The sequence below is a fragment of the Streptomyces sp. NPDC053474 genome (genome assembly GCF_044544845.1).
Lineage (GTDB): Bacteria > Actinomycetota > Actinomycetes > Streptomycetales > Streptomycetaceae > Streptomyces.
Map to the genome: position 1 here is coordinate 171,445 of NZ_JBITXV010000016.1, position 57,671 is coordinate 229,115.

The following is a 57,671-nucleotide window of genomic DNA, read 5'->3' on the forward strand; positions in this document are numbered from 1 at the left end:
GCGACCAGGGACGAGGAGCAGGCCGTGTCCACGGTGACCGCCGGGCCCTCGAAGCCGAACACGTACGCCACCCGACCCGAGGCCACGCTCGGCGTCGCACCCGTGCCCGCGAAGCCCTCCGACTCCGGTGTCACCACCCCGGCACCGGCGCCGTAGCCCTGGCTGGACACGCCGGAGAACACCCCGACGTCGGTGCCCTTCAGCGACAGGGGGTCGATGCCCGCCTGTTCCAACGCCTCCCAGGAGGTTTCCAGGAGCAGTCGCTGCTGCGGGTCCATCGCCAGGGCCTCACGCGGCGAGATGCCGAAGAACCCCGCGTCGAAGAGCCCCGCCCCGCGCAGGAAACCACCCTGACTCGTGTACGACGTACCGGCGTGATCAGGATCCGGGTCGAACAACCCCTCCAAGTCCCAACCCCGGTCGTCCGGGAAGCCGGTGACCGCGTCCACCCCGTCGGCCACCAGCCTCCACAGCTCGTCCGGCGACCCCACACCCCCCGGATACCTGCACGCCATCGACACGATGGCGATCGGTTCCCGCGCCTGGTCCTCGACCTCGCGCAGGCGCTTGCGGGCGTCGCGGGCGTCGGCGATGGCCCTCTTGAGGTAGTCGCGGAGTTGCACCTCGTCAGCCACTGAATTCAGCTCCCAGGAATTCGATGTGTGCGATTGCTGTGGGTCGTCCCGTGCGTGGGATCCCTCGCGTCCCGTGGGTGGGGCCCCTCGCGTCCCGTGGGTGGGGCGCGAGGCGCCGTACGGTCCGGCTCAGTCGAGCCGGTCGAAGATCGCGAACAGCTCCTCGTCGCTCGCGGTGTCGAGGTCCTCGTCCGCCGCGTCACCGCTGCCCGCCGCCTCGGCCGCCTTCAGCAGTTCCCGCAGGCGTACGGTGATCCGGTCCCGGGCCTCCTCGTCGTCCGCCGCCGCGTCGATGGCCGTCTCCAGCCCGGCGAGTCCGGCGAGGACCGGATCGGCGGGGGACGCGCTGCCGGGGGCGAGTTCGCCGAGCAGGTAGGCGGCGAGGGCTTGGGGTGTCGGATGGTCGAAGACGAGCGTGGCGGGCAGCTTCAGGCCGGTAGCCCCGCGCAGCCGGTTGCGCAGCTCCACCGCCGTGAGCGAGTCGAACCCGGCCTCGTTGAACGCCAGGTCCGGGCGCACAGCCGACGGCCCGGCGTGCCCGAGCACCACCGCGGCCTGCGTCCGCACCAGGTCCAGCAGGAGCTTCGTTCGCTCGGCCGCGGGCAGCCCGGTCAGGCGCTCCGACAGCTGCCGGTGGTCGCCGCCGGTGTCCCCCGCCGCCCGGGCCTGCTGTCGGCCCGCGCGGACGAGGCCGCGCAGCAGGGGCGGAACGCCGCCCGCCGCCGCGTCCGCACGCGCTTCCCGCAGGTCCAGTTTGACCGGCACGAGCAGCGACCGCCCGGACGCCACGGCCGCGTCGAAGAGTTCCATGCCCTCGGCGGACTTGAGCGCCAGGACGCCGCCGCGCCCTTCTCGACGGCTCATCCGCGTCCGGGTGAGGTCGTCGATGGTGTCCGCCATGCCGGTGGTCTGCTCCCAGGGGCCCCAGGCGAGCGAGAGGCCGGGCAGGCCCAAGGCCCGCCGGTGCGCCATCAGACCGTCCAGGAACGCGTTCGCCGCCGCGTAACCGCCACTGCCCGCCCCCATGAACACCGACGAGGCCGACGAATACACGACGAACGCCTCCAGACCCAGACCCCGCGTCAACTCGTCGAGATGCCGCACCGCATCCACCTTCGGCGCGAACACCCCCGCCACACGCTCCGCAGTCAGCGCCCCGACCACACCGGCATCGAAGACACCCGCCGTATGAACGACACCCGTCAGCGGATGTTCGCCACTGCTCACGGACGCCAACAGGGCCTTCACCTGCTCGCGATCCGACACATCACACGCCACGGCCGACACCGTCGCGCCCCGCTCGGCCAACTCGGCGACCAACTCCGCTACCCCCTCGGCGTCCGCGCCCCGACGGCTCGCGAGCACCAGGCTCCGCACTCCGTACCGGCTGACGAGATGCCGGGCCACCAGGGCACCCAGCGACCCACCGCCCGAGACGAGGACGGTCCCCGCATCCCCGAACGCCGCCTGCGCGTCTGCGAGTTGATCCGATACGCGGGCGAGCCGGGGCACGCTCAACCCCGTGCCCCGGAGGGCGAGCTGGGGCTCACCGGTGGCGAGTACCGCAGCGAGGACCGCGTCCAGCACGGAGCCCGGGTCGTCGTCGGCGGCCGGGTCGAGGTCGAGGAGGACCAGGCGGTCCGGGTTCTCGGCCTGCGCGGCCCGTACCAGGCCCCAGACCGCGGACGCCGCCGGATCCGTCACCGTGCCGTCCCCGGCGGGCACCGCGCCCCGCGTCAGCACGACGAGCCGCGACTCCTCAAGACCGGCCCCGGCAAGCCACGCCTGGACCACCTCCAACACCCTTGTGGACAGGGCGAGTACCGCGTCCTCACCGTCACCGCCGAAGGCCTCGAAGGCCGCCGCCATCGGCACGGCCGCGCCCGATGCCACCTCGTCCGCCAGCATCGCCACGTCGTCGGCGGCGTACACCGACATCCACGACAGTGCGGAGCCCGCCCCTCGCACCGGGGGCAGCTCGGTCCAGTCCACGCCGAACAGCGAGGTGGCGACCGTCGCGGCCTCCAACTGGTCCGTGGACACCGGCCGGGACACCAGCGAGTCCAAGGTCACGACCAGACCACCGGTCTCGTCCGCCGCCTCGACCGACAACGCGTCCTGACCGCTGGGCGCGACCCGCACGCGCAGCGCGGAAGCCCCGGCCGCGTGCAGCACCAGACCGTTCCACGCGAAAGCCAGCACCGGCTCTCCAGGATCTTCCGTGGCCGCACCGATCGTGCCCGCCTGAAGCGCCGCGTCCAACAGCGCCGGGTGGATGCCGTACCGAGCTGCTTCCTTACGCTGCTCCTCAGGCAGGGCGACCTCGGCGAACACCTCGTCGCCGCGCCGCCACACCGCCCGCACGCCCTGGAACACCGGACCGTACGCGTAACCGTGCTCGGCGAGGCCCCCGTACAGGTCCCCGACCTCGACCGGCTCCGCGTCCGGCGGTGGCCAGGCCGCGAAGTCGAAGCCGGTACCGGCGCCGTCCGGCCGGGCCGTGGCCGAGAGGAGGCCGGTGGCGTGCCGCGTCCAGGCCTCGGCGCCGTCCTCGCGCTGGGAGTACACCTCCACCGTGCGCGAACCCGTCTCGCCGGGTCCGCCCACCGCGACCTGCACCCGCACCCCGCCGTGCTCGGGCACCACCAACGGCGCCTCGACCACCAGCTCTTCGAGGACCCCGCAGCCGGTCTCGTCACCGGCCCGCACCGCCAGCTCCACCAAAGCCGTGCCCGGCAGGAGCACCACCCCACCGATCGCGTGGTCGGCCAGCCACGGGTGCGTCCCCAGTGACAGGCGCGAGGTGAAGGCCATCCCGTCGGACTGCGGAAGCCGTACCACCGCGCCAAGCAGCGGGTGATCGGCAGGGGCCTGCCCCAGCGACGCCGCGTCGGTCGCTTCCGCGCCCGGTGTGAGCCAGTAGTGCTCGTGATCGAAGGCGTACGTCGGCAACTCCACGCGCGGCGACCCCGGCGCGGGCAGCACACCACTCCAGTCCACGGCTACGCCCCGCACGAACAGCTCCGCCATCGACGCGAGGAGTCGCCGCAGTCCGCCCTCCTCGCGCCGCAGCGTGCCCGTCACCACCGCCGTACTGTCGGCGGCATCGACGACCTCGGTGATCGGCTGGACCAGTACGGGGTGGGCGCTGACCTCTACGAACACGCCGTGCCCCTGCCTGAGCAGGTCGGCCACGGCAGGGCCGAACCGCACCTGACCGCGCAAATTACGGTACCAGTACGCGGCGTCCAGGACCCCGGCTTCCTCCACCCAGCCGCCAGTCACGGTGGAGTAGAACGGCACCACCGGGGCCTTCGCGTCCACACCTGCCAGTGCTTCGGCAAGGGCGCCCTGGATGTCCTCTACATGGCGAGTGTGGGAGGCGTAGTCCACCGCCACGCGGCGGGTGCGAATGCCGTCACCGGACAGGACCTCCAGTACCTCGTCCAAAGCTTCGGCGTCACCCGCGACCACCACGGACGAGGGCCCGTTGACAGCCGCGACCTCCACCCGACCCACCCAGGGCCCAAGCTTGGCGACGGCCTCTCCCTCGCTCAGAGCGACCGACGCCATACCCCCACGCCCGGCCAGCCCCGCCGCGATGGCCCGACTCCGCAACGCCACCACCCGCACCGCATCCTCAAGCGACAACGCCCCGGCTACGCAGGCCGCCGCGATCTCCCCCTGCGAGTGACCAAGCACCGCATCCGGCACCACCCCCACCGACGCCCACACCGCAGCAAGACCGACCATCACCGCGAAACTCGCGGGCTGCACCACATCCACCCGCTCAAGGAACTCAGGCTCAACCTCCCCCCGTAGTACGTCGATGAGCGACCAGTCCACCCACGGCTCAAGGGCAGCCGCGCACTCCCCCACCCGCTCCGCGAACACCGCAGAGGAATCAAGGAGTTCACGGCCCATACCTGTCCACTGCGCCCCCTGCCCGGGGAACACCCACACCACCCTGCCCGGCACACCCGCACTGCCCGACACCAGATGCGGAGCGCTCTCGCCCCGCGCCAGCGCCCGCAGCCCGGTCAGCGCCTCCTCGGCCGAGTCGGTGATCACCACCGCGCGCTCGCCGAAGGTCCCCCGGCCCGACACCAGCGCCCCGGCCGCGTCCGCCAGCGGGACCCCATCAGCGGCGCCCTCGACTAACGCCGCGAGGCGAGCGGCCTGCCCCGCCAGCGACCTCCGGCTCCGTGCCGACACGACCAGCGGCACCGCGCCCACGGGGGCGACAGCTTCCGAGACCGGCTCGTCGGGGGCCTCCTCCAGGATCAGATGCGCGTTCGTGCCGCTCACGCCGAAGGACGACACACCTGCCCGGCGGGGACGGCCGTTGCGCGGCCACGCGCGGGCCTCGGTCAGCAGCTCGACGGCGCCCGCCGACCAGTCCACCTGGTGGGACGGCTGCTCGACGTGCAGCGTCGGCGGCATGACGCCGTGCCGCAGCGCCTGGACCATCTTGATCACACCGGCCACACCCGCAGCGGCCTGCGCATGCCCGATGTTCGACTTCAACGAGCCCAGCCACAGCGGCCGTTCCGGATCCCTGCCCTGCCCGTACGTCGCGAGCAAGGCCTGCGCCTCGATCGGGTCGCCCAGGGCCGTGCCCGTGCCGTGGCCCTCCACCACGTCCACGTCGGCCGGGCTGAGGCCCGCCGTGTCGAGGGCCTTGCGGATCACCCGCTGCTGCGCGGGGCCGTTCGGGGCGGTCAGGCCGTTGGACGCGCCGTCCTGGTTGACCGCGCTGCCCCGCAACACGGCCAGGACCCGGTGCCCGCGCTCCCGGGCCACCGACAGGCGCTCCAGTACGACCACGCCCACACCCTCGGCGAGGCCCATGCCGTCCGCGCCGTCCGCGAACGCCTTGCACCGCCCGTCGTCGGCCAGTCCCCGTTGCCGGGAAAAGGCCATGAAGGCGCCGGGCGTGGCCATCACCATCGCGCCCCCGGCCAGGGCCATCGAGCACTCGCCCTGTCGCAGGGCCTGGGCCGCCAGATGCATCGCCACCAGGGAGGACGAGCAGGCGGTGTCGACCGACACGGCCGGGCCCTCGAAGCCGAACGCGTACGAGACCCGGCCCGACGCGACGCTGCCCGCGAGACCCGTGCCCGCGAAGCCCTCGACCTCGGGGGCGATCACTCCGGTGCCGTAGCCCTGACCGGCCACACCGGTGAAGACCCCGACGTCGGTGCCCTTCAGCGAGCCCGGGTCGATCCCGGCCCCCTCCAGGGCCTCCCAGGAGGTTTCCAGGAGCAGTCGCTGCTGCGGGTCCATCGCCAGGGCCTCACGCGGCGAGATGCCGAAGAACCCCGCGTCGAAGAGCCCCGCCCCGCGCAGGAAACCACCCTGACTCGTGTACGACGTACCGGCGTGATCAGGATCCGGGTCGAACAACCCCTCCAAGTCCCAACCCCGGTCGTCCGGGAAGCCGGTGACCGCGTCCACCCCGTCGGCCACCAGCCTCCACAACTCGTCCGGCGACCCCACACCCCCCGGATACCTGCACGCCATCGACACGATGGCGATCGGCTCACCCGCGTCGGCAGCCACGGCCGCCACGGCCGTCGGGCGCGTCGGCGTCCGCGACACGTCGGCCGCCTCGTCGTGCAGCTGGCGGGCCAGGGCCAGCGGGGTCGGGTAGTCGAAGACGAGCGTGGCGGGCAGTTTCAGGCCGGTCGCCTCGCGCAGCCGATTGCGCAGCTCCACCGAGGTCAGGGAGTCGAACCCGGCGTCCCTGAACGCGATCTCGGCCTGCACGCCTCCCGGCCCGGCGTGCCCGAGTACGACCGCGGCCTCGGTCCGCACCAGATCCAGGAGGAAGGCCTCCTGCTCGGCCTCCGCGAGCCCGGCAAGGCGCGCGGACAGCTGCCGGTGCCCGTCTCCGGTGCCCGCCGCCCGTGCCAGGTGGCGGCCCGCGCGGACGAGGCCGCGCAGCAGTGGGGGCACGGCCCCGCCGGACTTCGCGGCGGCCCGCACGCCCCGCAGGTCCAGTTTGACCGGCACGAGCAGCGCCTGCCCGGACCCCGCGGCGGCGTCGAACAGCTCCATTCCCTCGGCCGCCGCGATCGCCCGCACACCGCCGCGGCTCGCCCGCGCCTGGTCGACGTCGGTGAGGTGACCGGCCATGCCGAGGCTCCGCTCCCACAGGCCCCACGCCAGTGAGAGGCCGGGCAGGCCCACCGCCCGGCGGGCCGCCATGAGCCCGTCGAGGTAGGCGTTGGCCGCCGCGTAGCTGCCCTGGCCGGCGCCGCCGGACAGGCCCGCGACGGACGAGAACACGATGAACGCGTCCAGGTCCAGGTCGCGCGTCAGCTCGTCGAGGTGCCGCACCGCGTCCACCTTCGGCGCGAACACCCCCGCGAGCCGTTCCGGGGACAGCGCCTCGATCAGCCCGTCGTCGAACGCGCCCGCGGTGTGCACGACCCCCGTCAGCCGGTGCTCCTCCGGTACGGCCGCCAGCAGGGCCTTCACCTGGTCGCGGTCGGACACGTCACAGGCGATCGCCGCCACCGTCGCGCCCTGCCCGGTGAGCTCGGCGACCAGCTCCGGTACTCCCTCGGCGTCCGGGCCCCGCCGACTGGCGAGGACCAGGCTCCGCACGCCGTGCCGGGTGACGAGATGGCGGGCCACCAGGGCGCCCAGCGATCCGGCGCCCGAGACGAGGACGGTGCCCTCCGGCCCGAACACCGCGGGCCCGTCCGTGGCATGACCGGCGAAGCGGCCGAGCCGGGGCAGGGACAGAGTCGCCCCGCGCACCGCGAGCTGCGGCTCCCCGCTGGCCATGACCGCTCCCAGTACCGCGTCCACCGTGCTGTCCGCCGTGGGGTCGGTGTCCACCAGGACGATCCGGTCCGGGTGCTCGGCCTGCGCGGCCCGCACCAGGCCCCACACCGCGGCCGCCGCCGGGTCCGTGACCATGTCCTCCCCACCGGCGGCGACCGCGCCCCGGGTCACCACCACCAGCGGCGACTCCTCAAGGGCCGTCTCGGCCAGCCACGCTTGGAGTACCGCGAGGACCTGGGACGCCAGGGTCAGCGCGGCGTCTTCCTCGTCACCGCCGACCGCCTCCAGGACGCCCACCACAGGCCCGTCACCGGCGTCCAGGGCGCCCGTCGCGGGCACCTCACCGGCCAGGAGCGCCACGTCGGCGGCGCTGGCCACCGGCGCCCACGGGGGGCACGGTGCCGGTTCCCGCGCCGGGGGCAGCTCGGTCCAGTCCACGTGGAACAGCGAGGTGGCGGCCGTCGCGGCCTCCAACTGGTCCGTGGACACCGGCCGGGACACCAGCGAGTCCAAGGTCACGACCAGACCACCGGTCTCGTCCGCCGCCTCGACCGACAACGCGTCCTGACCGCTGGGCGCGACCCGCACGCGCAGCGCCGCGGCTCCGGCCGCGTGCAGCACCAGACCGTTCCACGCGAAGGCCAGCACCGGCTCTCCAGGGTCATGCGTGGCCGCACCGATCGTGCCCGCCTGAAGCGCCGCGTCCAGCAGTGCGGGGTGGATGCCGTACCTGCCCGCCTCCTTACGCTGCTCCTCGGGCAGCGCGACCTCCGCGAACACCTCGTCGCCGCGCCGCCACACCGCCCGCACGCCCTGGAACACCGGGCCGTAGCCGTAGCCACGCTCGGCCAACGCCTCGTAGAAGTCCCCCACCTCGACCGGCTGCGCGCCGCGCGGCGGCCAGGCGGTGAAGTCCACGCCAGCGCTGTCACTGGGCCGTTCTGCGACCGAGAGGAGGCCGGTGGCGTGCCGCGTCCATGTATCGCCATCGGTGTCGTCCTCGCGCTGCGCGTACACCTCCACCGCGCGTGAACCGTTCCCCCCGGGTGCGGCCAGGGTCACCCGCACCCGCACCCCGCCCCGCTCGGGCACCACCAACGGGGCCTCGACCACCAACTCGTCCAGGACCCCGCACCCGGCCTCGTCACCAGCCCGCACCGCCAGCTCCACAAGACTCGTACCGGGCAGGATCGCCACGCCGCCGACCCTGTGGTCGGCCAGCCAGGCGTGCGTCCGCAGGGAAAGGCGCGAGGTGAAGACGAGCCCGTCGTTCTGCGGAAGCCGTACCACCGCGCCAAGGAGCGGATGATCCGCAGCCGCCTGCCCCAGCGACGCCGCGTCGGTGACCTCCGCGACCTGCTTCAGCCAGTAGTGCTGGTGATCGAAGGCGTACGTCGGCAACCCCACGGGCACCGACCCCGTCACAGGCAGCACACCACTCCAGTCCACGGCCACGCCCCGCACGAACAGCTCCGCCATCGAGGCCAGCAGCCGCCGCCAACCGCCCTCGTCCCGGCGCAGCGAGCCCGTCACCACCGCGTCCACATCGCTCGCGTCCACGGCCTCGGTCACCGGCTGTACGAGTACGGGATGGGCGCTCACCTCTACGAACACCCCATGGCCCTGCCCCAGGAGGTCGGTGACGGCCGGGCCGAAGCCCACCCGCCCGCGCAGGTTGCGGTACCAGTACTCCCCGTCCAACGCCCCGGCGTCCGCCACCCAACCGCCGCTGACAGTCGAGTAGAACGGAACCGTCGGCGCCTGCGCGCTCACCTCCGCCAGCGCTTCGGCGAGGGTGCCCTGGATGTCCTCTACGTGGCGGGTGTGGGAGGCGTAGTCCACCGCCACGCGGCGGGTGCGGATGCCGTCACCGGACAGGACCTCCAGCACCTCGTCCAAGGCTTCGGCGTCACCCGCGACCACCACCGACGACGGCCCGTTGACGGCCGCGACCTCCACCCGATCCGCCCAGGGCTCAAGCCGGGTGACGGCCTCTCCCTCGCTCAGAGCGACCGACGCCATGCCTCCACGCCCGGCCAGCCGCGCCGCGATGGCCTGACTCCGCAACGCCACCACCCGCACCGCGTCCTCAAGCGACAACGCCCCGGCTACGCAGGCCGCCGCGATCTCCCCCTGCGAGTGACCAAGCACCGCATCCGGCCGAACCCCGACCGACTCCCACACCGAAGCCAGCCCGAGCATCACCGCGAAACTCGCGGGCTGCACCACATCCACCCGCTCAAGAAGCTCAGGCTCAACCTCCCCCCGTAGTACGTCGATGAGCGACCAGTCCACCCACGGCTCAAGGGCGGCCGCACACTCCCCCACCCGCTCCGCGAACACCGGCGAAGCGTCGAGGAGTTCACGCCCCATACCTGCCCACTGCGCCCCCTGCCCCGGGAACACCCACACCACCCTGCCCGGCACACCCGCACTGCCCGACACCAGATGCGGGCCGCTCTCACCCCGCGCCAGCGCCCACAGACCACCGAGGGCCTCGTCCGCCGAACCCGCCACCACCACCGCACGCTCGCCGAACACTCCTCGGCCCGCCACCAGGGCTCCGGCCGCCGAGGCCAGTGACACCCCGCTGGCGGTGTCGGACTCCAGGTAGGCGGCGAGGCGCTTCGCCTGGCCCGCGAGTGAGGCCTGGCTCCGCGCCGAGACCACCAGCGGCACCACACCCACTGGCCCCGGCCCTTCCGGGACCGGCTGCTCGGGTGCCTCCTCCAGGATCAGATGCGCGTTCGTCCCGCTCATGCCGAACGCGGACACCCCGGCCCGGCGCGGACGCCCGTCACGCGGCCATGGGCGCGTCTCCGTCAGGAGCTCCACCGCGCCGTCGGACCAGTCGACCTGCGGGGTCGGCGTGTCCACGTGGAGGGTGGCCGGGAGGAGCCCGTGCCGCAGCGCCTGGACCATCTTGATCACACCGGCCACCCCGGCGGCGGCCTGCGCATGCCCGATGTTCGACTTCAACGAGCCCAGCCACAGCGGCCGTTCGGCCTCCCGCCCCTGCCCGTACGTCGCGAGCAAGGCCTGCGCCTCGATCGGGTCACCCAGAGTCGTGCCCGTGCCGTGGCCCTCCACCACGTCCACGTCGGCCGGGGAGAGGCCCGCGTTAGTCAGGGCTCCGCGGATCACCCGCTGCTGCGCGGGGCCGTTCGGGGCGGTCAGGCCGTTGGACGCGCCGTCCTGGTTGACCGCGCTGCCCCGCAACACGGCCAGGACCCGGTGCCCGCGCTCACGCGCCACCGAAAGGCGCTCCAGTACGACCACGCCCACGCCCTCGGCCCACCCGGTGCCGTCCGCCGACGACGAGAACGCCTTGCACCGGCCGTCAGCGGCCAGCCCGCGCTGCCGGGAGAACTCCACGAAGGCCCCGGGCGTCGCCATCACGGTCGCGCCCCCGGCCAGGGCCATCGAGCACTCACCCTGCCGCAGCGCCTGCGCGGCCAGGTGCATCGCCACCAGCGACGACGAGCACGCCGTGTCCACCGTGACCGCCGGACCCTCGAAACCGAGCACGTACGACACCCGGCCCGACGCCACACTCGTGGAGCCGCCGGTGCCCGCGAAGCCCTCCACCTCCGTCGTCACCCCGTCAGCCCCCGGGGCCACGTATCCCTGGGTGAACACCCCGGAGAACACCCCCACGTCGGCACCCTTCAGCGTGCCCGGGTCGATCCCGGCCGCTTCCAGGGCCTCCCAGGACGTTTCGAGGAGCAGCCGCTGTTGGGGGTCCATCGCCAGGGCCTCGCGCGGGGAGATGCCGAAGAACCCCGCGTCGAAGAGACCGGCCTCGTGGAGGAACCCGCCCTGCCGGGTGTACGACGTGCCGGTGCTTTCGGGGTCCGCGTCGAAGAGGTCGTCCAGGTCCCAGCCCCGGTCCTCGGGGAACCCCGAGACCGCGTCCCGGCCCTCGGACACCAGACGCCACAGGTCCTCCGGCCCCGCAACGCCGCCCGGCAACCGGCACGCCATCCCCACGATTGCCACCGGCTCGCGGGAAGCGTCGCGGAGCCGCCGGTTCTGCTGCTTCAGCGAGCCGACCTCTTCCAGTGACTTCCGTAGCGCCTGGACGACTGTTTCATACGACGCGCTCACTTGAATTCCCCAATCAGCCAGCGGTTTCGGAAGGTCTCAGTCGCCGAGTGCCAGGTGCACGAGGTCGTCGACGTCCAGCTCAGCGATGGCCCGCTTGCCGTCGGCCCCCTCGGCCGCGTCGGCACCGTCGGTCGCGCCCGTGCCCGGTCCGCCGTCGCCCGTGGCGGCGAGCTCGACCAGGGCGTCCAGCAGTCCGGCCGCCCGGAAGCGGGCCAGCGGGACGGAGGCGAGTGCCTGCCGCAGCCGCGCCTCGTCCGGCTCGTGTCCGTTCGCGACCCTGCCCACGTCCCCATCGGGCAGCAGTACGCGGTGCAGATGGCGGGCCAGGGCGAGCGGGTTCGGATAGTCGAAGACCAGGGTGGCGGGCAGCTTCAGGCCGGTCGCCTCGCGCAGCCGGTTGCGCAGCTCCACCGCCGTGAGCGAGTCGAACCCGGCCTCGTTGAACGCCAGGTCCGCGCGCACCCCCGACGGCCCGGCGTGTCCGAGCACGGCCGCGGCCCGGCCCCGGACCAGATCCAGGAGCAGGGCTTCCCGCTCCTCCGCCGCGAGCCCGGCGAGCCGGTCGGTCAGGCGTCGCCGCGCGTCGCCACCGCCCGCCGCCCGCGCGTGTTGCCGCCCGGGGCGGACGAGGCCGCGCAGCAGGTGCGGCACCCCGCCACCGGCCGCCGCGTCGGCGCGCACGCCCCGCAGGTCGAGCCTGGCCGGTACCAGGAGGGCCTTCCCGGAGCCCATGGCCGCGTCGAACAGCTCCATGCCCTGCGTCAGCGTCATCGCTCGCAGGCCGCCCCTGCGGTTCATCCGGCTACGCGTGAGGTCGTCGGTGTGGGCAGCCATGCCGGTGGTCTGCTCCCACAGGCCCCAGGCCAAGGACAGGCCGGGCAGACCCGCCGCCCGCCGGGTGGCCATCAGACCGTCCAAGAAGGCGTTCGCGGCCGCGTAACTGCCACTGCCCGCACCCATGAAGACGCCCGACACGGACGAGTAGACGACGAACGCATCGAGATCCAGGCCCAGTTCCCGCGTCAACCCGTCCAGGTGGCGCACCGCGTCCACCTTCGGCGCGAACACCCGCTCAAGACGCTCCGACGTCAGCGTCTCGACGACACCCGCGTCCAGTACGCCAGCGGTGTGCACGACGCCGGTGAGCCGATGCTCGTCCGGTACGCCCGCCAGCAAGGCCTTCACCTGGTCACGGTCGGACACGTCACACGCCACCACCGACACCACCGCCCCCAGCTCGGCGAGCTCGGCCACCAGCTCCGGCACGCCCTCCGCCTCCGCGCCCCGGCGGCTGGCCAGGAGCAGATGCCGTACGCCGTACCGGGTGACGAGGTGCCGGGCCGCCAGGCCGCCGAGCGCCCCGGTGCCGCCGGTGATGAGGACGGTCCCGTCCGGCGTGAACAGCGCCTCGCCATCCACCCCTCGCGCGGCTTCCCGGACAAGACGGGGAACGGAGAACACTCCTCCACGCACCGCGATCTGGGGCTCCCCGGTGGCGAGGACCGCTCCCAACACCGTGTCCAGCACGGATCCCGTTCCGTCGCCGGAGCCCGGGTCGAGGTCCAGCAGGACGATCCGGTCCGGGTGTTCGGCCTGCGCGGCCCGCACCAGGCCCCAGACGGCGGCTCCCGCCGGGTCCGTCACCGCGCCCTCGCCCGCGGGCACCGCGCCCCGGGTCACGACCACGAGCCGCGCCTCCTCGACACCGGCCCCGGCCAGCCAGGCCCGCACCACTTCCAACACCCGCGCGGACAGCGCGAGTACCGCGCCCTCGCCGTCACCTCCGCAGGCCTCAAGGACCGCCGCTGTCGGGACTGCCGCGCCCGACGCCACTTCCTCCGTCAGCGTCGCCACCTCATCGGCGGCGGTCACCGGCATCCACGACAGCGACGCACCCGCTCCCTGTGCCAGGGGCAGCTCGGCCCACTCCACGCCGAAGAGCGAGTCGGCGACCACCGTGTCCGCCGTCTCCCCCTCGTCGGCGAACACCTCCCGCCACGTCAACGAGTCCGCCGTCACCACCAGGCCACCCGTTTCGTCCGCCGCCTCCAGCGACACGGCGTCGCTCCCGCCGGGCGTGAGCCGCGCCCGAAGCGCCGAGGCACCCGCGGCGTGCAGCACCAGGCCGTGCCAGTCGAGCGGCTGCCGCGGCTGCTGGAGGTCCCCAGAGTCGTCATCGCCGGGGGCGGCGAACACCCCGGCGTGCAGGGCCGCGTCGAAGAGAGCGGGGTGGATGCCGAAGCCCTCCGCGTCCTTGTGCCGCTCCTCGGGCAGCGCGACTTCCGCGAAGACCTCGTCGCCGCGCCGCCACACCGCCCGCACGCCCTGGAACACCGGGCCGTACGCGTTGCCCCGCTCGGCCAGGTCGGCGTAGAAGTCCCCGGTCCCGAGCGGCTCGGCGCCGGGCGGCGGCCAGGCCGTGAAGTCGAAGCGGGTGCCGCCGCCACCGGCCGGTTCGCCCGCCGACAGGGCCCCGGCCGCGTGCCGCCTCCACCGCTCGCCCTCGCTCTCGCCCTGGGAGTACACCTCCACCGACCGCGAGCCGTCCTCCTCCGGCGCTCCCACCGTGACCTGCACCCGGACACCGCCCCGCTCGGGCACCACCAACGGCGCCTCGATCTCCAGCTCTTCGAGCACCCCGCACCCGGCCTCGTCACCGGCCCGCACCGCCAGCTCCACCAGAGCCGTAGTCGGCAGGAGCACCACACCGCCGAGCGCGTGATCGGCCAGCCACGGGTGCGACCGCAGCGAAAGGCGTGACGTGAACACCAGGCCGTCGTTCTGCGGAAGCCGTACCACCGCGCCAAGGAGCGGGTGATCCGCAGCCGCCTGCCCCAGCGACACCGCGTCGGTCGCCCGCGCGACCGGCGTGAGCCAGTAGTGCTCGTGGTCGAAGGCGTACGTCGGCAACCCCACGGGCACCGACCCCGTCACGGGCAGCACACCACGCCAGTCCACGGCTACGCCCCGCACGAACAGCTCCGCCATCGAGGCCAGCAGCCGCCGCCAACCGCCCTCGTCCCGGCGCAGCGAGCCCGTCACCACCGCGTCCACATCGCTCGCGTCCACGGCCTCGGTCACCGGCTGTACGAGTACGGGATGGGCGCTCACCTCTACGAACACCCCGTGGCCCTGCGCGAGAAGGTCGGCCACGGCCGGGCCGAACCGCACCTGACCGCGCAAATTGCGGTACCAGTACCCGGCGTCCAGGACCCCGGCTTCCTCCACCCAGCCGCCAGTCACGGTCGAGTAGAACGGCACCACCGGGGCCTTCGCTTCCACACCTGCCAGCGCTTCGGCCAGCACGTCCTCGATGTCCTCTACGTGGCGGGTGTGGGAGGCGTAGTCCACCGCCACCCGGCGCGTGCGCACACCGTCACCGGACAGGGCCTCCAGCGCCTCGTCCAAAGCTTCGGCGTCACCCGCGACCACCACCGACGAGGGCCCGTTGACAGCGGCGACCTCCACCCGGCCTGCCCAGGGCTCCAGCCGCGTGGCCACCTCTGCCTCGCCGAGCGCGACCGAAGCCATGCCTCCACGCCCGGCCAGGTCGCGAGCGATGGCCTGGCTCCGCAGCGCCACCACACGGGACGCGTCTTCAAGCGACAACGCCCCGGCTACGCAAGCCGCCGCGATCTCCCCCTGCGAGTGACCAAGCACCGCGTCCGGCCGAACCCCAACGGACTCCCACACCGCAGCCAAACCCAGCATCACGGCGAAACTCGCAGGCTGCACCACATCCACCCGCTCAAGGAACTCGGGATCAGCCTCACCCCGTAGTACGTCGACAAGCGACCAGTCCACCCACGGCCCCAACGCCGCCGCACACTCCCCCACCCGCTCCGCGAACACCGCCGAGGAATCGAGGAGTTCACGACCCATCCCCACCCACTGCGCCCCCTGCCCCGGGAACACCCACACCACCCTGCCCGGCACACCTGACCCCGCGGCCCTGCCGGACACCACACCGGCCGCGTCCTCGCCCCTGGCCAGCGCGTACAGCCCCGCGAGGGCCTCGTCGTCCGTGGCCGCCACCACCACCGCGCGCTCGTCGAGGACGGCCCGACCGGAGACCAGCGCCCCGGCCACACCCACAAGGGACACCCCGTCGGTGTCCGACTCCACGTACGCCGCGAGGCGCCCGGCCTGTCCCGCCAAGGAACCCGCGGTGCGCGCCGACACCACCAACGGCACCACACCCACCGGCACCGGCTCCTCCGCGACCGGCTCCTCGGGCGCCTCCTCCAGGATCAGATGCGCGTTCGTGCCGCTGATGCCGAACGAGGACACCCCGACGCGGCGCGGACGGCCGTTGCGCGGCCATGGGCGCGCCTCGGTCAGCAGCTCGATGGCGCCCGCCGACCAGTCCACCTGGCGGGTGGGCTCCTGTACGTGCAGCGTGGGCGGCATGACGCCGTGGCGCAGCGCCTGGACCATCTTGATCACGCTGGACACACCGGCGGCGGCCTGCGCATGCCCGATGTTCGACTTCAACGACCCCAGCCACAGCGGCCGTTCGACGTCCCGCCCCTGCCCGTAGGTCGCGAGGAGCGCCTGGGTCTCGATCGGGTCGCCCAGGGCCGTGCCCGTGCCGTGGCCCTCTACCACGTCCACGTCGGCCGGGGTGAGGCCCGCGTGGGCCAGGGCCTTGCGGATCACGCGCTGTTGCGAGGGGCCGTTGGGGGCGGTCAGGCCGTTGGACGCGCCGTCTTGGTTGACCGCGCTGCCCCGGATGACCGCGAGCACCCGGTGGCCGCGCTCGCGGGCCACCGACAGGCGCTCCAGGACCACCAGTCCGACGCCTTCGGACAGGACCGTGCCGTCCGCGCCGTCCGCGTACGCCTTGCACCGGCCGTCGGCGGCCAGGCCGCGCTGCCGCGACATGCCGAGGACGCCGACCGGGGACCCCATCACGGCCACGCCACCGGCGAGGGCCATCGAGCACTCGCCCTGCCGCAACGCCTGCGCAGCCAGATGCATCGCCACCAGCGACGACGAGCACGCCGTGTCCACCGTGACCGCCGGGCCCTCGAAACCGAAGGCGTACGCCACCCGGCCCGACGCGACGCTGCCCGCCGTGGCGGTGGTGACGAAGCCTTCGAGTTCGGCGGGCATGTTGCTGAGGGATTCCAGGTAGTCGTGGATGGAGACGCCGGAGAAGACGCCGACGTCAGCGCCGCGCGCCGTGGTCGGGTCGATGCCCGCCCGCTCCAGGGCCTCCCAGGAGGCTTCCAGGAGCAGCCGCTGCTGCGGGTCCATCGCCAGGGCCTCGCGCGGGGAGATGCCGAAGAACCCGGGGTCGAAGAGGCCCGCGCCTTGGAGGAAGCCGCCCTGACTCGCGTACGACGTACCGGCGTTGTCGGGGTCCTCGTCGAACAACCCCTCCAGGTCCCAGCCCCGGTCCTCCGGGAAGCCCGACATGCCCTCGCGGCCTTCGCGCACCAGCCGCCACAGGTCGGCGGGGTCGCTGACGCCTCCGGGCAGTCGGCACGCCATGCCGACGATGGCGATCGGCTCGTCGGGGTCGGCGACGGCGGACGACGCGGTCGGGACAGCCGCGCCGTCCGCCGTCTCGGCCAGTTCCTCGCGCAGATGGCGGGCGAGCGCCACGGGGGTCGGGTAGTCGAAGATCAGGGTGGCGGGCAGTTTCACACCGGTCGCGGCGCTGAGCCGGTTCCGCAGCTCGACCGCGGTCAGGGAGTCGAAGCCGATGTCACTGAACCCCCTGGTGCCTTGCGTCAGTTCGGGGCCGCTGAAGCCGAGTACGCCGCCTGCCTCGCCTTGGACGACGGACAGCAGGAGTGCCTCCTGCTCGGCCTGCGGCAGCCCGGCGAGGCGGCGGGCCAGGCCGCCGCTGTCCCCGGCCGCCGCCCGTGCCACGCGTCGGCCCGTGCGGACGAGGCCGCGCAGCAGATGCGGCACCGCGCCGCCCGCCGCCGCCTGGGTGCGCAGCGTGCGCAGGTCCAGTTTGATCGGCACGAGGAGCGCCTGGCCCATGTGCAGGCCGACGTCGAGGATGCCCAGGCCCTCGGCCGGGGTCAGTGCCCGTACGCCGCCGCGGCTCATCCGTGCCTGGTCGACGCTGCTGAGGTGTGCGGTCAGGCCCGCGGCCTGCTCCCACAGGCCCCAGGCGAGGGAGAGCCCGGGCAGGCCCGCCGCCCGGCGCCGCGCCATCAGACCGTCGAGGTAGGCGTTGGCCGCCGCGTAGTTGCCCTGGCCCGCCGACCCCATGAGCGCGGCGGCGGACGAGAACACCACGAACGCGTCGAGGTCCAGGTGACGGGTCAGCTCGTCGAGGTGCCGCACCGCGTCCACCTTCGGCGCGAACACCCCCGCGAGGCGCTCCGGGGTCAGCGCCCCGATCACCCCGTCGTCCAGCACACCGGCCATGTGCACGACGCCGCCCAGCCGGTGCTCGTCCGGCACGGCGGCCAGCAAAGCCCGCACCTGCTCACGGTCGGACACATCGCACGCCACGACCGACACGGTCGCCCCCTGCTCGCGGAGCTCGGCCACCAGCTCCGGTACGCCCTCGGCGTCCGGTCCCCGGCGACTGGCAAGCAGCAGATGCCGTACGCCGTGCCGGGCGACCAGATGACGGGCCACCAGCCCGCCCAGGGAACCAGTTCCCCCAGTGAGTAGAACGCTCTTTCCAGAGCTGAACTTGTTCCCCGCCTCCGGCACATGACCGGCGACCCGCACGAGCCTGGGCACGCAGTACCTCGATCCACGCACCGCCACCTGCGACTCGTCACTGGCGAGGGCCACGCCAAGCACCGCGTCCACGACGCCGCCCGCCGTGGGATCGGTGTCCAGCAGCAGGAGACGGTCCGGATTCTCCGCCTGAGCCGCGCGCACCAAGCCCCACACAGCCGCCCCCGCCGGGTCACTCACCACACCCGTACCCGCGGGAACCGCACCCCGAGTCACGACCACCAGGCGCGACTCCGCGGGGCCCGCCCCGGCCAGCCACGCCTGCACCACTCCCAGCACGCGGGAGGTCAGGGCGAGTACGGCGTCGTCACCGTCAGCGCCGTAGGCCTCCAGGACAGCCACCTGCGGGGCGGCCGTGCTGGCGGTCAGGGCCGTGACGTCGGCGGCCGTGGCCACCGGTGACCAGGACGGTGCGTCCCCCGGTGTCGGGGGCACTTCGGTCCACTCCACGCCGAACAGCGCGTCGTGGGTTCCGTCCGCCGCCGCGGTGTCCAGCTGGTCGGTGGAGACGGGCAGGGACACCAGCGAGTCCATCGTCAGGACCATCTCGCCGGTGTCGTCGGCGGCGTGGAAGGACAGGGCGTCCGGGCCGCACGGCGCGACCCGCACGCGCAGCGCGGAGGCGCCCACGGCGTGCAGCAGCAGTCCGTTCCAGGCGAACGGCAGCACCTTGCGGTCGTCGTCCGGGCGGGCGAAGGCGTTCGTGTGCAGGGCGGCGTCGAGGAGCGCCGGGTGGATGCCGAACCTGCCCGCCTCCTCCCGCCGCTCCTCGGGCAGGGCGGCTTCGGCGAAGACCTCGTCGCCGCGCCGCCACACCGCGCGCAGGCCCTGGAAGGCGGGGCCGTACGCGTAGCCGCGCTCGACCAGGTCGGCGTAGAAGTCCGTCACCGGGACCGGTTCCGCGCCGGGCGGCGGCCAGGCCGTGAAGTCGACGTCCCGGCCCGCACCGGGCGTCGTCGGCGAGGCCGCCAGGAGGCCGGTGGCGTGCCGCGTCCACACGTCGGCGCCGTCGCCGTCGTCGACGGCGTCCTCGCGCTGGGAGTACACGTCCACGGTCCGCGCGCCCGTCGCGCCGGGGCCGCTGACCGCGACCTGGACCCGTACGCCGCCGCTGTCGGGCAGCACCAGCGGTGCCTCGATGACGAGTTCCTCCAGGAGGCCGTGGCCGAACTCGTCACCGGCGCGCACCGCCAGGTCGACGTACACCGTGCCGGGGACGAGGACCACGCCGCCGATGGCGTGGTCGGCGAGCCACGGGTGGGTGCGCAGCGAGAGGCGTGAGGTGAAGACCAGGCCGTCGGACTGCGGCAGCGGCACGACCGCGCCGAGCAGCGGGTGGTCGGCCCCGGTGAGGCCGAGCGACGCGGAGTCCGTGGCGGCGTCGGCCATCCGGAGCCAGTAGTGCTGGTGGTCGAAGGCGTACGTCGGCAGGTCCGCGCGCCGGGAGGCGGCCCCGGCGGGCAGCAGGCGGGCCCAGTCCACGCCCACGCCCCGTACGAACAGCTCAGCCATCGACGTAAGGAGGCGCCGGGGGCCGCCGTCCTCGCGCCGCAGGGATCCGGTGACGACGACATCGGCGTCGGTGGCGTCGACGGTCTCGGTGATGGCCTGGACGAGCACCGGGTGGGCGCTGACCTCCACGAACACCCCGTGTCCTTGGTCGAGGAGGTCGGCGACGGCGGGGCCGAACCGCACGCGCTCGCGGAGATTGCGGTACCAGTACGCGCCGTCGAGGACTCCGGCGTCCGTCACCCAGCCGCCGGTGACGGTCGAGCGGAACGGCACCGCGGGCGCCTGGGCGCGGATCCCGGCGAGCACCTCGGCCAGGGTGTCGCGGGCGTCCTCCACGTGCCGGGTGTGCGAGGCGTAGTCCACCGCGATCCGCCGGATGCGCACGCCCTGGTCGTCGAGTGCCTCCAGCGCCTCGTCCAGGGCTGCGGCGTCGCCCGCGACCACCACGGACGAGGGCCCGTTGACGGCGGCGACCTCGACCCGGTCCGCCCAGGGGGCCAGGCGTGCGGCCGCGTCCTCCTCGTCGAGCGCGACGGACGCCATGCCGCCCCGCCCGGCGAGCCGCGCCGCGATGGCCTGGCTGCGCAGGGCCACCACACGGGCCGCGTCGTCGAGGGACAGCGCCCCGGCCACGCAGGCCGCCGCGATCTCGCCTTGGGAGTGGCCGAGCACCGCGTCCGGCTCCACGCCCACCGACGCCCACACCGCCGCCAAGCCCACCATCACGGCGAAGCTGGCGGGCTGCACCACGTCCACCCGCTCAAGCAGCTCAGGCTCGGCGTCACCGCGTAGGACATCAACGAGTGACCAGTCCACCCACCGCGCGAGGGCAGCCGCGCACTCCGCCACCCGGTCCGCGAACACCGGGGAGGAATCGAGGAGTTCACGGCCCATGCCGACCCACTGCGAGCCCTGGCCCGGGAACACCCACACGACCTTGCCCGGTGTGCCCGTACCGGTCACCAGACCGGCCGCGTGCTCGTCGCGCGCGAGGGCCCGCAGCCCGGTCAGCGCCTCCTCGGCCGTGCCCGCGACCACCACGGCGCGCTCGCCGAGGACGGCCCGGCCCGTCGCGAGCGTCCCCGCGGCCGCCGTGAGAGGCGCCGCGTCGGCGTCCGACTCCAGGTACGCGGCGAGGCGTTCGGCCTGGGCCGCCAGTGAGGCCGTGGTGGCCGCCGAGACGACCAGCGGGACCACGCCCGTCGGTTCGGGGGCGGGCCGCTCCTCCTCGGCGGGGGCTTCCTCCAGGATCAGATGGGCGTTCGTGCCGCTGGCGCCGAAGGCGGAGATCCCGGCCCGGCGCGGACGCCCGTCGCGCGGCCAGTCCCTGGCCTCGGTGAGGAGCTCGACCGCGCCCGCCGACCAGTCGACCTGCGGGGTCGGCGCGTCCACGTGGAGGGTCGCCGGGAGCACGCCGTGCCGGAGCGCCTGGACCATCTTGATGACACCAGCCACGCCGGACGCCGCCTGCGTATGGCCGATGACGGACTTCACCGAGCCGAGCAGCAGCGGCCGCTCCGGGTCCCGGCCCTGCCCGTACGTGGCCATCAGGGCTTGGGCCTCGATCGGGTCGCCGAGGACTGTGCCCGTGCCGTGGCCCTCCACCGCGTCCACGTCGGCCGGGGAGAGGCCCGCCGTGTCGAGGGCCTTGCGGATCACCCGCTGTTGCGCGGGGCCGTTGGGGGCGGTGAGGCCGTTGGAGGCGCCGTCCTGGTTGACCGCGCTGCCCCGGATCACGGCGAGGACCTGGTGGCCGCGCTCCTGGGCCACCGAAAGGCGTTCCAGGAGCACCACGCCCACGCCTTCGGCCCAGCCGGAGCCGTCGGCGCCCGCGGCGTAGGACTTGCAGCGGCCGTCGAAGGCGAGCGCCCGCTGCCGGGCGAAGCCGACGAACCCGCCCGGCGTCGCCATGACCGTCGAGCCGCCCGCGAGGGCCATCGTGCACTCGCCCCGGCGCAGCGCCTGCGCGGCGAGGTGGATCGCCACGAGGGACGAGGAGCACATGGTGTCGACGGTCACCGCGGGGCCTTCGAGCCCCAGGGTGTACGCGACGCGCCCGGAGGCGACGCCGCCCGCGGTGCCGAGGGCGCGCTCCAGGCTGAGGAACCCCTCGAAGCCGCTGAGGTCGGGGGCGTAGTCCTGGTGCACGATGCCCGCGAACACGCCGATGTCGCCGCCGCGCAGCGCGTGCGGGTCGATCCCGGCGCGTTCGAAGGTCTCCCAGGACACCTCGAGGAGCTGGCGCTGCTGCGGGTCCATCGCGAGGGCCTCGCGCGGGGAGATGCCGAAGAAGGCGGCGTCGAAGTGGGCCGCGTCGTGCAGGAAGGCGCCCTCGCGCACGTACGTCGTGCCGGGGTGGTCGGGGTCCGGGTGGTAGAGGCCCTCGACGTCCCAGCCCCGGTCGTCGGGGAAGGCGCCGTACACGTCGGCGCCTTCGGACACCACGCGCCAGAAGTCCTCCGGGCCGCGGATGCCACCGGCGTAGCGGCAGGCCATGGAGACGATCGCGACGGGCTCCGCGGCGGCCGCGACGAGTGTGCTGTTCTCCTGCTGAAGCCGGGCGTTCTCCTTCAGCGAGGCACGCAGTGCCTCGATGACCTGCTCGTCTGGCGCCGACATAGCCATCCTTCCGGGACTCGTTCACAGGTGGTCAGCTCGTCTTGCCCAGGGCCCGTCGCACCAGACCGGCGACGTCCATCGCGTCGATCAGTTCGGCGTCGGCGGCGGTCGTCTCCGCGTCCGCGGTCACGTCGGCCTCGGCCTCGGCCCCGGCTTCGGCGAGGCCGAGGAGGGCGTCGAGCACCCCGGCCTCCTTGAACCGGGCCAGCGGCACGGACGCGAGGACCCGCCTGAGGTCGTCCTCCCGTCCGGCGAGGCCGTCGTCGGGCTCCCGGAGGAGTTCGGTGCGCAGATGGCCGACCAGCGCCTCCGGGGTGGGGTAGTCGAAGATCAGGGTGGCGGGCAGGCGGAGCCCGGTGGCCGCGTGGAGGCTGTTGCGCAGGTTCACGGCGGCCAGCGAGTCGAAGCCGACGTCCTGGAACGCCTGGCGCGGGCCGATGCCCTCCGCGCCGCCGTGGCCGAGGACCGTCGAGGCGTGGCCGCGGACCAGGCGCAGCAGGAGGCGGTTCTGCTCGGTGTCGGAGACCGCCCGCAGGGAGTCCGCGAGGGTCGCGGCGGTGCCGCTGTCCTCGCCGTCGTCCCCCGCGGCCTGGAGCACCGCCTGCGCCTCGGGCAGGTCGGCGAGGAGCGGGCTGGGGCGTACCGAGGTGAAGGCGGGGACGAAGGCGGCCCAGTCCATGTCGGCCACCGTCACGGACTTCTCGTTGCCCCGCACCGCCTGCGCCATGGCCGTCACGGCCAGCTGCGGCGCCATGGGCAGGACGCCGCGGCGGCGCAGCTGGGCGAGGGCCGCCTCGTCCATGCCGACGCCGATCCGGTCGAGGGCGCCCCAGGCGATCGAGGTGGCCCGCAGGCCCCGGGCGCGGCGCCATTCGACCAGGGCGTCGAGGACGGCGTTGGCCGCGCCGGAGGGTCCTTGACCGCCACCGCCCCACACCCCGGCGATGGAGGAGAAGACGACGAAGGCGTCGAGCGGCGTGTCCTGGAACAGTTCGTCGAGCCACACCGCCGTGTCCGCCTTGGCCGCGAACACCTCGGCGAGGTCGTGCGCGCCGGTGTCGTCGACGGCGCTGGTCCAGGTGAGGTCGGCCGCGTGCACGACGGCCGTGAGGGGCCGCTGAGGGTCCCGCGCGGCCGTGAGGCGGGCGAGGGCGTCCCGGTCGGTGTCGGCGCAGGACTCCACCTCCGTACGGAGGTGGAGTCCTGCGAGTTCGGCGCGCAGTTCGGCCACGCTTCCGGCGGGCGCGTGCGCGGTGGTGGTGACGAGGAGCCGTTCGACGCCGGTGAGCGCGAGCCACAGGGAGACGTGCCTGCCGAGGCCTTCGGCGCCCCCGGTGACCAGGACCGTGCCCCGGGGCTGCCAGCCGCTGTCGCCGACGGTGTCCGGCGCGGCCTTGCGGACCAGCCTGCGCGCGTACGCGCCCGACCGCCGGACCGCGAGCTGGTCCTCTCCGGCGGCGGAGTTCAGCACGCCGAGCAGCTGCCGGGCCGTGCGCGGGTCGGTCACGGCGGGCAGGTCGATCAGGCCGCCCCACCGGTCGGGCCGTTCGAGCGCGGCGGCGCGGCCAAGGCCCCACAGCGCCGCCTGCGCGGGTGAGGTGAGGGTGTCGTGGATGCCGATGTTCACCGCGCCCCGGGTCAGGCACCACAGCGGCGGTGTCGCGCCGGTGTCCCCCAGGGCCTGGATCAGCGCGAGCGCCGCGGCGGTGACGGCGGTCGGGTCCTGCGGGCCGCCGCGCGCGCCGCGGTCCAGGGCGAGCAGCGAGAGCACACCGGCCACGTCGTGCTCGGCGAGGAGCGCGCCCAGCCGCTCGGCGAGCCGTTCGCGGGTGCCGTCGGCCGCGCCGACCTCCAAGAGCAGCGTGGCGAACCCGAGGCCGGTCAGTTCCGCCAGGAGCGCGTCGGTACCGCTGTCCTCGGTGCGTCCGGACGGTACGACGACCAGCCACCGGCCGCCGGGCACGCCCGCGGGTTCGTGGGCGAGCGGCCGCCAGGTGACGTGGTAGCGCAGCTTCTCGGCGGTCGACATCCGGCGGCGCTTCCCGCGCCACTCGGCGAGTACGGGCACGAGGGTGTTCAGGGCACCGAGCTGGTCGGTCGCCGCCGTGTCGAGCAGGGCGCCGAGGGAGTCCACGTCGGCGTGTTCGACCGCGGCCCAGAAGTCGGCGTCCGCGCCCTCGGCCGCGTCGGCGGTGTCGTCGTCGGCGGCGGCCTCGCGCAGCCAGTAGTGCTGGTGGTCGAAGGCGTACGTCGGCAGGTCCGCGCGCGCCGACCGGGCCGCGGCCGCGGCCCCGGCGGGCAGCACGGCCGACCAGTCGACGGCCACGCCCCGCACGAACAGCTCGGCCATCGACGCGAGGAGCCGCCGCGGGCCGCCGTCCTCGCGGCGCAGCGACCCGGTCACCACCGCTGCGGCGTCGGCGCTCTCGACGGCCTCGGTGACGGGCTGCACGAGGACCGGGTGGGCGCTGGCCTCCACGAACACGCCGTGCCCCTGCCGCAGCAGCTCGGCCACGGCGGGTGCGAACCGCACCTGCCCGCGCAGGTTCCGGTACCAGTACGCGCCGTCCAGGACCTCGGCGTCCGTCACCCAGCCGCCGGTGACGGTGGAGTAGAACGGCACTGTCGGGGCCTTCGCGCTCACTCCTGCCAGTGCTTCGGCTAGCGCACCCTGGATGTCCTCTACGTGGCGGGAGTGCGAGGCGTAGTCCACGGCCACGCGCCGGGTGCGGACGCCGTCGGCGTCGAGTGCCGCCAGGGCCTCGTCCAGGGCTCGGGCGTCACCGGCGACGACGACGGAGGACGGGCTGTTCACGGCGGCCACCTCGACGCGACCGGCCCACCGCTCCAGGCGTGCGGCCGCGTCCTCCTCGCCGAGCGCGACGGACGCCATGCCGCCCCGTCCGGCGAGCTCCGTGGCGATGGCCTGGCTGCGCACGGCCACCACACGGGCCGCGTCGTCGAGGGACAGCGCCCCGGCCACACACGCGGCGGCGATCTCCCCCTGCGAGTGACCGAGGACCGCGTCCGGCTCCACGCCCACGGACGCCCACACCGCCGCCAAGCCCACCATCACGGCGAAGCTGGCGGGCTGCACCACATCCACCCGCTCAAGGAACTCGGGATCCACCTCCCCCCGTAGTACGTCGACAAGTGACCAGTCCACCCACGGCTCCAACGCCGCCGCACACTCCCCCACCCGCTCCCCGAACACCGGTGACGAGTCCAGGAGTTCACGCCCCATCCCGACCCACTGCGACCCCTGTCCCGGGAACACCAGCACGACCTTGCCGAGGGCGCCCGGGCCGGTCGCGCTGCCGGTCACCACGTTCGGTCCGCCTTCGCCCCGGGCCAGCGCATGCAGCCCCGACAGGGCCTCGGCGGGCGCGTCGGCCAGCACCACGGCGCGTTCGGCCAGGGCGGCACGGCCCGACGCCAGTGCTGTGGCCACGCCCGCGAGGGGCACCCCGGCGGCACCGGACTCCACGTACGACGCGAGGCGACCGGCCTGGCCCGCCAGCGATCCGGCGCCGCGCGCCGACACCACCAGCGGGACCACGCCCGTCGGCTCGGGGGCGGGCCGCTCCTCCTCGGCGGGGGCTTCCTCCAGGATCAGATGGGCGTTCGTGCCACTGGCGCCGAAGGCGGAGATCCCGGCCCGGCGCGGACGCCCGTCGCGCGGCCAGTCCCTGGCCTCGGTGAGGAGCTCGACCGCGCCCGCCGACCAGTCGACCTGCGGCGTGGGCTCGTCCACGTGCAGCGTCCTGGGGAGCGTCCCGTGGCGCATGGCCATGACCATCTTGATGACACCGGCGACACCCGCGGCGGCCTGGGTGTGGCCGATGTTCGACTTCAACGAGCCGAGCCACAGCGGCTGTTCGGCGTCGCGGCCCTGTCCGTACGTCGCGAGGAGGGCGTGGGCCTCGATCGGGTCGCCCAGGGCCGTCCCGGTCCCGTGGGCCTCCACGGCGTCCACGTCCGCGGGGGTGAGTCCCGCCGTGTCGAGGGCGCGGCGGATCACGCGCTGCTGTGAGGGGCCGTTGGGGGCGGTGAGGCCATTGGACGCGCCGTCCTGGTTGACCGCGCTGCCCCGGATGACGGCGAGGACCTGGTGGCCGCGTTCCCGGGCGACGGAGAGGCGTTCCAGTACGACGACGCCCACGCCCTCGGACCAGCCGGTGCCGTCGGCGGTGGAGGAGAAGGCCTTGCACCGGCCGTCGGCGGACAGGCCGCGCTGCCGGGAGAACTCCAGGAAGGCGTCCGGGCTCGCCATCACGGTCGCGCCCCCGGCCAGGGCCATCGAGCACTCACCCTGCCGCAGCGCCTGCGCCGCCAGGTGCATCGCGACCAGGGAGGAGGAGCAGGCGGTGTCCACGGTGACGGCCGGGCCCTCGAAGCCGAAGACGTACGACACGCGGCCCGAGGCCACGCTCGCCGCCGTACCGGTCATGAGGTAGCCCTGCACGTCCTCGGGCACCTGGTGGAGCCGGGTCACGTAGTCGTGGTGGACGATTCCGGTGAAGACGCCGATGTCGCTGCCCCGGGCCGACAGCGGGTCGACGCCCGCCCGCTCCAGGGCCTCCCAGGAGGTTTCGAGGAGCAGCCGCTGCTGCGGGTCCATGGCGAGGGCCTCGCGCGGGGAGATGCCGAAGAGCCCGGCGTCGAACCGTGCCGCCTCGTGGAGGAAGCCGCCGGAGCGCGTGTAGCTCGTGCCCGAGTGGCTCGGGTCCGGGTGGTACAGCCCGTCCAGGTCCCAGTCGCGGTCCACCGGGAAGCCGGAGATCGCGTCCCTGCCCTCCACGAGCAGCGTCCACAGCTCCTCGGGGCTGTCCGCTCCGCCCGGCAGTCGGCTGCTCATCGCGACGATCGCGATGGGCTCGTCGGCGGTCACTGCCGGGGCCGGGGCAGGCGGGTCGGGCTGCTCGCCGAGGAGTTCGGCCCGCAGGTGGGCCGCGAGGAGGGCGGGGGTCGGGTGGTCGAAGACCAGGGTGCTGGGCAGCTCCACGCCGGTGAAGTCGCGCAGGCGGTTGCGGAGCTTGACCGCGCCGAGGGAGTCGAAGCCGAGGTTCTTGAAGGGCTGCTCCGCGTCGAAGTCGAAGCGGTCCCGGGCGCGGTGGCCGAGGACGACCGCGGTGCTCTCCTGGACCAGGTCGAGGACCACGCGGTGCTGCTCCGCGGCGGAGAGCCCGGCCAGCCGGTCGGCGAGGGCGTCTCCCGTACCGTCCCGTCGCGCGGCCGCGCGACGGGGGACGGCCCCGGTCGCCGTCGGCACGTCGGCGGCGACTTCGCGCGCGGCGGCGGGGGCCCCGCCGTGCCCGGCCGGGCCGGTCAGGCTCAACGGGCCCAGGGACGCGACGGGTTCACCGTCCGGGTCCGCGAGCTCCAGCAGGTGGCGGCCGTCCCGCCCCGGTGTGATCCGCAGCCGCAGCGAGGCGGCGCCCTCCGCGTACACCGCGAGTCCGGCGCAGGCGGCCAGATCGGCGGCGTTCGCCGTCGGGTCCGCTCCCGTACGCGCGGCCAGGACGCGCAGCGCGGTGTCGATGAGCACGGGGTGGAGAGTGAATTGGCGTGATTCATCGGCCAGTTCGTCCGGGAGGGCGATCTCGGCACAGGTGTGGTCGCCCTGCCGCCACCCGCGCTCCCCGGGGGTGTCCTCGGGCGGCTGCCAGGTCCGCAGGTCGAAGGCCGGGCGCGGGGTTCCGGGGACGAGGACGGCTCGGGCGTGGCACGTCCAGGGCCCTTGCTCCGGGCCCGCGGGGCGGCCGTGGACGGTGGCGCGGCGGCGGCCGTCGGGCGCCGGGGCCGCCACGGACACCCGTACGTGGGTGTGGCCGCGCCCCGGCACCGTCAACGGCTCGTCGACCTCGATCTGTTCGAGGCTGCCGCAGCCCACCTCGTCACCGGCCCGGACGAGCATGTCCAGGAGGACGGCGGCCGGGATCGCGGTGGTGCCGTCGGCGGCCGTCAGGCCGGGGAGGCGGCCCGGGCCGTGGGGTGCGAGCCGCCCGGTGAGCACGACGCCGCCGCTGCCGCCGTCGTCGCCCGGCACGTCGATGACGGTGCCGAGCAGCGGGTGCCGGGCGCCGGTGGCGCCGAGCGCCTCCGCCCCTGCCGGTGCGGTGGGGTCGGGCTCGATCCAGTACCGCTGGTGCTGGAAGGCGTAGGTGGGCAGGTCGGCTCCGGCCGCCGTGGTCGGGGGTGCGAGGACGGACGTCCAGTCCACGGCCGTGCCGCGCACGTGGAGTTCGGCGAGCGCGGTCAGGACGTCGGTGGCCTCCGCGCCGTCCTTGCGCAGGGTGGCGACGCAGCTCTGCTCCGGCGCGCCGAGGGAGCCGAGGGCCATCGCGGCGAGGGCCCCGCCCGGGCCCAGTTCGAGGAACGTCGTCGCCCCGAGGCCGCCGAGCGCGGTGACGGCGTCGCCGAACCGTACGGTGCCGCGCACCTGGTCGACCCAGTAGCCGGGGGTGGCGAGCCGTCCGTCCCGGGCGAGGGCGCCGGTCAGCGTGGAGACGACGGGAAGGTCGCCGGTGCGGTACGACAGGCGCTCCGCGACCGTGCGGAACGCGTCGAGCATGGGCTCCATGAGCGGGGAGTGGAAGGCGTGGCCGACCGGGAGCCGTCGCGTCTTGCGCCCCTGGCGCGCCAGGTCGTCGGCGAGGGCCAGGACGGCGTCCTCGGTGCCGGAGAGCACCAGGGCGTCGGGGCCGTTCACCGCGGCGACGCAGACCGCGCCCCGCGCCCGGGCGAGCAGCGGCTCGACGTCGGCCTCGGTCGCCCGGACGGCGACCATCGCGCCGCCGGCGGGGAGTGCCTGCATCAACCGGCCGCGCGCGGCGACGAGTTCGCCCGCGTCGGCCAGGTCGAGGACTCCGGAGACGTGCGCGGCGGTGATCTCCCCGATCGAGTGTCCCGCGAGGAGGTCCGGCCGTACCCCCCAGGACTCGAAGAGCCGGAACAGCGCCGTCTCCAGGGCGAACAGGGCGGCCTGCGTGTACAGGGTCCGGCCGAGCAGTTCGCTGCCGGGCGCCCCGGGTGCGGCGAACACCACCTCGCGCAGCGGGCGTTCCGTGTGCCCGCCCAGGTGCGCCTCCACGGCGGCGCACGCGGCGGCGAAGGCGTCGCGGAAGACGGGGTGCGCCGCGGCGAGTTCGCGGCCCATGCCGGGCCACTGGCTGCCCTGCCCGGTGAAGAGGACGGCGAGTTTGCCCGGGACGGGGGTGCCGGAGACCACGGCGGGGCTCTCCTCGCCCCTGCCGAAGGCGCGCAGCTCCGCACCGGCCTGTCCCCGGTCGGACGCCAGGACGACGGCGCGGTGGTCGAGCCGGGCGCGCGTGGTGGCGAGGGCGTGCGCCGCATCCGCGAGGCGTACGTCAGGCCGGTCGTCGAGGAAGCGGGCGAGCCGGTCGGCCTGGCCGCGCAGCCCGGCGGGGGTGCGGGCCGACACGGGCAGCGGGACCAGGGCCGGGGCGCCGGGCTGAGGCTCGGGCTCGACGGCCGCCAAGTGGTCGGGGGCCTCCTGGTGAAGGGTCGCTCGGCCGGGGGCCTCCTGCTCCGGGGCCTCCTGCTCCGGGGCCTCCTCCAGGACGACGTGCGCGTTGGTGCCGCCGATGCCGAAGGACGACACCCCGGCCCGGCGCGGACGGCCCTCGCGCGGCCACGCCCGGGCCTCGGTCAGGAGCTCCACCGCGCCCGCGGACCAGTCGACGCGGGACGAGGGGCGGTCCACGTGCAGCGTCCTGGGGAGCGTGCCGTGGCGCATGGCCATGACCATCTTGATCACACCGGCGACGCCCGCCGCCGCCTGGGTGTGCCCGATGTTCGACTTCACGGACCCGAGCCACAGCGGCCGTCCGGCGGGCCGGTCCCGCCCGTACGTCGCGAGCAGTGCCTGCGCCTCGATCGGGTCGCCGAGGGTCGTGCCCGTGCCGTGGGCCTCCACGGCGTCCACGTCCGACGTGGTGAGGCCCGCGTGGGCGAGGGCCTGGCGGATCACGCGCTGCTGCGCGGGGCCGTTGGGCGCCGTCAGGCCGTTGGACGCGCCGTCCTGGTTGACGGCGGAGCCGCGGACGACGGCGAGGACCCGGTGGCCCCGGCGGCGGGCGTCCGAGAGGCGCTCCACGAGGAGCAGCCCCGCGCCCTCGGACCAGCCGGTGCCGTCGGCGCCGTCCGCGAAGGCCTTGCACCGGCCGTCGGGGGCGAGCCCGCGCTGCCGGGAGAACTCCACGAACGTCTCCACGGTGCCCATCACCATCACGCCACCGGCCAGGGCCATGGAGCACTCGCCCCGGTGCAGCGCCTGCGCCGCCAGGTGCAGGGCCACCAGGGAGGAGGAGCAGGCCGTGTCGACGGTGATGGCGGGGCCCTCGAAGCCGTAGTGGTAGGCGACGCGGCCGGAGGCGACGCTGCCCGAGCCGCCGGTGAGCCGCAGGCCCTCGATGCCGGGGGCACCGGATGCCTGGTGCAGCCGCACGCTGTAGTCGTGGCTGTTGACGCCGACGAAGACGCCGACGTCCTGCCCGGCCAGGGTGGCCGGGTCGATCGCGGCCCGCTCGAACGCCTCCCAGGACGTTTCGAGGAGCAGTCGCTGCTGCGGGTCCATGGCGAGGGCTTCGTTCGGCGAGATGCCGAAGAAGGCGGCGTCGAACCCGGCGGCGTCGTCGAGGAAGGCGCCGTGGCGCACGTAGGTGGTGCCCGCGTGGTCGGGGTCGGGGTGGAAGAGCCGGTCGGTGTCCCAGCCGCGGTCGTCGGGGAACTCGGTGACCGCGTCGGTCCCTTCGGCCACCACGCGCCAGAGGTCCTCCGGGCTGTGCGCACCGGCGGGGAAGCGGCACGCCATCGCCACGATCGCGATCGGTTCGTCGGCCGTGCGGGCGGGCGCGGCGGGCTCGGCCGGATGCTCCTGCGGTACGCCGAGGAGTTCGGCCGCCAGGTGCCCGGCGAGCGCGGTCGGCTTCGGGTAGTCGAAGACCATGGCCGGGGAGAGGGCGAGCCCGGTCGCGGCGGCGAGCCGGTTCCGCAGCTCCACCGCCGTCAGCGAGTCGAACCCGGCCTCCTTGAACGTCCGGTCGGCCCGTACGGCGTCGGCGGTGGTGTGCCCGAGCACCTCGGCGGCGTGCCCGCGCACCAGGTCGACCAGGGCCTCGGTCCGCTCGGTGGCGCCCAGGGCGGCGACGCGTTCCCGCAGCGACGCGGGCCCGGCGGGGGCCGACGCCCCGGCCGTGGGGCGCGGTCGCGGGGCGAGGCCGCGCAGCAACGGGGGCAGCGGCCCCGCGGCCGCGGCCGTGCGCAGCGCGGCGATGTCGAACCTCGCCGCGACCAGCGGGTCGTCCGCGTCGGTGCGCAGGGCGGCGTCCAGCAGGGCCATGCCATCGGCGGCGGACAGGCCCGCCATGCCGATGCGCTGGTTGCGCCGCAGGTCGGCGGCGCCCAGGTGCGCGGTCATGCCGCTGGCCGTCGCCCAGTAGCCCCAGGCCAGGGACACCCCCGGCAGGCCCGCCCGGCGCCGTTGGCACGCCAGGGCGTCCAGGGCGGCGTTGGCGGCGGCGTAGTTGGCCTGCCCCGGGTTGCCGAGTATGCCCGCCGCCGAGGAGAACAGGACGAACGCGGCGAGGTCCAGGTCCCGGGTCAGCTCGTGCAGGTGCAGCGCGGCGTCCGTCTTCGGCCGCAGCACGGTGTCGACGCGTTCCGGGGTCAGCTCGGTGAGCACCCCGTCGTCCAGGACACCGGCGGCGTGCACCACGGCGGTGAGCGGACGCGCGGCCGGTATCGCCCGCAGCAGCTCCGCCACCTGGGCCCGGTCCGCGGTGTCGCAGGCGGCGACGGTGACGGACGCCCCCATCCCGGCCAGCTCTTCCCGCAGCTCCGGCGCCGCGCCCCGGCGGCTGGCGAGGACCAGGTGGCGGATGCCGTGCGCGGCGACCAGGTGCCGCGCGGTGGTGGCGCCGAGCGTTCCGGTGCCGCCGGTGATCAGGACGGTGCCTTCGGGGTCGAGCGGGCGGGGCCGCCGCCCGGCGCCGGGCTCCGGTACGTCCACCCGGGCGAGCCTGGGCACCGCCGCGGCTCCGCCGTACACCCTCAGCTGCGGTTCGCCGCTCAGCAGCGCGGCGGGCAGCGCGGGCCGGGAGTCCGCGTCGAGCTCCACGAGGACGATCCGGCCCGGATGCTCCGACTGCGCCGAGCGCACCAGACCCCACACCGCGGCCGCGCCGAGTTCCGTACGGTCCCCGGTGACGACGGCGAGCCGGGTCCCCGCGAGCGCGGGCTCCGCGAGCCAGGCCTGGAGCACGGCCAGGGCCGCGTTGACCGCAGGCCGGGGGTCGGCGGTCGCGCGCACGGCTTCGTACACCAGGACCTCGGGGACCGACGTGCCCGGCCCCGCGCAGGCACCGACGTCCTCGGCATCCGCGACGGTCACCGCGTCGAGCGCCCGGTCCACGGCGGGCAGCGTCAGCTCCGCCCAGTCGACGCGGAACAGCGCGTCGTGCGCCACCTCATCGACGCCACCCGCCTGTTCGGGGGTGAACGCGGCCCCGCGTACGGACGTGACGGTCATGACGGGCTGCCCCGCGGGGTCGGTCAGCCGCAGCCCGGTGCCGTCCGGCGACGTCTCGCCCGCTCGTACGTGGAGCGTGGTGGCGCCCGACGCCAGCAGGGTCACCCCGGTCCACACCGACGCCACCATGCCGTCGGGGACGACCGTGCGGACGGCGGCGTCGAGGAGCGCGGGGTGCATACCGTAACGGCCCGCTTCGCGCAGGGCGGCACCGTCCAGAGCGACCTCGGTCGCGGGCCCGGTCCGCGAGGGTGTCACCTCGGTCGTCGTGCCGTGCGACAGCGTGCCGCGGGCGTGCCGGGTCCAGCGCGCGGCCAGCGGGGCGTCCCCGGCGCGGGAGTAGACCTCCACCGGCCGCCGTCCCGCCTCGTCCGGCTCACCGACGACGACCTGGACGCCGCGGCTGCCACGGCGCGGCAGCACCACGGGCTCGTCGATGGTGAGTTCGTCGAGTGCGGGGCTCGCGAGGAGGTCACCGAGCCGGACGGCCACCTCGACCAGGGCGGCGTTCGGCACCACGGCCACGTCACCCACCAGGTGGTCCCCGAGCCACGGCTGCGACCGGAGCGACCACCGCGATGTGGCCATGAGCCCACCGGAGTCCGGCATGGCGACGACCGCGCCAAGGAGTGGATGGTCCCCCGCGGTCTGCCCCAGCGAGGCCGCGTCGGTGGCCTCCGCGACCGGCTTCAGCCAGTAGTGCTGGTGGTCGAAGGCGTACGTCGGCAACTCCACGGGCACCGACCCCGACGCGGGCAGCACGCCACGCCAGTCGACAGCCACACCCCGCACGAACAACTCAGCCATCGACGCCAGCAGCCGCCGCAGACCACCCTCGCCCCGGCGCAGCGACCCGGTCACCACCACGTCAGCACCCACGGCCTCAGCGACCGGCTGTACGAGTACGGGATGGGCGCTGACCTCTACGAACACGCCGTGGCCCTGCGCGAGAAGGTCGGCCACGGCCGGACCGAACCGCACCTGACCGCGTAGGTTGCGGTACCAGTACGCGCCGTCCAGGACCCCGGCCTCCTCCACCCAGCCACCGGTCACGGTCGAGTAGAACGGCACCACCGGGGCCTTCGCGTCCACACCTGCCAGTGCTTCGGCGAGCACGTCCTCGATGTCCTCTACGTGGCGGGTGTGGGAGGCGTAGTCCACCGCCACGCGGCGGGTGCGGATGCCGTCACCGGACAGGGCCTCCAGTACCTCGTCCAAGGCTTCGGCGTCACCCGCGACCACCACGGACGAGGGCCCGTTGACGGCCGCGACCTCCACCCGACCTGCCCAGGGATCCAGCCGCCCCGCCACCTCCGCCTCACCCAGGGCAACCGAAGCCATGCCCCCACGCCCGGCCAGCTCGCGAGCGATGGCCCGACTCCGCAACGCCACCACCCGCACCGCATCCTCAAGCGACAACGCCCCCGCCACACACGCCGCCGCGATCTCCCCCTGCGAGTGACCAAGCACCGCATCCGGCCGAACCCCAACGGACTCCCACACCGCAGCCAAACCGACCATCACCGCGAAACTCGCGGGCTGCACCACATCCACCCGCTCAAGGAACTCGGGCTCAGCCTCACCCCGTAGTACGTCGACAAGCGACCAGTCCACCCACGGCCCCAACGCCGCCGCACACTCCCCCACCCGCTCCGCGAACACCGGCGAAGCATCGAGGAGTTCACGACCCATCCCCACCCACTGCGACCCCTGCCCCGGGAACACCCACACGACCCTGCCCGGCGTGCCCGTACCGGTCACCAGACCCGCCGCGTGCTCGCCACGTGCCAGGGCCCGCAACCCGGCCAGCGCCTCCTCGCCCGAGCCCGCCACCACCACCGCGCGCTCACCCAGCACGGCTCGACCGGAAACCAACGCCCCGGCCACACCCGCCAACGAAGCGCCAGCACCCGACGCCACGTACGACGCAAGACGCCCGGCCTGCCCCGCCAGCGAAGCCCGGCTCCGCGCCGACACCACCAACGGCACCACACCCACCGGCACCGGCTCCTCCGCGACCGGCTCCTCGGGCGCCTCCTCCAGGATCAGATGGGCATTCGTGCCGCTCACGCCGAAGGACGACACGCCCGCCCGGCGCGGGCGCCCGGCGCGCGGCCAGTCCCGTGCCTCCGTCAGGAGCTCCACCGCGCCCAGGGACCAGTCGACTTGGGGTGTGGGCGCGTCCACGTGGAGGGTGGCCGGGAGGAGCCCGTGCCGCAGCGCCTGGACCATCTTGATCACACCGGCCACACCGGCGGCGGCCTGCGCATGACCGATGTTCGACTTCAACGAGCCCAGCCACAGCGGCCGTTCCGGATCCCTGCCCTGCCCGTACGTCGCGAGCAAGGCCTGCGCCTCGATCGGGTCACCCAGGGCCGTCCCGGTGCCGTGGGCCTCGACCGCGTCCACGTCGGACGAGGCCAGCCCGGCGCTGGCGAGCGCCTTGCGGATCACGCGCTGCTGTGAGAGGCCGTTGGGGGCGGTGAGGCCGTTGGAGGCGCCGTCCTGGTTGACCGCGCTGCCCCGGATGACCGCGAGCACCCGGTGGCCGCGTTCGCGCGCGACGGACAGGCGCTCAAGGACCACGACGCCCACGCCCTCGGCCCAGCCGGTGCCGTCGGCCGTGGAGGAGAAGGCCTTGCACCGGCCGTCGGGGGCCAGGGCCCGCTGCCGGGAGAACTCCACGAAGGTGCCGGGCGTGGCCATCACGGTCGCGCCTCCGGCCAGGGCCATCGAGCACTCGCCCTGCCGCAGCGCCTGCGCCGCCAAGTGCGTCGCCACCAGCGACGACGAGCACGCCGTGTCCACCGTGACCGCCGGGCCCTCGAAACCGAGCACGTACGACACCCGGCCCGACGCGACGCTGCCCGCCGAGCCCGTGCTGGCGAAGCCCTCCGCCTCGGGTGCGACGGCTCCGGTGCCGGTCGCCCCGTAGCCCTGGCCGAACACGCCGGAGTACACGCCGACGTCGGCGCCCTTCAGCGAGCCCGGGTCGATGCCCGCCCGCTCCAGGGCCTCCCAGGACACTTCCAGGAGCAGCCGCTGCTGCGGGTCCATCGCCGTGGCCTCGCGCGGGGAGATGCCGAAGAACCCCGCGTCGAAGAGACCGGCCTCGTGGAGGAATCCGCCCTGGTCGGTGTACGACGTGCCCGCGCGGTCCGGGTCCGGGTCGAAGAGGCCCTCCAGGTCCCAGCCCCGGTCCTCGGGAAAGCCCGACACCGCGTCGCGGCCCTGGGACACCAGGCGCCACAGGTCCTCGGGGCCGGTCACCCCGCCCGGCAACCGGCACGCCATCCCCACGATCGCGAGGGGTTCGCCGGGGTCGGCCGCCCGCGCCGCCTCGGTCACCGGCTGGGTGACGCCGAGGAGCTCGGCACGCAGCCGGGCGGCCAGCGCCTCCGGGGTGGGGTGGTCGAAGACGACGGTGGTGGGCAGGGGCAGGCCGGTGCTCTCCGTCAGCCGGTTGCGCAGTTCGACGACGGCCATCGAGGTGAGGCCCAGGTCGCGGAAGGCCCGGTCGGCCGGTATCGGTTCGGGCCCCGACCGGTGCAGCACGGCGGCGGTCCGCGTACGGACCAGGTCCTCCAGGAGCGCCCGTTGCGCACGCTCGTCCAGCGCGGTCAGGCGGTCGCGCAGCGCCGCCGTGACGGCCGCGTCGGGCTCGCGCCGCCGGGGCGGCGCCTGCTCGTGCCCCGCCAAGTCCGCGAGGGGCGCGGGGAGTCGGCGCACGTCGGGCGGTGCGCTCGGGTCAAGGGTCAGGAGCGTCGCCGGGTTCGTCGTCAGGGCGAGGTCGAACGCGGTGAGGAACGCGGCGCGCGCCCACCCCGTCTCCTCGTCCGCCGAGCTCGCGGCGCCGGGCTCGCCGACCCGCGCGAGGAACGTGCCGGGCAGGCCCCGCAGCCGCCGGTTCCGCACCACCGCTTCGGTCAGGGCTTCGCCGACGGCCGCGTCGGGAGTGCCGGGCCAACCCACCAGGGCGGCCGCGCCGGACACCGCGACGAAGGAGACGGCTCCCGACTCGGCGGTCATCTCATCGAGGAACAGGGCGAGTTCGGGGTCGTCGGCGGCGTGCACCACCGCGCTCACCGGTCGCCGCAGACCGGCGAGGGCGGCCCGCAGCGGCTCCGGATCGCGCCCGTCGGCGGCCACGCGGACGGCGTCCGTACCCGTGGGGGCCGGGGCGGGGTCGGTTGACGTACCTGCGGGGGCGTCGACGAGCAGCAGGTTCTCCACCTGGTGGACCGTGGCGAGCCGGTGCGCGAGTGTCGTGCCGTGCTCCGTGTCCGCCCCGGTGACCACCACCGTGCCGGTGGCTCCCGGCCAGGCGGCTACGCCGGGCACGTCGTCCACGGGCAATCGGCTCGGTCGCGGGGCCAGCAGGGTGCCCGAACGCACCGCGATCCGCGGCTCGTTGACGGCGAGCGCGGCGAACAGGGTCTCCGGGGCCGCGTCCGCGTCGCGGTCGAGGAGGGTGAGCGAGCCCGCGCCCTCTTCCTGGAGGGACCGGGCGACGGCCCAGAGGGGCGCTTCCGCCAGGTCCCGCGCCCCGTCCCGTCCGGTGGCCGCGAGGGCCGCGCGGGTGAGCACCACGAGGCGGGCCGCCGCCTGCTCCGGCCGTGCCAGCCAGGCCCGCAGCTGTCCGTCCAGTTGCCGGGCGGCGCCGCGGCCCTCGGCGAGCGACTCCCGCGCGACGGCCGCGTGCCCCGCGTCCGGAGGGCCCGCCTGGTCCGCGGGCCGGGTGCCGCCGGTCCGTGACGGCGGTACGACGACCGTGACCTCGGGGACCGCGTCCCCGGCGGCCACCGCGGCCCGGACCGCCGCCAGGTCCGGGTAGTGCCGTGCGTCGGCGCCCGCGGCGCGCAGGGCCGTGGCGAGCCCGGCCGCCGAGGGTCCGGCCACGGCCCACGTCCGGGCCGGGGGGTGGGGGTCCGCCGGTGGCGTCACCGGAGCCCAGTCCAAGCTCAGGAGCCCGTCGTGGTGGCCGCTCGCCGCGTACCGCAGCCTGCTCGGCCGGTCGGCCAGGAGGCGCCGCCGCGTCTTGCCCGAGGCGGTCCGGGGGATGGCGGTGACCTCGTGGACGCGCTCCGGCACCTTGTACGCGGAGAGCTGTGCGCGGCAGCGGTCGATCAGCGCGGCCGTGTCGAAGCCGGAGGGGCCGGGGACCACGTAGGCGACGGGCACCTCGCCGAGCGTGCGGTGGGGCGCGCCGGAGACGGCCGCGTCGGCGACGCCCTCGACGGTGCGCAGGACCGCCTCGACCTCCTCGGGGTGGATGTTCTCCCCGCCCCGGATGACGAGTTCCTTGATGCGGCCGCGGATGGTGACGTACCCGGCGTCGTCGCGCCGGGCGAGGTCCCCGGTCCGGTACCAGCCGTCGCGCAGCGCCTCGGCGGTCGCGTCGGGGCTGTTGTGGTAGCCGACCATGACGTTCGGCCCGCTGACCCACACCTCGCCCTCCTGCCCGACGGGGACGTCGCGGCCCGTGTCGGGGTCGACGACGCGGACCCCGACGCCCGGCACGGGCAGGCCGCAGGACCCGTCGACCCGGGCGCCGTCGGGCGGGTTGATGGTGATGGCCCCGCACGTCTCGGTGCTGCCGTAGGCGTCGACCAGCGGGACGCCGAAGGTGTCCTCGAAGTCCCGGCGCAGTCCGGGCCCGGTGACGGCGCCGCCGACCAGGCCGATCCGCAGGGCGGGCGCGGAGAAGCCGTGCTGCCGGGCTGCGGTCACCAGGTGGTGGTAGGTGGTGGGCACCCCGGCGAGGAACGTCGTGCCGTCCTCGCGGAGCGCCTTGATCACGTCGTCCGCGGAGGCGCCGTCCAGGAGCCGGGCGGTGGCGCCGACCGCGGTGACGGACAGGACGCACGCGATGTGGGAGAGGCTGTGGAACAGCGGGAGCGGCCACAGCACCCGGTCCTCGTGCGTCAGTCCGGGTATCGGCACATAGCAGGAGGCCACGGACCAGAGGCAGTTGCGCTGGGTCGACAGGACGCCCTTGGGGCGCCCCGTGGTCCCGGAGGTGTAGAACATCCAGGCCACGTCGTCGAGGCCGAGGTCGTCGCGGGCGGGCTCGGTCGGCTCGGTGACGGCGAGCCGGTCGTACGCGTGCGCGCCCGGCCCCTCGACGGCCTCGGGCTCCTCGCCCGTCACCAGGAGCGTGGTGGCGGGCGCCATGGCCGGTGAGCTCCGCAGCCGCCGTGCCCGCGCGGGGTCGGTGATGACCGCGGTGGCGCCGCTGTCGGCGAGTGCGTACTCCAGTTCGGCCAGGGCCGAGGCCGGGTTGAGCGGCACCCCGATGGCACCGGCGCGCACGACCGCGAGGTAACTCTCCACCGTGGCCACGGTGTTGCCGAGGCAGAGGGCCACCCGGTCGCCGCGTGCCACACCGAGCGCGGCGAGGTGTCCGGCCAGCCTGCGCGTCCGCGCCTCCAGGTCGCCGTGGGTGACCGCCCGCCGGTCGTCCTCGAAAGCCGCCTTGTCGGGAAACCGGGCCGCGTTCTCCACGAGTACGACGGGCAGCGGCTTGATGAGGTCGGTGCGCACGATGCCGCGGTTCCTTTCGGAGAGGGAGAAAGGCTCACCAAGAGACAGGAAGGCTCTTCACGGCGAAGACGGACCCCTTGAGCCGGAGCGGCACCTCGTCCGTCGCGACGGCGAGGCGCAGACCGGGAAACTCCCCGAGGAGGGCCGCGAGACCGGCGCGCAGTTCGACGCGGGCCAGGTTCTGGCCGAGGCACTGGTGGATTCCGTAACCGAAGGCGACGTGTCCCGTGGTGTCGCGGTCGATGTCCAGTTTCTCGGGGCAGGTGAATTTGGCGGGGTCGCGGTTGGCCGCGGGCAGGGACACCGTCACGGTGTCGCCCTTCTTGACCGTCTCCCCGTTCAGTTCGAGGTCTTCGAGGGCGGTCCGGTAGGTGTGGTACTGGTTGACGGTGAGATAGCGGAGGAGTTCCTCGACCGCGGCGTCGAGTCGTGCCGGATCCGCGCGGACCTTCGCCAGTTGTTCCGTGTGGTGCAGGAGCGCGAAAACACCGACGGACAGGGCGCTTTCCGTGGTCTCGTAGCCCGCGAAGAGCAGCAGGACGACGATGTTGCACAGCTCTTCCGTCGTCAGTTCCCCGTCGGCGGTCAGACGGCTGAGGAGGTCGTCGCCGGGCTGCTTCCGCTTGCGCTCGATGACCTCGACGAAGAAGGAGCCCGCCTTCTCGAAGGCGGCGGCGACCTCCTGCGGATCCGCGTCGGGGTCGTGCAGGAGCGTCGGCGCGTGCTCGTAGTGCTCGCGTTCGTCGTAGGGCAGCCCGACCAGTTCGGAGAGCACCCTCAGGACCAGGGGCCTGGCGAAGGTCTCCACCAGGTCGGCGGGCGTGCCGTGGGCACGCATGACGCCGACCTGCTCGGCGGCCACGGCCTCCACCCGCGCCCTGAGCCGACTCGCCCTGCGGACGGTGAACTCCCCGGTCAACAGGCGCCGGTAGCGCGTGTGGTCGGGCGGGTCCATGTGGATGAACATCCCGGGAATCTTCGGGTGATTGGGCACCAGCTGCCCCTGGTGGGTCACCGGGAAGTGCCCGATCTCCGTGCTGTGGCTGAACCTCGGGTCGCCGAGGACCTTGCGCACCACGTCGTGACCGGTGGCGAGCCAACCCTCGTGACCGTCGGGATAGGTCATCCGCGCGAGCGGCCGTTCGGCGCGCAGCGCGTCGAACACGGCGGGAGGATCGAACTGATGGGTCCGCGCCCACGGCACCTCATAGGAAATCGCGTCGCTCATGGAATCCTCCCGCTCGGGGTGATGTCCCGTATGCGCGGCGGCTCGCGAAAGGCTCATATGCGGGCGCGAACACGGGGTCGTGGACCAAGCAGCGGAATTTCCGCAGACACGGGATGCGCACCACGCGCATGCTGCTTGAATCTCTGTGGCCAGGCTAGTCGCCCAGTGACCGCGCGGAATCCCCCAACCTGGTAGGGCCCGGTGGTGTAGTCGGCGGGGCGGCCGTCGACGTGCGGAACGTCCCGCAGGACTACCCGCGTTGGTGATGGCCCTGCCGTAGCCGGTGGGCAAAGATGACCGGGCTGCGGATCCGCAGGGCGCCGGCGGAAAGGCCATTCCTTCATGACGACAGCCGCAATTCAGCGTGCGCTGACACCCACCGAGAAAATCTATGCCGACGTGGAGATGTACGTGGGCTACACGGTGCGTACCGTCGGCCCCCTGGATCCGGACGCGCTGCGGACCGCCTACGCGGCGGTGTGCCACGCGCATCCGCAGCTCGCCGCCCGGCTCGAAGCCGACGACGGCGGGCTCGTGTTCGTGGCGTCCGGCGTCCCGCCCGAGGTGCAGATCTGCGCGGGCGACCCCGACCACCCGCTGACCGGCGTGGAGTTGGACGAGTACCGGATGCTGAGCGCGCTCAACGTGGTGCGCGACGGCGCCGAGGCGAGCGTGACGCTGCTGACCCACCACAGCATCGCCGACGCCCACCACTCCATCGAACTGCTCGCGGCGCTGTGGGCCTGCTACACCGACGTCGTGCGGGGCGTGCCCGTGGACCTGCCGCGCCGCCCCTACCCCCGGTCCCTCGAAGACCTCCTTGCCGAGCGCGGCATCCACCGGGCCGCGTCCGGTGACGGGGACGCGGCGCCGCTCAGGACGGTGACGGAGCTGCCCGCCTCCGCGCGGGTTCCGATGGTCCGGCACGTGGTGCAGCACCGCCTGACCCGGGCCGAGACGAAGGCGCTCGCGGAGCTCGGCCATCGCGAGCAGGTGACGCTCAATGGCCTGCTTTCGGGGGCCGTTCTGCTGGTGGAGGCCGAGGTCCGGGGCCTGCCGGTCGCCGAGCTGCTGTTCCGGTACACGGTGAACCTGCGCAACCGCCTCGCGCCCCCGGTCGGCCCGACCGAGGGGACGAACGTCGTCGGGGGCGGCCTCTTCAGGGCCGCCGACGACGTCGGGCCCGGTGCCGTCGCCCTCGGCCGGGCGCTCGGCGAGCGGCTGCGGGCGGGCCTCGCCGACGGGTCCATCCAGCGCAGCCTCCTGGACATGGTCACCCAGCCCGCGCCGCACGCGAAGGCGCGGCCGTCGGGTCCGGCGCCCGCCGTGGTCAGCGTGTCGAACTGGGGCGTCGTGCCGCCCCTGCGGTCACCGGACGGCCTGCTCCTGGCCAACTTCCACTCCTCCTCGCGCCGGAAGGTGGCCCCGGGCGAGTTCGCGGCCATCGGCGGCTATGTGGCCACCACCTTCGACGGCCGCACCGGGGTCGACCTGGCGTGGCCCGAGGGGGACGCGGAGCTGCCCGAGCGCCTGGGGCTGCTGCGGCAGGTGCTGGGCCGCCTGACGGCGCGGACCTGACCGCCCCCGGACACGGAACTGCCGGAGCCCCAGCGGTCGGGGGCTCCGGCAGACGCCTACCAGGTGACCGGCAGCCGGTGCACGCCGTAGGGGATGACCAGGTCGTCGCGCAGGGGGATGTCCCCGGCGGGCTCCGCGAGGCGCAGGTCCGGGAACCGGGCGAACAGGGCGGGGAAGGCCACGCGCATCTCGACGCGCGCCAGCTGCATCCCCAGGCACTGGTGGACGCCGTACCCGAACCCCAGGTGGCCCACCGCGTCGCGCCGGATGTCGAGGGTGTCCGGGTCGCCGAAGCGGACCGGGTCGCGGTTGGCGGCCTGCACGGAGAACGCCACCGACTCCCCGGCCCTGACCAGCTCACCGGCCAGTTCGACGTCCTCGAGGGCCGCGCGGGAGCCGGTGTGCACGACGCTCATGTAGCGCATCAGCTCCTCGACGGCGCCGCCCGCGAGGTCCGGCCGCTCCCGCAGGGCCGCCAGCTGGTCCGGGCGGTTCAGGAGCGCCCAGGTGCCAAGAGCCAGCATGTTCGAGGTCGAGTCGACGCCCGCGTGCATCATCACCGCGCACAGGCCCACCAGTTCGTCCTCGGTGAGGTCGGACGTGGTCAGCTCGCTCAGCAGGTCGTCGGTGGGCGCGGCCCGCTTGGCCGCCACCAGCTCGCGGAAGTACTCCTGCATGTCGGCGTACGTCAGCTCCACGTACGCCGCGACGTCCTCCGCCACGGCCGCGGCGTCGTCCGTGCCCCGCATCGGCGGGTGGAAGGTGGCGCGGTCCTGGTGCGGCACGCCGAGCAGGGCGCAGACCATCAGCGTCGGGACGGGGCGGGCGAAGAACTCCAGCAGGTCCACGGGGCCGCCGTGCCGCTCCATGGCGTCGAGCTGCCCGGCGACGATCTGCTTGGCGCTGCCGGTGAGGCGGCGCATCCGGCGCATGGTGAACTTGCCCGCGAGGAGCTTGCGGTACCGCGTGTGGTCCGGCGGGTCGATGTGGAGCATGTCGCCGGGCAGCGGCGGGAACCCCCGGCCGATGTCGGCCAGGGGCCAGTGCCTCCTGTCGTTGCGGTGGCTGAAGCGCGGGTCGGAGAGCAGCGCGCGCACCACCGCGTGGCCGGTGGCCAGCCAGCCGACGTGACCGCCTGGGAACTCCATGCGGGTCAGCGGGGCCCGGTCGCGCAGCACGGCGAGGCCGGGCGGCGGGTCGAACGGGCAGCCTGCCGCGCGGGCGGTGGGCAGGCCCGTCGGCGTGGCGGGCGTTTCGGTCATGTCGGCCACCTCGGGTGCGGGTCCGGGCGCGGTCAGTCGCGCGTCGCTTCGAGGAGCCAGATCGGCAGCAGCGTGGCGCCGCTGTCGTCGGTGTCGAGCTGCCCGCCTTCGTAGTCCTTGCGCAGGGGCTCGTCGAGGACGGTCGTCGTCAGGTGCTGGGCGCGCAGGGTGGTGACGGTCCAGCCGGGGCCGCTGAAGGCGTCGCGTATGGTCTCCTCGGTGATGGGCTCGGGGCCGGCCGCGGCGCCCCGGGAGCACCACTGGAGCAGCCGCCCGCCGGGCCGCAGGACCCGCGCGACGGCGTCCGCGTACGCGCGGCGCCGCCGGGGTCCGAAGCAGTGGAAGACCAGGCTGCTGGTCACCGTGTCGAACTGGTCGTCGTAGCCGTCGAGGCTCGTCGCGTCGCCGACGGCGAAGGTGACGTCGGCGCCCTTCTCAGCGGCGCGGGCCCGCGCCTTCTCGACCGCGGTGGGCGCGACGTCGAGACCCGTCACGCGATAGCCGCGCTGGGCCAGGTGGATGGCGTTGTCACCGACGCCGCTGCCGATGTCGAGGACGTCACCGACGACGCGGCCCGCCCGCTCGAGGTCCACCAGGATCGGCTGCGGTCCGCCGATGTCCCAGGGCATCCGCTCCAGCACCACGCCTTCCACCAGGGAGCTGGTCCGGTAGGCCCGTTCGTAGTCCAGGGTGGTCGCGTCGAAGTGCTGGTATGCGTTGTCGTCGGTCATCCGTTCCGTCCCTGTGGTCGACGATGGTCTGGTGACGTCTCCCAGGGTGAGGCAGCGGTGGCCCCAGTGAGCACTCCTCAACCTGGTAAGTTTCCCCGCCGCACCGGCATCGCGCGGGCTCTTCGGGGGGGGCGGCTACGCGCCGGGGGCGTCCCAGGTCACGGGCAGGCTGTGCAGGCCGTAGACGGCCATCTTCTCGCGCAGCGGCACCTCGTGGGCCGGGACGGCCAGGCGCAGCCCCGGCAGACGCCGCAGGAGTTCGGGGAAGGCGATGGTCATCTCGCTGCGGGCCAGCTGCTGGCCGATGCACTGGTGGATGCCGTGGCCGAAGGCGAGATGGGTCCGGCGCGGGCGGCTCACGTCGAGGGCTGCCGGGGTGTCGTAGTGGCGCGGGTCCCGGTTCGCCTCGGACACCGAGATGATGACCAGGGACTCCGCGGGGATGGTACGGCCCCCGATCTCGACGTCCTCGGTGGTGGTGCGCAGCAGCCCGTGGTGGACGATGGACAGATAGCGCAGGAGTTCCTCGACGGCCCCGTCCATGAGTTCGGGGTGTGCGCGCAGGGCTCCGAGCTGTTCGGGGTGTTCGAGGAGGGCGAAGGTGCCGAGGGACAGCATGTTCGCGGTCGTCTCGTGGCCGCCGACGAGCAGCAGGTTGGCCATGCCGACGACTTCCTCGTCGGTGAGCGCCGGTTCGGTGCCGGAGTGGATGAGCCCGGACAGCATGTCGTCGGTGGGGGTGGCGCGCTTGCGCCGCACCTGGCCGAGGATGAACGTCCGCAGTTCGTCGAGGGCGGCGAGCTGCTTCTCGAACGGGATGTCCAGGTTGAGCAGTTCCTCGGTGCGGGCCTGGAACTCCCCGCGCTCCTCGTAGGCGACGCCGAGCAGTTCGCAGATCACCAGGGACGGCACCGCGAGGGCGAAGTCCTGCACGAGGTCGGCGCTGTTCCCCGCGGCGAGCATCGCGTCGATGCGCTCGGTGACGATTTCCAGGATGCGCGGTTCGAGCCCGCGCACCCGGCGGAGCGTGAACTCCCGGGTCAGCAGCCTGCGGTAGCGGGTGTGGTCGGGCGGGTCCAGGGCGATGAAGTTGCCCGCGACCGCCTCGTCGGCCATGAGCTGGGCGCGCAGCTCCTTGGGCAGCTTCACGACCAGCGGGTTGCGCAGCCGGTCGGAGCTGAGCCGGGGGTCGGTGAGCAGCTTGCGGCTCTCCTCGTACCCGGTGACGAGCCAGCCGGTGCTGCCGTCGGTCAGGGCGATCTGCCGCACCTCGCCCTCGTCGTGGTGGTCGCGGAGCAGGGGCGGCGGGTCGAACGGGCAGCTGCCGCGTTCGGTGAAGCCGGGCGGAAAGGGCAAGCGGTAGACGGACGGGGTGGTGTCGGCGGGCGGGGCGGGCTCGGTGGTGGGCTCCGCGGTCGGCGTGCTCATCGGTGGTCCTCCTTGCGCGTGCGGTGCTTCAGGCGTGGCGCAGTGGTGCGAGCGTGCGGGTCCGGGTCATCAGTTCGGTGAGCATTCGCTGGAGCACGGCGTCGTGGCGTGCGGCGGGGGTGAAGGTCTCGTACCGCTCGAAGTCGGTCAACAGCGACAGGTTGACCTGCGTGTACACGGGCGAGAGCTGGACCGCGGCGGCGATGGCGCGCAGGTGCTCGACGGCCCGCACGCCGTTGGCGCTCGCGCCGTAGCCGACGAAACCGGCCGCCTTGTTGTTCCACTCGTTGTAGACGAAGTCGATGGCGTTCTTGAGCGCGGCCGGGATCGACCAGTTGTACTCGGGGGTGACGAAGACGTACCCGTCGAGTTCGGCGATCTTGCTGCTCCAGGCGCGGGTGTGGGCGTGCGCGTAGTCGCCCATGCGCGGGGACCGCGGCTCATCGAAGAGCGGCAGGTCGTAGTCGGCGAGGTCGACGAGCTCGAAGTCCGCCTCGCCGTGGGTGCGGGCGGCCTTCTCGACCCACTGGGCGACCTGGGGGCCGACGCGGCCGGGCCGGGTGGTGCCGAGGATGATCCCGATCCTTGTCATGCGCGTCTCCCTGTCACGGCGAAGGGGTGCGGGGCGTGTGCGCCCCTCACCCCTTCGCCGAGGTTGAAGGTACCGAGCGGGTCCGCTACGGCCGGGCGGGCTCGGGGACGGCCACGTCGACGGGGCGGCCCGTGCGCGCCGACTCGTAGGCTGCCCTGATCACCCGCAGGGTACGCACGCCGGTCGCGCCGTCGGGACCGGCCCAGTGGCCCGTGCCGACCGAGGTGACGAAGGCGTCGAGGACGGCCGCGCAGGGGTCGGCCCCGCCCGTGGTCCAGCGCTCGCGGCCGGTGGCGGAGTCGAACCCGCCGAGCAGCTTCGGGCGGGCGGTGAACTCGACGCTGCCCCGTTCGCCGACGAAGGTCAGGGTGGGGCCGCCGCCTGCCGGGTCCGTCGGCGGGCTCCAGCTGCCGTCGAGGGCCGCGACCGTGCCGTCCGCGTAGCGCACGGTGAGCAGGGCCGTGCTCTCGACGTCCGCCTCGCCGCTGAGGACGCTGTTGGACTGGGCGTAGACCTGGACCGCGGGGGTGCCGTCGAGCACCGTGTCCACCAGGTCGAGCAGGACGCCCGTGTGGGTGCGCAGGGCGCCGCCCGCCTCCGGTGCGGCGGGGCCGTGGTAGGCCCCGTGGACGGTGGTGAGCGGGCCGATGGCCGCGCCGTCGGCGAGCTGGCGGCGCACGGCGGCGAATGCCGGGCCGCAGCAGTCCGGTGCCACGAGGGCGAGGCGCACCCCGGCGTCCGCGCAGGCGCGCGCCATGGCGTCGGCGTCGGCCTCGGTGGCCGCGAGGGGTTGTTCGCACAGGACGTGGGCGCCGATCTCGGCGGCCCGCTCGACCAGTTCCCGGCGGCGGGCGACCTCGCTCGTGACGACCACGGCGTCGGGGCGCAGCGCGAACGCCTTGTCCCAGCTGCCCGCGTACGCGGCGTCGAGGCGGCGGGCGGCGGCCGGGCCCCGGCCCTGCTCGTCCGGCGGCCCTTCGGGGTCCGCGACGAGCAGGTCGACGCCGGGCGTGGCGCGCAGCAGCCGGGCGTACGTCGCGGCGCGCTCGTGGGCGAACGACAGGACGGCGACCTTCACGCGGCCTCCTTCGGGCTTCATGCGGCCTCCTTCAGGCTTCACGCGGCCTCTTTCCCGGGCAGGTCCACGGCCCGGCCCGTCCAGGCGGATTCGGCGGCGGCCTGGGTGACGCGGACGGCGGCCAGGGCGTCCCCGGGGCCGAGGCGGGGCTCGGGGCCGCCCAGGAAGGCCTGGGAGAACTCGCGGATCTCGGCGAGGAACGGCGACTCGCCGTGCGCCCCGAAGGCCGCGGCGTCACCGCTGAACACCCTGATCTCCTGGGGCCATTCGGAGTCGTGGAGCACCGTGCCGCCGGTGCCCGAGACGTGGTAGGCGACGCGGATGGGCGGCTGCGGCGTGGCCGTCCAGCGGCTGACGACCCGGCTGAGGGCGCCGCTCGCGTGGGTGAGGACGGCGGTGCCGACCGCGAAGGCGCCCTCAGGGGCCGGTGCGGCGATCTCGCCCTGGTAGTGGGCGTGCACCCGGACGACGTCCCCGAAGATCCAGTGGGCGATGTCGACGCCGTGCAGCATCTGGTCGGTGAGGATCCCGCCCGACCGCGCGGAGGCGTGGCCGGTCCAGGGCCGCGGGTGGTATCCGGCGACGTCGAAGCGGGCGACGGCGCCCGCGCCGAGCCCGCCCGCCGCGACCAGGTCGTGGAGCCGGGCGAACGCCGGGGCGAAGCGCGCGTTGTGGGTCGGGCAGAGCCGCACCCCGGCCCGCTCCGCCGCGGCGACGATCTCCTCGGCCTCCTCGACGCCGGCGGCCAGCGGCTTCTCGCACACCACGCCGACGCCCGCGGCGATGGCGGCCATGGCGATCTCGTGGTGGCTGTGCGTCGGGGAGCAGATGTCGACGACGTCCGCGCCGTCGAGCGCCTCGTCCAGGGTGGCGACGGCCCGGGCGCCGAACTCGCTTGCCAGGTCCGGGGCGCGGCCGTCCGTGGAGTGCACGCGGACGGCCGCTCCCGTACGGGTCCAGGCGTCGAGGTGCAGCCGGGCGATCAGGCCCGCGCCGATCAGGGCCACCTCTAACCGCCGCGCGGCGTCACCGGCTCTTGTGTCCGTCAAGTGAGGTCCTTCGGGTGGAGTGCTGCCGTGGCGGGCCGCCCGACGGCGTCCGTCGCGGCACGGCCGCCGACGCGCCTGCGGGCTGGAGTCCGCCTGCGGGCTGGAGTCCGCCCAGTCTCGCCCGCGCCGCCCGCCGGGACCATCACCAGCGTGGGTAGTCTCCGCCCGGCCCGTAGCCCCGGCCGCTCACTCCGGTACGCACTGCCCCTTGCCGAGGGCGATGACCCCGGCGCGCGAGACCGTGTACAGCTCCGCGTCCCGCTCGGGGTTCACGCCGATGGTGGCGCCGGGCGGGACGTCCACGTTCTTGTCCAGGACGGCGCCGCGCACCACCGCGCCCCGGCCGACGCGGACGTTGTCGTGCAGGACCGAGCCCTGGACGACCGCGCCCTCCTCGACCGTGACGCCGGGCGAGAGCACGGACCGCGTGACCTGGCCGCGGATGACGCAGCCGGGGCTGACGACGGACTCCCCCGCGATGCCGCCCGCGCAGAACTTGGCGGGCGGGAGCTGGCCGGGGTGGGTGTAGATGGGCCAGCTGCGGTTGTCGAGGTTGAACACGGGCTGGTCGGAGATCAGGTCCATGTGCGCCTCGTAGTAGGCGTCGAGGGTGCCGACGTCACGCCAGTAGCCGTGGTCCCGGGCGGTCTCCCCCGGCACGTGGTTGTCGTCGAAGTCGTACACCTGGGCGAGGCCGCGCTCGGTGAGCATGGGCAGGATGGAGCCGCCCATGTCGTGCGCGGAGTCCTCGTCCTCGGCGTCCTGCCGCAGGGCGTCCACGAGGGCCTTGGTGGTGAAGACGTAGTTGCCCATGGAGGCGTACACCTGGTGCGGGGCGCCCGGGAGCCCCGGCGGGTCCTGCGGCTTCTCCAGGAAGCGCTCCACGAGCGTGCCGTCGCGCGCCGGGGTGATGACGCCGAACTGCCGGGCCTGGGCGCGCGGCACCCGGATCCCGGCGACGGTGACGCCCGCGCCGGACTCGATGTGCTGCTCCAGCATCTGCCGGGGGTCCATGCGGTACACGTGGTCGGCGCCGAACACCGCGACGTAGTGGGGCTGTTCGTCGTGGACGAGGTTCAGGGACTGCAGGATCGCGTCCGCGCTGCCCAAATACCAGCGGGGCCCGAGGCGCTGCTGGGCGGGGACGGGGGTGACGTAGTTGCCGAGCAGGCTCGACATGCGCCAGGTGGTGGACACGTGCCGGTCCAGGGAGTGCGACTTGTACTGCGTGAGGACGCAGATGCGCAGGATGTCGCCGTTGACGAGGTTGGAGAGCACGAAGTCGACGAGGCGGTACGTGCCCCCGAAGGTCACCGCCGGTTTCGCGCGGTCGGCGGTGAGCGGCATCAGCCGCTTGCCCGCGCCGCCCGCGAGGACGATCCCAAGCACCGAAGCCCCGCCGCGCATCGCCGCCCCCTCCGCCGCCCTGTGGGTCCGGGCCGCCGCTCCTTGGGGGCGCGGGCGCGCCCCGTGGTGTCCGTGTGCCCCGCTACGTTGCCTTGAGTACGTCCTCGTACACCTCGACCGTGCGCCGTGCCACCGCGTCCCAGCCGAACTCGCGGCAGGCCCGGTAGCGTCCGGCCGCGCCCATGGCCGCGGCGCGGCGCGGGTCGGCGGACAGATGGTTCAGGAGCAGGCCGAGGTCGTGCTCGAAGCGCTCCTCGTCGTGCCGGTCGTAGGGCACGAGGAGTCCCGTCGTGCCGTCCGCGACGACCTCCGGGATGCCGCCGACGCGCGAGGCGACGACGGCCGTGCCGCAGGCCATGGCTTCCAGATTGACGATGCCGAGCGGTTCGTACACCGAGGGGCACACGAACACCGCCGCGTGGCTGAGGAGTTGGACGACCTCGGGGCGCGGCAGCATGCGCGGGATCCAGTGGACGCCGTCGCGGGCGCGGCTCAGCTCCGCGAACAGGGCGCGGAACTCCCGGTCGATCTCCGGGGTGTCGGGCGCGCCCGCGCACAGCACCAGCTGGACGCCGGGCTCCAGCTGCCGGGCCGCGCGCAGCAGCTGGGGCACGCCCTTCTGGCGCGTGATGCGGCCGACGAACAGGACGTACGGGCGGCCGGGGTCGATGCCGTGCCGGGCGAGGGCGCTGGTGCCCGGGTCGGGGCGGTACAGCTCGGTGTCGATGCCGTTGTGGACGACGCGCACCTTCGCGGGGTCGACGGCCGGATAGCAGGCGAGGATGTCCTCGCGCATGGCGCCGGAGACGGCGATGACGGCGTCGGCGGCCTCGACGGCGGTGCGCTCCGCCCAGCTGGACACGGCGTACCCGCCGCCCAGTTGCTCGGCCTTCCAGGGGCGCAGCGGCTCCAGCGAGTGGGAGGTCAGGACGTGCGGGATGCCGTGCAGGAGCTTGCCGACGTGACCGGCGAGGTTGGCGTACCAGGTGTGGGTGTGGACGAGGTCGCGGCCGCCGAGGGCGGCCGCCATGGTGAGGTCGACGGACAGGGTGCGCAGCGCGTCGTTGGCGGTGTCGAGGGCGCTCCACGCACGGTGGCGCACGGCTCCGTCGGCGCTGTGGTCGGCGTCGGTGCCCCAGCAGTGGACGTCGAGGTCGGTCAGGGCGCGCAGCTCACGGGCGAGGAACTCGACGTGGACACCCGCGCCGCCGTAGACGTCCGGCGGGTACTCGCGGGTGAGCAGTCCCACTTTCACGAGCGGAGCCCCCCCGTCGTCGGCCGACCCTCTCATGGTCACCCAGCGGGCGCCCCGAGGGAAGACCGCTGCGGCGGCCGGTCGAAGCAGCAGTCGCCGCACAGGCCGCCGTTCGGGCAGCGGTAGTACAGGCAGCAGCTGCGGCGCCGGAAGGCGGTGCCGTCCAGGGTGCCGGTGGCGCGCAGCTCCGGGGTGGCGAAGAGCTCGGCGGCCAGGGCGAGCGCCCGCCGCCCGGCGTCGGGGCGGCCGGTGCGCTCCGCCCAGGCGTGCAGTTCGCGGGCCGCGCCCGCGAGGGCCGAGCCCGCGTTGCCGCGCAGGAGCGCCGGGGAGATCCGGTAGCGGGCGCGCAGGGCCTTGGCGAGCGGCGCCAGGTGGCCGTCGAGGACGACCTCCCGCAGGCGCGCGGCGTCGGCCGGGAACGTGCGGTCGCCGCTGAGCCACAGGTCGTCCGGGGAGCTGCCGTCGGCGTCCCAGCGCAGCAGGCGCGGGTCGAGGTCGGGCACCCGCCCGTACAGGGCGGCCGGGCCGAGCGCGAGGGACCACAGGCGGGCGGCGAGGCCGAGGTGGGCGATGGAGGCCGCGACGCGGGGTTCGGGCGCGGCGAGCCGGGCGGCGACCTTGGTGACGCGGAAGGACAGCGGGTCACCCTCCGTGACTCCCCTGCCGATCTCGTACACGCGTGCGACCATGGGGAGTGTCCGCTCCGGCGGCTCCCCCGTCCGCAGGGCGAAGAAGCCGCCGACGGATCCGACCACGTCCCAGGCGATGTCAGGGCTGCGAGCTGTCACCGCAGCAGTACATCAGAAGCCCCCGGCCCCGCGGGTAACCAGACCTGGGGAGGACATACGGGAGGTCGTACTCCATCGGTAGTAGGACGGATTGACTGCTCAGGGACGACGACGTGCCGCGCTCCGCGCGACATTGTGGTGAACATGGAAGCCGACCGCACGCAGCACCCGACGTACCGGACGTCAGGGCACGACCCGTACCGGGACGACCGGTGCTGCCTTCCCCCGCGGAGCGCCTCATGAGTGCCCTCGCGCTGTCCGTCCTGCTCTCCCTCGTCTCCGCCGTGGCGTACGCGGGCGGGGCGATCCTCCAGGAGCGGGTGGCCGCGAAGGCCTCGCAGCACGAGTACGCGCCGCTGCGCCGCGGCGCGTGGTGGATCGCGGTGGTCCTGAACGGCCTCGGCGGGCTGCTGCACGTCGTGGCGCTCGCCTACGGGCCGCTCAGCCTGGTGCAGCCCCTGGGCGCCCTGACGATCGTGTTCGCGCTGCCGATGGCGGCGCTGTTCGTGCGGCGCAGGGCCGGGGCCACCGCCTGGCGCGGCGCCCTCATGGCGACGCTGGGCCTCGCAGGCCTGCTCTCGCTGACGCAGGCCGCCGACTCCCGGTCCCTGGCCGACGCGGAGCGCGTGGTGCTCGCGCTCGGCACCGGCGGGGCCGTGGTCTGCCTGATGCTGCTCGCGCACGCGGTGCACCGGCACCCGGCGGTGCGCAGCGTCCTGCTCGCCACGGCGGCGGGCATCGCCTTCGGCATCTCCTCGGTGTTCACGAAGACGGTCGCGGTGGACTGGGACGCCCAGGAGCCGCTGACCCGGCAGGTGCCCAGCCTCGCGGTGATCGCGGTCCTCGCGGTGGCCGGACTGCTCCTGTCGCAGGCCTCCTACCGGGGCGCGGGCCTCGCGGCGCCGCTGTCCACGGTGACGGTGGTGAACCCGGTGATAGCGGCCGCGGTCGGCCTCACCCTGTTCGGAGAATCCTTCCGCTATGGAGCCGTGGGTACGGCGGTGGCGCTGACCTGCGGTGTCATCGCCGCGGGCGGGTTGATCCTGCTGACCACGGAGCGCATCGGGGCCGAGGCGACGACGGCCGCGGACTCCTCGTCGGCCTCGGTGCGCGACGCGTCGGCCTCGGTGTGCGAGGACGCCGCACCGGCCGCGCCCCGCGCCGAGCTGTCCCCCGGGCCGCTGACACGTGGCCTCCCCGGGGCCGCGCCCGTGCCGCCGGAGCAGGCCGCCACGGTCACCGAGCAGCGCGTGCCGGACCACGACGAGCGCCCGGGGACCGACGCGGCCAGTCGGCCCCGGCCGGGCGAACAGGCCGCGCCGGAGCAGTCGTTCCTGCCCGAGGGCCTGACCGGGCTCGCGGGCCTGCCCTTGCAGCCGGTGCTGCAGACGTTCCCGCGCGCGGACGCCAGAGCGGGCCACGCGTAGCGACCCCGCGTACCGGCCTGCCTCAGATGCGCACGCCGCGCGCCCGCAGATACGCCAGCGGGTCGACGTCCGAGCCGAAGCCGGGGCCCGTGCGGATCTCGAAGTGCAGATGCGGGCCCGAGCTGTTGCCGGTCGAGCCGGAGCGGCCGATGCGCTGTCCCGGCACGACCCGCTGCCCGGCTTTCACCGAGAGCGCCGACATGTGGCCGTACTGCGAGTACTTGCCGTCGGTGTGGCGGATGACGACCTGGTAGCCGTAGGAGCCGCCCCAGCCGGACTGGACGACCGTGCCCGCGGCGACGGCCTGCACCGACGTGCCCGTGGGCACGGGGAAGTCGACGCCCGTGTGGTAGCCCTTCGACCAGGAGCTGCCGGACGCGCGGTAGGGCGTGCCGATCGACGCGGCGACGGGCACGGTGGCCCCCGACTGCGCCGAGGTGGCCGGTTTGGCCTTCTGCCGCGGCGCCGTGTCCCGCTTCGGCGCGGGTCTGGCCTGCTTCCGCTCCTGGTGCTTGGGCTGCGGGTGCGCGCGCTGCTTCTCGGGAGCGCGCGCGGGGCGCTCCGGCGGCTTCCTGCGCTCGGGCGGGCGCGCGGGCCGCTTCTCCTTGCCGTCCGCGCCGCGCAGCGAGAGCCGCTGGCCCGGGGTGATGAGGTCCGGGTCGTCGCCGATGGTGCGGCGGTTGTTCTGGTACAGCTGCGGCCAGCCGCCGCGGACGTGGCGCTCGCCCGCGATGCCGGAGAGGGTGTCGCCGTGCACGACCGTGTACATCCGGGCGGTGCCCGCCGCGGACTGCGGGGTCACCTCGGGCTTGACGTCCTTGACGGTGCGCTGGGGCGGCCGCGGCGCGGCGCGCCCGCCCTCGGCCCTCGCGTCGTTCGCCGTGCCCGTGCGCTTCTCGGGTGCCGTGGCGGGCTTGACGTCCGGGGTGTCGCCGCCCCGGGTCAGGCCCGCCCGCACCGAGCACACGGGCCAGGCGCCGGGGCCCTGCCCGTCGAGGACCTTCTCGGCCACGGCGATCTGCTGGTCCTTGGTGGCGAGGTCGGCGCGCGGCGCGTAGGCCGTGCCGCCGTAGGCCTCCCAGGTGGACCGGGTGAACTGCAGGCCGCCGAAGAAGCCGTTGCCGGTGTTGATGCTCCAGTTGTTCGTGGACTCGCAGGCGGCGACCTTGTTCCAGGTGTCGACGTCCGCCGCGTGGCCCGTGCCGGCGGTCACCAGGGGCAGGGCGATGCCCGCGCCGCTCGCCGTGACGGTGAGCGAGGCACGGTTGATCCGGCTCGGCTGGTACCGGCGGTGCCGGCCTCGTAAGGCCATGGAAGCCCCCTCAGACACGCGTTGTACGCGAGGTCACACGTCAGCCACAGGACAGGGCGCAAGCTAGCCGGTCCGCCGTCGGTGTGACAAGAGTGCGGCGCCGAGAGGGCGTTGAACTGGTCAGTTCCTCAAATACCCCGGAAGCCACCGGAGTTGCACATCATGGAAGAAGACGCCCCCGCCCTCGTGGTCGTTGAAGCGGTAGACCTCCATCGACCGCTCGCTGCCCGCGTAGGCGTTGAAGGCGGCGAAGACCGTCGACGGCGGGCACGTCTCGTCCTCCAGGGCGGTCGAGAACAGCGCGGGCGCCCGGCCGCGCGCCGCGAAGTGCACGCCGTCGAAGTACGCGAGCGTGCCGAACACCCGGTCCTCGCTCCCCCGGTGCGCCCGCAGATAGAGGCCGATCTCCTGGTACGGGTGCCGGGCGGTCAGCGTCGCCGCCCGCGGGAAGTCGCACAGGAACGGCACGTTCGGGGAGATCGCGGCGAGGTCCGGCACGAGCCCGCCGACGGCGAGCGTGATGCCGCCGCCCTGGCTGTCGCCGACCGCGGCCACGCGCGCGGCGTCCACCAGCGGATGCGCGCGCACCGCCTCCACGGCGCGTACGGCATCGGTGAAGACCCGGCGGTAGTAGTACGCGTGCGGGTCCTCGACCCCGCGCGTCAGGAAGCCCGGATACGCCGGGGCGCTCCCCACGGGGTCGGGGGTGTCGCCCACCGAATGGGTGCTGCCCTGGCCGCGCGTGTCCATGATGAAGTGCGCGAACCCGGCCGCCGACCACAGCAGCCGCTCGTGCGGCAGGCCGCGCCCGCCGCCGTACCCGATGTACTCGACCACGGCGGGCAGCGGCTCGCGCGCCCCGGCCGGGAGGAGCAGCCAGCCCTTCACGGGGTGTCCGCCGAAGCCCGCGAAGGTCACGTCGAAGACGTCGACCGAGGCGAGCGGTGTGTCCACGGGCTCGAACCGGGCGTCCAGGTCGTGTTCCCGGGTGGTCGCGAGGGTCTTCTCCCAGAAGGCGTCGAAGTCCTCCGGTTCCGGCAGGTCCGGGCGGTACTGACGCAGTTGGTCGAGCGGCAGGTCGAAATGGGGCACGGGCGGCTCCTCCTTCGGGCACGGTGTCCAAGGTCACGGTACGCCGCGGAGTGATACTGACGGGCGAACGCGTTACCTACGACACATGCGTCACCTGTGGCCTGCCCGGCGGGTCAGGTGGTGCGCCGGACGGTCGCGGTACTTCGGATCTCCAGGAACCCAGGAGCTAGCACATGAGCAGTTCAGCGCAGATCGGCGTCACGGGTCTCGCGGTGATGGGGCGCAACCTCGCCCGGAACTTCGCCCGCAACGGCTTCACGGTCGCCGTGCACAACCGCACCGCGGCCAAGGCCCGCGCGCTCGTCGACGAGTTCGGCGACGAGGGGGAGTTCGTCTACACGGAGACCGCGAAGGAATTCGTCGCGGCCCTGGAGCGCCCGCGCCGCCTCGTCGTCATGGTGAAGGCGGGCGAGCCGACGGACGCCGTCATCAAGGAGTTCGCGCCGCTGCTCGAACCGGGCGACATGATCGTGGACGGCGGCAACGCGCACTTCGCGGACACCCGCCGCCGCGAGCGCGAACTGCGCGAGCTCGGCATCCACTTCGTCGGCGCCGGCGTCTCCGGCGGCGAGGAGGGCGCGCTCAACGGCCCGAGCATCATGCCCGGCGGCTCCGCCCAGTCGTACGCGGCGCTCGGCCCGATGCTGGAGAAGATCTCCGCGAAGGCCGCCGACGGCAGCCCCTGCACCGCGCACATCGGCCCGGACGGCGCGGGCCACTTCGTGAAGATGGTGCACAACGGCATCGAGTACGCGGACATGCAGCTGATCGCCGAGGCGTACCAGCTGCTCCGCGAGGTCGCGGGCTACTCCCCCGCCGAGATCGCCGACATCTTCCGCACCTGGAACCGGGGGCGGCTCGACTCCTATCTGATCGAGATCACCGCCGAGGTCCTGGCGCACGTGGACGCCGCGACGGGCAAGCCGTTCGTGGACGTCGTGGCGGACCAGGCCGAGCAGAAGGGCACCGGGCGCTGGACCGTGCAGATCGCGCTCGACCTGGGCGTGCCGGTGTCGGGCATCGCGGAGGCGGTGTTCGCCCGCTCCGTCTCGGGCCACACGGACCTGCGCGCCGCCTCGCGCGGCCTCGCGGGCCCGGCCGCCGAGCCGCTGTCCAAGGAGGCGGCGGCGGCCTTCGCGGACCGCGTCGAGCAGGCGCTGTACGCCTCGAAGATCGTGTCGTACACGCAGGGCTTCCACGAGATCGCGGCGGGCAGCGCGGAGTACGGCTGGGACATCGACCTGGGCGCGGTCGCCTCGATCTGGCGCGGCGGCTGCATCATCCGGGCGGCGTTCCTCGACCGCATCCGCGCCGCGTACGACGCGCGCGCCGACCTGCCAAGCCTCCTCGCCGACGAGGGCTTCGCGCGCGAGATCGGCGCGGCGCAGGACGACTGGCGCGCCGTGCTCGTCGCCGCGACCACGCAGGGCGTGCCCGCGCCGGGCTTCGCCGCGGCCCTCGCCTACTACGACGCGCTGCGCGCGGAGCGGCTGCCCGCCGCGCTCACGCAGGGGCAGCGGGACTACTTCGGCGCGCACACCTACCGCCGGACGGACCGCGAGGGCTCGTTCCACACGCTGTGGGGCGGCGACCGCTCCGAGGTCGAGGCGTAGCGCCTACCGGCTCATCGGCTCGGGCGTCGGGTCCGGCTCCGGTACGGGGTCCGGGCCCGGCGGCTTCGGCACCGGGGACGGCGGGGGCTGCGGCACGGGCACCGGGCCCGGGGCGGGCCCCGGGTCGGGCGGCGGCGCGGGCACCGGGTCGGGCCGCGGTCCTGGCGTGGGCCCCGGCGGGACGGGGTCGGGGAACGGGCTGGTCATGGTTCCTCCCGTACGTCTCGTGCGAGCGCGGGGCGGTCGGCCCCGCGGAGCGGAGGCACGTCGGCCGGTTCCACTCTCTCCCGCCTCGCGTGCCCCCGCGCGCCGAGTCCACGCATCCCGGCGGCGCGCGCGTCCCCTAGGTGCCCG

The 57,671-nt window shown here is 74.4% G+C and carries 20 protein-coding genes and 1 pseudogene (2 of these 21 only partly in view); 3 read left to right on the top strand and 18 right to left on the bottom strand.

The features are described 5' to 3' along the window. The 5 genes and pseudogenes from ACIG3E_RS32240 to ACIG3E_RS32260 all read right to left on the bottom strand — a co-directional run. Positions 1 to 617, bottom strand: a pseudogene (locus tag ACIG3E_RS32240) (SDR family NAD(P)-dependent oxidoreductase); its annotated part reaches 6,609 nt to the left of the window's first position; the annotation flags it as partial. A 147-nt stretch (positions 618 to 764) separates the two neighbouring features. Then, positions 765 to 11,537, bottom strand: coding sequence for a type I polyketide synthase (locus ACIG3E_RS32245; RefSeq protein ID WP_399623099.1), 10,773 nt, complete (start codon positions 11,535 to 11,537; stop codon positions 765 to 767). A 36-nt stretch (positions 11,538 to 11,573) separates the two neighbouring features. Continuing rightward, the gene (locus ACIG3E_RS32250; RefSeq protein ID WP_399623100.1) at positions 11,574 to 22,382 is read right to left on the bottom strand and encodes a type I polyketide synthase; all 10,809 of its coding nucleotides are present in this window, start codon (positions 22,380 to 22,382) and stop codon (positions 11,574 to 11,576) included. 31 nt (positions 22,383 to 22,413) lie between these two features. Beyond that, complete coding sequence (locus tag ACIG3E_RS32255; RefSeq protein WP_399623101.1) at positions 22,414 to 39,477, bottom strand: type I polyketide synthase; 17,064 nt, start codon at positions 39,475 to 39,477, stop codon at positions 22,414 to 22,416. Positions 39,478 to 39,511: 34 nt separating this feature from the next. Further along, positions 39,512 to 40,705, bottom strand: a complete 1,194-nt coding sequence (locus tag ACIG3E_RS32260; protein ID WP_399623102.1) for a cytochrome P450 — start codon at positions 40,703 to 40,705, stop codon at positions 39,512 to 39,514. Between the two features lie 342 nt (positions 40,706 to 41,047). Here ACIG3E_RS32260 and ACIG3E_RS32265 point away from each other — a divergent pair, with 342 nt between their 5' ends. Further along, positions 41,048 to 42,283 carry a hypothetical protein gene (locus ACIG3E_RS32265; RefSeq protein ID WP_399623103.1) on the top strand — a complete coding sequence of 412 codons (1,236 nt, stop codon included), beginning with the start codon at positions 41,048 to 41,050 and terminating at the stop codon, positions 42,281 to 42,283. A 56-nt stretch (positions 42,284 to 42,339) separates the two neighbouring features. Here ACIG3E_RS32265 and ACIG3E_RS32270 read toward each other — a convergent pair whose 3' ends face one another. The 9 genes from ACIG3E_RS32270 to ACIG3E_RS32310 all read right to left on the bottom strand — a co-directional run bounded on the left by ACIG3E_RS32270 (position 42,340) and on the right by ACIG3E_RS32310 (position 51,873). Further along, the gene (locus tag ACIG3E_RS32270) at positions 42,340 to 43,545 is read right to left on the bottom strand and encodes a cytochrome P450 (RefSeq protein WP_399623104.1); all 1,206 of its coding nucleotides are present in this window, start codon (positions 43,543 to 43,545) and stop codon (positions 42,340 to 42,342) included. 32 nt (positions 43,546 to 43,577) lie between these two features. Continuing rightward, on the bottom strand, positions 43,578 to 44,276 hold the full coding sequence (locus tag ACIG3E_RS32275) for a class I SAM-dependent methyltransferase (protein ID WP_399623105.1): 699 nt from the start codon (positions 44,274 to 44,276) through the stop codon (positions 43,578 to 43,580). A gap of 135 nt (positions 44,277 to 44,411) precedes the next feature. Next, positions 44,412 to 45,704: a cytochrome P450 gene (locus ACIG3E_RS32280; RefSeq protein WP_399623106.1), complete on the bottom strand. Its 1,293-nt coding sequence runs from the start codon at positions 45,702 to 45,704 to the stop codon at positions 44,412 to 44,414. Positions 45,705 to 45,732: 28 nt separating this feature from the next. After that, entirely contained in the window at positions 45,733 to 46,296 is a 564-nt protein-coding gene (locus ACIG3E_RS32285; RefSeq protein WP_399623107.1) for an NADPH-dependent FMN reductase, read from the bottom strand. 85 nt (positions 46,297 to 46,381) lie between these two features. Then, positions 46,382 to 47,395 carry a Gfo/Idh/MocA family protein gene (locus ACIG3E_RS32290; protein ID WP_399623108.1) on the bottom strand — a complete coding sequence of 338 codons (1,014 nt, stop codon included), beginning with the start codon at positions 47,393 to 47,395 and terminating at the stop codon, positions 46,382 to 46,384. Positions 47,396 to 47,412: 17 nt separating this feature from the next. After that, positions 47,413 to 48,423: a Gfo/Idh/MocA family protein gene (locus tag ACIG3E_RS32295; RefSeq protein WP_399623109.1), complete on the bottom strand. Its 1,011-nt coding sequence runs from the start codon at positions 48,421 to 48,423 to the stop codon at positions 47,413 to 47,415. Between the two features lie 186 nt (positions 48,424 to 48,609). Continuing rightward, positions 48,610 to 49,830, bottom strand: a complete 1,221-nt coding sequence (glgC, locus tag ACIG3E_RS32300; RefSeq protein ID WP_399623110.1) for a glucose-1-phosphate adenylyltransferase — start codon at positions 49,828 to 49,830, stop codon at positions 48,610 to 48,612. An 82-nt stretch (positions 49,831 to 49,912) separates the two neighbouring features. Next, positions 49,913 to 51,085 carry a glycogen synthase gene (gene glgA / locus ACIG3E_RS32305; RefSeq protein WP_399623111.1) on the bottom strand — a complete coding sequence of 391 codons (1,173 nt, stop codon included), beginning with the start codon at positions 51,083 to 51,085 and terminating at the stop codon, positions 49,913 to 49,915. A 38-nt stretch (positions 51,086 to 51,123) separates the two neighbouring features. After that, a complete protein-coding gene (locus ACIG3E_RS32310; protein WP_399623112.1) occupies positions 51,124 to 51,873 on the bottom strand; it encodes a (2Fe-2S)-binding protein in 750 nt (249 codons plus the stop codon). A gap of 239 nt (positions 51,874 to 52,112) precedes the next feature. Here ACIG3E_RS32310 and ACIG3E_RS32315 point away from each other — a divergent pair, with 239 nt between their 5' ends. Then, the gene (locus tag ACIG3E_RS32315; protein ID WP_399623113.1) at positions 52,113 to 53,300 is read left to right on the top strand and encodes a DMT family transporter; all 1,188 of its coding nucleotides are present in this window, start codon (positions 52,113 to 52,115) and stop codon (positions 53,298 to 53,300) included. Positions 53,301 to 53,322: 22 nt separating this feature from the next. Here the strand turns inward: ACIG3E_RS32315 and ACIG3E_RS32320 are convergent, their stop codons facing one another. Together ACIG3E_RS32320 and ACIG3E_RS32325 are read right to left on the bottom strand one after the other, a co-directional pair. After that, a complete protein-coding gene (locus ACIG3E_RS32320) occupies positions 53,323 to 54,612 on the bottom strand; it encodes a transglycosylase family protein (protein ID WP_399623114.1) in 1,290 nt (429 codons plus the stop codon). Between the two features lie 120 nt (positions 54,613 to 54,732). Continuing rightward, positions 54,733 to 55,704 (bottom strand): acetylxylan esterase, encoded by a 972-nt coding sequence (locus ACIG3E_RS32325; protein ID WP_399623115.1) that lies wholly within the window; start codon positions 55,702 to 55,704, stop codon positions 54,733 to 54,735. A gap of 173 nt (positions 55,705 to 55,877) precedes the next feature. Here ACIG3E_RS32325 and gndA point away from each other — a divergent pair, with 173 nt between their 5' ends. After that, on the top strand, positions 55,878 to 57,317 hold the full coding sequence (gene gndA, locus ACIG3E_RS32330) for an NADP-dependent phosphogluconate dehydrogenase (protein WP_399623116.1): 1,440 nt from the start codon (positions 55,878 to 55,880) through the stop codon (positions 57,315 to 57,317). Between the two features lie 3 nt (positions 57,318 to 57,320). Here gndA and ACIG3E_RS32335 read toward each other — a convergent pair whose 3' ends face one another. Continuing rightward, positions 57,321 to 57,524 carry a hypothetical protein gene (locus ACIG3E_RS32335; protein ID WP_242726876.1) on the bottom strand — a complete coding sequence of 68 codons (204 nt, stop codon included), beginning with the start codon at positions 57,522 to 57,524 and terminating at the stop codon, positions 57,321 to 57,323. Positions 57,525 to 57,660: 136 nt separating this feature from the next. Then, a protein-coding gene (locus tag ACIG3E_RS32340) for an aspartate/glutamate racemase family protein (RefSeq protein WP_399623117.1) crosses the window boundary here: on the bottom strand, positions 57,661 to 57,671 show its final stretch. 646 nt of this gene lie beyond the right edge of the window; the window shows 11 of its 657 coding nt (coding positions 647–657); its start codon lies beyond the right edge, outside the window; it ends in the stop codon at positions 57,661 to 57,663.

Excerpts from the sequence above, each read along its gene's own strand:
- ACIG3E_RS32270 (WP_399623104.1), bottom strand. The coding sequence starts at position 43,545 with ATGACCGAAACGCCCGCCACGCCGACGGGCCTGCCCACCGCCCGCGCG.
- ACIG3E_RS32280 (WP_399623106.1), bottom strand. The coding sequence starts at position 45,704 with ATGAGCACGCCGACCGCGGAGCCCACCACCGAGCCCGCCCCGCCCGCC.
- ACIG3E_RS32290 (WP_399623108.1), bottom strand. The coding sequence starts at position 47,395 with ATGAAGCCCGAAGGAGGCCGCGTGAAGGTCGCCGTCCTGTCGTTCGCC.
- ACIG3E_RS32265 (WP_399623103.1), top strand. The coding sequence starts at position 41,048 with ATGACGACAGCCGCAATTCAGCGTGCGCTGACACCCACCGAGAAAATC.
- ACIG3E_RS32285 (WP_399623107.1), bottom strand. The coding sequence starts at position 46,296 with ATGACAAGGATCGGGATCATCCTCGGCACCACCCGGCCCGGCCGCGTC.
- ACIG3E_RS32320 (WP_399623114.1), bottom strand. The coding sequence starts at position 54,612 with ATGGCCTTACGAGGCCGGCACCGCCGGTACCAGCCGAGCCGGATCAAC.
- ACIG3E_RS32275 (WP_399623105.1), bottom strand. The coding sequence starts at position 44,276 with ATGACCGACGACAACGCATACCAGCACTTCGACGCGACCACCCTGGAC.
- ACIG3E_RS32335 (WP_242726876.1), bottom strand. The coding sequence starts at position 57,524 with ATGACCAGCCCGTTCCCCGACCCCGTCCCGCCGGGGCCCACGCCAGGA.
- ACIG3E_RS32260 (WP_399623102.1), bottom strand. The coding sequence starts at position 40,705 with ATGAGCGACGCGATTTCCTATGAGGTGCCGTGGGCGCGGACCCATCAG.
- ACIG3E_RS32315 (WP_399623113.1), top strand. The coding sequence starts at position 52,113 with ATGAGTGCCCTCGCGCTGTCCGTCCTGCTCTCCCTCGTCTCCGCCGTG.
- glgC (WP_399623110.1), bottom strand. The coding sequence starts at position 49,830 with ATGCGCGGCGGGGCTTCGGTGCTTGGGATCGTCCTCGCGGGCGGCGCG.
- ACIG3E_RS32250 (WP_399623100.1), bottom strand. The coding sequence starts at position 22,382 with ATGTCGGCGCCAGACGAGCAGGTCATCGAGGCACTGCGTGCCTCGCTG.
- gndA (WP_399623116.1), top strand. The coding sequence starts at position 55,878 with ATGAGCAGTTCAGCGCAGATCGGCGTCACGGGTCTCGCGGTGATGGGG.